The sequence below is a fragment of the uncultured Treponema sp. genome (assembly GCF_934725225.1).
Classification (GTDB): domain Bacteria; phylum Spirochaetota; class Spirochaetia; order Treponematales; family Treponemataceae; genus Treponema_D.
The window spans coordinates 56477-112987 of record NZ_CAKVAM010000003.1 but is presented as its reverse complement, the minus strand read 5'-3'; the positions used below and the strand labels follow the sequence as shown (position 1 = coordinate 112987).

General features: G+C 40.8%; 53 protein-coding genes and 3 tRNA genes (2 of these 56 only partly in view). 23 read left to right on the top strand and 33 right to left on the bottom strand.

Annotated features, from left to right (window positions below; all coding sequences use genetic code 11):
• Both fliW and csrA read left to right on the top strand, forming a co-directional pair.
• On the top strand, positions 1-442 hold the 3' portion of the coding sequence (fliW, locus tag Q0H92_RS05440; protein WP_294014231.1) for a flagellar assembly protein FliW. It extends 2 nt beyond the left edge of the window; only the last 442 of its 444 coding nucleotides appear in the window; the start codon is cut by the window's left edge — 1 of its three bases falls inside, at position 1; it ends in the stop codon at positions 440-442.
• A complete protein-coding gene (csrA, locus tag Q0H92_RS05435; RefSeq protein WP_013701584.1) occupies positions 442-660 on the top strand; it encodes a carbon storage regulator CsrA in 219 nt (72 codons plus the stop codon). The genes fliW and csrA overlap by 1 nt, the downstream gene beginning before the upstream one ends.
• Before the next feature lie 19 nt (positions 661-679).
• Here csrA and tsaB read toward each other — a convergent pair whose 3' ends face one another.
• The 12 genes from tsaB to Q0H92_RS05375 form a co-directional block, all read right to left on the bottom strand.
• Positions 680-1363, bottom strand: coding sequence for a tRNA (adenosine(37)-N6)-threonylcarbamoyltransferase complex dimerization subunit type 1 TsaB (gene tsaB, locus Q0H92_RS05430; protein ID WP_296012724.1), 684 nt, complete (start codon positions 1361-1363; stop codon positions 680-682).
• Position 1364: 1 nt separating this feature from the next.
• Complete coding sequence (gene tsaE, locus Q0H92_RS05425) at positions 1365-1811, bottom strand: tRNA (adenosine(37)-N6)-threonylcarbamoyltransferase complex ATPase subunit type 1 TsaE (protein WP_296012722.1); 447 nt, start codon at positions 1809-1811, stop codon at positions 1365-1367.
• A 17-nt stretch (positions 1812-1828) separates the two neighbouring features.
• Positions 1829-2098, bottom strand: coding sequence for a hypothetical protein (locus Q0H92_RS05420; RefSeq protein WP_296012720.1), 270 nt, complete (start codon positions 2096-2098; stop codon positions 1829-1831).
• Between the two features lie 20 nt (positions 2099-2118).
• The gene (locus Q0H92_RS05415; RefSeq protein ID WP_296012719.1) at positions 2119-3195 is read right to left on the bottom strand and encodes a PilZ domain-containing protein; all 1077 of its coding nucleotides are present in this window, start codon (positions 3193-3195) and stop codon (positions 2119-2121) included.
• A 5-nt stretch (positions 3196-3200) separates the two neighbouring features.
• Complete coding sequence (locus Q0H92_RS05410; protein ID WP_296012717.1) at positions 3201-3800, bottom strand: hypothetical protein; 600 nt, start codon at positions 3798-3800, stop codon at positions 3201-3203.
• 9 nt (positions 3801-3809) lie between these two features.
• Positions 3810-5891 carry a flagellar filament capping protein FliD gene (gene fliD / locus Q0H92_RS05405; RefSeq protein ID WP_296012715.1) on the bottom strand — a complete coding sequence of 694 codons (2082 nt, stop codon included), beginning with the start codon at positions 5889-5891 and terminating at the stop codon, positions 3810-3812.
• Positions 5891-6268 carry a flagellar protein FlaG gene (locus Q0H92_RS05400; RefSeq protein ID WP_013701577.1) on the bottom strand — a complete coding sequence of 126 codons (378 nt, stop codon included), beginning with the start codon at positions 6266-6268 and terminating at the stop codon, positions 5891-5893. Before Q0H92_RS05400 ends, fliD begins: the two co-directional genes overlap by 1 nt.
• A 145-nt stretch (positions 6269-6413) precedes the next feature.
• Positions 6414-7268 carry a flagellin gene (locus Q0H92_RS05395; RefSeq protein WP_296012712.1) on the bottom strand — a complete coding sequence of 285 codons (855 nt, stop codon included), beginning with the start codon at positions 7266-7268 and terminating at the stop codon, positions 6414-6416.
• A 347-nt stretch (positions 7269-7615) separates the two neighbouring features.
• Positions 7616-8476, bottom strand: a complete 861-nt coding sequence (locus Q0H92_RS05390) for a flagellin (protein WP_294014250.1) — start codon at positions 8474-8476, stop codon at positions 7616-7618.
• A 194-nt stretch (positions 8477-8670) separates the two neighbouring features.
• Positions 8671-9726 (bottom strand): glycosyltransferase family 1 protein, encoded by a 1056-nt coding sequence (locus tag Q0H92_RS05385; RefSeq protein ID WP_296012707.1) that lies wholly within the window; start codon positions 9724-9726, stop codon positions 8671-8673.
• Positions 9727-9735: 9 nt separating this feature from the next.
• Positions 9736-10920 carry a nucleotide sugar dehydrogenase gene (locus tag Q0H92_RS05380; RefSeq protein ID WP_296012705.1) on the bottom strand — a complete coding sequence of 395 codons (1185 nt, stop codon included), beginning with the start codon at positions 10918-10920 and terminating at the stop codon, positions 9736-9738.
• Between the two features lie 68 nt (positions 10921-10988).
• A tRNA-Gly gene (locus Q0H92_RS05375) sits at positions 10989-11061 on the bottom strand.
• A gap of 179 nt (positions 11062-11240) precedes the next feature.
• Here Q0H92_RS05375 and Q0H92_RS05370 point away from each other — a divergent pair.
• The 4 genes from Q0H92_RS05370 to Q0H92_RS05355 all read left to right on the top strand — a co-directional run bounded on the left by Q0H92_RS05370 (position 11241) and on the right by Q0H92_RS05355 (position 13807).
• On the top strand, positions 11241-12680 hold the full coding sequence (locus tag Q0H92_RS05370; protein ID WP_296012703.1) for an MATE family efflux transporter: 1440 nt from the start codon (positions 11241-11243) through the stop codon (positions 12678-12680).
• The gene (locus tag Q0H92_RS05365; RefSeq protein WP_296012701.1) at positions 12595-13146 is read left to right on the top strand and encodes a hypothetical protein; all 552 of its coding nucleotides are present in this window, start codon (positions 12595-12597) and stop codon (positions 13144-13146) included. The genes Q0H92_RS05370 and Q0H92_RS05365 overlap by 86 nt, the downstream gene beginning before the upstream one ends.
• Positions 13147-13212: 66 nt before the next feature.
• Entirely contained in the window at positions 13213-13494 is a 282-nt protein-coding gene (locus tag Q0H92_RS05360; protein ID WP_296012699.1) for a type II toxin-antitoxin system RelE/ParE family toxin, read from the top strand.
• Positions 13495-13507: 13 nt separating this feature from the next.
• Positions 13508-13807, top strand: coding sequence for a HigA family addiction module antitoxin (locus Q0H92_RS05355; protein ID WP_296012697.1), 300 nt, complete (start codon positions 13508-13510; stop codon positions 13805-13807).
• A gap of 4 nt (positions 13808-13811) precedes the next feature.
• On the opposite strand, the gene Q0H92_RS05350 is transcribed toward Q0H92_RS05355, so the two are convergent.
• Together Q0H92_RS05350 and Q0H92_RS05345 are read right to left on the bottom strand one after the other, a co-directional pair.
• Positions 13812-14189, bottom strand: coding sequence for a YccF domain-containing protein (locus tag Q0H92_RS05350; RefSeq protein WP_296012694.1), 378 nt, complete (start codon positions 14187-14189; stop codon positions 13812-13814).
• 13 nt (positions 14190-14202) lie between these two features.
• Entirely contained in the window at positions 14203-14931 is a 729-nt protein-coding gene (locus Q0H92_RS05345) for an ABC transporter ATP-binding protein (protein WP_296012693.1), read from the bottom strand.
• Between the two features lie 262 nt (positions 14932-15193).
• Here Q0H92_RS05345 and gltX point away from each other — a divergent pair, with 262 nt between their 5' ends.
• The 4 genes from gltX to Q0H92_RS05325 all read left to right on the top strand — a co-directional run bounded on the left by gltX (position 15194) and on the right by Q0H92_RS05325 (position 20707).
• Positions 15194-16771, top strand: a complete 1578-nt coding sequence (gltX, locus tag Q0H92_RS05340) for a glutamate--tRNA ligase (RefSeq protein ID WP_296012691.1) — start codon at positions 15194-15196, stop codon at positions 16769-16771.
• A gap of 379 nt (positions 16772-17150) precedes the next feature.
• Positions 17151-18401, top strand: a complete 1251-nt coding sequence (locus tag Q0H92_RS05335) for an SUMF1/EgtB/PvdO family nonheme iron enzyme (RefSeq protein WP_296012688.1) — start codon at positions 17151-17153, stop codon at positions 18399-18401.
• A 305-nt stretch (positions 18402-18706) separates the two neighbouring features.
• On the top strand, positions 18707-20011 hold the full coding sequence (locus Q0H92_RS05330) for an NCS2 family permease (protein WP_296012686.1): 1305 nt from the start codon (positions 18707-18709) through the stop codon (positions 20009-20011).
• 198 nt (positions 20012-20209) lie between these two features.
• A complete protein-coding gene (locus Q0H92_RS05325) occupies positions 20210-20707 on the top strand; it encodes a cytidine/deoxycytidylate deaminase family protein (protein ID WP_013701565.1) in 498 nt (165 codons plus the stop codon).
• Between the two features lie 219 nt (positions 20708-20926).
• Here Q0H92_RS05325 and Q0H92_RS05320 read toward each other — a convergent pair whose 3' ends face one another.
• The 13 genes from Q0H92_RS05320 to Q0H92_RS05260 all read right to left on the bottom strand — a co-directional run bounded on the left by Q0H92_RS05320 (position 20927) and on the right by Q0H92_RS05260 (position 34570).
• Positions 20927-22924: a TIM-barrel domain-containing protein gene (locus Q0H92_RS05320; RefSeq protein ID WP_296012683.1), complete on the bottom strand. Its 1998-nt coding sequence runs from the start codon at positions 22922-22924 to the stop codon at positions 20927-20929.
• A 20-nt stretch (positions 22925-22944) separates the two neighbouring features.
• Positions 22945-24345 carry an alpha-amylase family glycosyl hydrolase gene (locus tag Q0H92_RS05315; RefSeq protein WP_296012681.1) on the bottom strand — a complete coding sequence of 467 codons (1401 nt, stop codon included), beginning with the start codon at positions 24343-24345 and terminating at the stop codon, positions 22945-22947.
• Positions 24346-24366: 21 nt separating this feature from the next.
• Positions 24367-25722 carry an MATE family efflux transporter gene (locus tag Q0H92_RS05310; RefSeq protein ID WP_296012679.1) on the bottom strand — a complete coding sequence of 452 codons (1356 nt, stop codon included), beginning with the start codon at positions 25720-25722 and terminating at the stop codon, positions 24367-24369.
• A 1-nt stretch (position 25723) separates the two neighbouring features.
• The gene (locus Q0H92_RS05305) at positions 25724-26563 is read right to left on the bottom strand and encodes a TrmB family transcriptional regulator (RefSeq protein WP_296012677.1); all 840 of its coding nucleotides are present in this window, start codon (positions 26561-26563) and stop codon (positions 25724-25726) included.
• 330 nt (positions 26564-26893) lie between these two features.
• A complete protein-coding gene (locus Q0H92_RS05300; RefSeq protein ID WP_013701560.1) occupies positions 26894-27427 on the bottom strand; it encodes a 3-isopropylmalate dehydratase small subunit in 534 nt (177 codons plus the stop codon).
• Positions 27428-27452: 25 nt separating this feature from the next.
• Positions 27453-28739, bottom strand: a complete 1287-nt coding sequence (locus Q0H92_RS05295) for a 3-isopropylmalate dehydratase large subunit (protein ID WP_296012676.1) — start codon at positions 28737-28739, stop codon at positions 27453-27455.
• 74 nt (positions 28740-28813) lie between these two features.
• Positions 28814-29758: a D-2-hydroxyacid dehydrogenase gene (locus Q0H92_RS05290; protein WP_296012674.1), complete on the bottom strand. Its 945-nt coding sequence runs from the start codon at positions 29756-29758 to the stop codon at positions 28814-28816.
• Between the two features lie 6 nt (positions 29759-29764).
• Positions 29765-29974, bottom strand: a complete 210-nt coding sequence (locus Q0H92_RS05285; RefSeq protein WP_296012672.1) for a heavy metal transporter — start codon at positions 29972-29974, stop codon at positions 29765-29767.
• Positions 29975-30043: 69 nt separating this feature from the next.
• On the bottom strand, positions 30044-31072 hold the full coding sequence (rlmN, locus tag Q0H92_RS05280; RefSeq protein ID WP_296012670.1) for a 23S rRNA (adenine(2503)-C(2))-methyltransferase RlmN: 1029 nt from the start codon (positions 31070-31072) through the stop codon (positions 30044-30046).
• Between the two features lie 9 nt (positions 31073-31081).
• On the bottom strand, positions 31082-32227 hold the full coding sequence (locus Q0H92_RS05275) for a tetratricopeptide repeat protein (protein WP_296012669.1): 1146 nt from the start codon (positions 32225-32227) through the stop codon (positions 31082-31084).
• Between the two features lie 12 nt (positions 32228-32239).
• Entirely contained in the window at positions 32240-32578 is a 339-nt protein-coding gene (locus tag Q0H92_RS05270; protein WP_295798089.1) for a hypothetical protein, read from the bottom strand.
• 88 nt (positions 32579-32666) lie between these two features.
• Complete coding sequence (rsmD, locus tag Q0H92_RS05265) at positions 32667-33224, bottom strand: 16S rRNA (guanine(966)-N(2))-methyltransferase RsmD (protein ID WP_296012667.1); 558 nt, start codon at positions 33222-33224, stop codon at positions 32667-32669.
• A gap of 2 nt (positions 33225-33226) precedes the next feature.
• Entirely contained in the window at positions 33227-34570 is a 1344-nt protein-coding gene (locus tag Q0H92_RS05260) for an ankyrin repeat domain-containing protein (RefSeq protein WP_296012666.1), read from the bottom strand.
• Positions 34571-34723: 153 nt separating this feature from the next.
• On the opposite strand from Q0H92_RS05260, the gene Q0H92_RS05255 reads away from it, so the two are divergent.
• Positions 34724-37192, top strand: a complete 2469-nt coding sequence (locus tag Q0H92_RS05255) for a glycosyl transferase (protein WP_296012664.1) — start codon at positions 34724-34726, stop codon at positions 37190-37192.
• 69 nt (positions 37193-37261) lie between these two features.
• On the opposite strand, the gene Q0H92_RS05250 is transcribed toward Q0H92_RS05255, so the two are convergent.
• Complete coding sequence (locus Q0H92_RS05250) at positions 37262-38290, bottom strand: LacI family DNA-binding transcriptional regulator (RefSeq protein WP_296012663.1); 1029 nt, start codon at positions 38288-38290, stop codon at positions 37262-37264.
• A 346-nt stretch (positions 38291-38636) separates the two neighbouring features.
• Here Q0H92_RS05250 and Q0H92_RS05245 point away from each other — a divergent pair, with 346 nt between their 5' ends.
• The 3 genes from Q0H92_RS05245 (at position 38637) to Q0H92_RS05235 (ending at position 43126) form a co-directional block, all read left to right on the top strand.
• A complete protein-coding gene (locus tag Q0H92_RS05245; protein ID WP_296013216.1) occupies positions 38637-39812 on the top strand; it encodes a substrate-binding domain-containing protein in 1176 nt (391 codons plus the stop codon).
• Between the two features lie 120 nt (positions 39813-39932).
• On the top strand, positions 39933-41426 hold the full coding sequence (locus tag Q0H92_RS05240) for a sugar ABC transporter ATP-binding protein (RefSeq protein WP_296012661.1): 1494 nt from the start codon (positions 39933-39935) through the stop codon (positions 41424-41426).
• Positions 41427-41443: 17 nt separating this feature from the next.
• A complete protein-coding gene (locus Q0H92_RS05235) occupies positions 41444-43126 on the top strand; it encodes a galactoside ABC transporter permease (RefSeq protein ID WP_296012660.1) in 1683 nt (560 codons plus the stop codon).
• A gap of 237 nt (positions 43127-43363) precedes the next feature.
• On the opposite strand, the gene Q0H92_RS05230 is transcribed toward Q0H92_RS05235, so the two are convergent.
• Both Q0H92_RS05230 and Q0H92_RS05225 read right to left on the bottom strand, forming a co-directional pair.
• A tRNA-Tyr gene (locus Q0H92_RS05230) sits at positions 43364-43444 on the bottom strand.
• Between the two features lie 6 nt (positions 43445-43450).
• Positions 43451-43523: transfer RNA gene (locus Q0H92_RS05225), tRNA-Thr, on the bottom strand.
• Between the two features lie 200 nt (positions 43524-43723).
• Between Q0H92_RS05225 and Q0H92_RS05220 the strand changes: the two genes are divergently transcribed.
• The 4 genes from Q0H92_RS05220 to Q0H92_RS05205 all read left to right on the top strand — a co-directional run bounded on the left by Q0H92_RS05220 (position 43724) and on the right by Q0H92_RS05205 (position 48679).
• Positions 43724-44929 (top strand): pyridoxal phosphate-dependent aminotransferase, encoded by a 1206-nt coding sequence (locus Q0H92_RS05220; protein WP_296012658.1) that lies wholly within the window; start codon positions 43724-43726, stop codon positions 44927-44929.
• Entirely contained in the window at positions 44926-46407 is a 1482-nt protein-coding gene (locus Q0H92_RS05215) for a glycogen/starch synthase (protein WP_296012656.1), read from the top strand. Before Q0H92_RS05220 ends, Q0H92_RS05215 begins: the two co-directional genes overlap by 4 nt.
• A gap of 106 nt (positions 46408-46513) precedes the next feature.
• Positions 46514-47599: a tryptophan--tRNA ligase gene (trpS, locus tag Q0H92_RS05210; RefSeq protein WP_296012654.1), complete on the top strand. Its 1086-nt coding sequence runs from the start codon at positions 46514-46516 to the stop codon at positions 47597-47599.
• A gap of 150 nt (positions 47600-47749) precedes the next feature.
• A complete protein-coding gene (locus tag Q0H92_RS05205) occupies positions 47750-48679 on the top strand; it encodes an alpha/beta hydrolase (RefSeq protein WP_296012652.1) in 930 nt (309 codons plus the stop codon).
• Here Q0H92_RS05205 and pcnB read toward each other — a convergent pair.
• From pcnB to Q0H92_RS05190, 3 genes are all read right to left on the bottom strand, one after another.
• Positions 48676-49800 (bottom strand): polynucleotide adenylyltransferase PcnB, encoded by a 1125-nt coding sequence (gene pcnB / locus Q0H92_RS05200; protein ID WP_296012650.1) that lies wholly within the window; start codon positions 49798-49800, stop codon positions 48676-48678. The genes Q0H92_RS05205 and pcnB overlap by 4 nt on opposite strands.
• Before the next feature lie 84 nt (positions 49801-49884).
• Positions 49885-50748, bottom strand: a complete 864-nt coding sequence (locus Q0H92_RS05195) for a hypothetical protein (protein WP_296012648.1) — start codon at positions 50746-50748, stop codon at positions 49885-49887.
• A 3-nt stretch (positions 50749-50751) separates the two neighbouring features.
• The gene (locus tag Q0H92_RS05190; protein ID WP_296012646.1) at positions 50752-51696 is read right to left on the bottom strand and encodes an RluA family pseudouridine synthase; all 945 of its coding nucleotides are present in this window, start codon (positions 51694-51696) and stop codon (positions 50752-50754) included.
• 46 nt (positions 51697-51742) lie between these two features.
• Here Q0H92_RS05190 and Q0H92_RS05185 point away from each other — a divergent pair, with 46 nt between their 5' ends.
• From Q0H92_RS05185 to Q0H92_RS05165, 5 genes are all read left to right on the top strand, one after another.
• Entirely contained in the window at positions 51743-52216 is a 474-nt protein-coding gene (locus Q0H92_RS05185; RefSeq protein ID WP_296012644.1) for a divergent PAP2 family protein, read from the top strand.
• Position 52217: 1 nt separating this feature from the next.
• The gene (locus tag Q0H92_RS05180) at positions 52218-53612 is read left to right on the top strand and encodes a hypothetical protein (protein WP_296012642.1); all 1395 of its coding nucleotides are present in this window, start codon (positions 52218-52220) and stop codon (positions 53610-53612) included.
• A gap of 63 nt (positions 53613-53675) precedes the next feature.
• Positions 53676-54950 carry a hypothetical protein gene (locus Q0H92_RS05175; RefSeq protein WP_296012640.1) on the top strand — a complete coding sequence of 425 codons (1275 nt, stop codon included), beginning with the start codon at positions 53676-53678 and terminating at the stop codon, positions 54948-54950.
• Positions 54951-54959: 9 nt separating this feature from the next.
• On the top strand, positions 54960-56036 hold the full coding sequence (locus Q0H92_RS05170; RefSeq protein WP_296012639.1) for an RnfABCDGE type electron transport complex subunit D: 1077 nt from the start codon (positions 54960-54962) through the stop codon (positions 56034-56036).
• Position 56037: 1 nt separating this feature from the next.
• Positions 56038-56511, top strand: partial view of a hypothetical protein gene (locus tag Q0H92_RS05165; RefSeq protein ID WP_296012638.1) — the 5' portion only. 30 nt of this gene lie beyond the right edge of the window; the window shows 474 of its 504 coding nt (coding positions 1-474); its start codon is at positions 56038-56040; its stop codon lies beyond the right edge, outside the window.

The following is a 56511-nucleotide window of genomic DNA, read 5'->3' as shown; positions in this document are numbered from 1 at the left end:
GCTGGTAGAAACAAAAACTAAAGGCTGTGTTGAAATTTCCAACGATAGGTTAATTTCTATACCTTCCGGGCTTTTTGGCTTTGAAGAATATACGGATTTTGCTCTTGTGGACAGTGAGTATGAACCGCTTATGTGGCTTCAGTCGCTGCAGGAAAAAAATCTTGCGTTTCTTTTAATTGATCCGTTTTTAATTACAGATGACTATGAAGCTGAGATTGATGACAGTGAGCTTTTAAAAATCGGCATAAAAGATCCTGCTGATGTAATGGTTCTTACAATTGTAACTGTTCCTGATGATGGCAGCGCGGTAACTGCAAATTTTCAAGGACCTCTTATAATCAACAAGAAAAATCATCAGTGCATGCAGGCTATTCTTGACGGCTCAAAGTACACAACAAAGCACAACATTCTTGAAGCATTAAAACGAAAGGAGGCAAAATAATGCTAATCCTTTCAAGAAAAATAGATCAAAAAATCCGCATTGGAGACGACATTGTTATTACGCTGATAGATGTGAAAGGCGACCAAGTGAAAATCGGCGTGGAAGCTCCTAGTAATGTAAAAGTTTACCGGCAGGAAGTTTTTGAAGCAATCCAGTCAGAAAACAAAGCCGCTGCTTCCCAAATTTCAATGGAACGTCTCGGAAAACTTTTTGGCTGATTTCTTTGCTAGAAAAATATTAGTTTTTGTTTTTTGATTCAAGGACTATTTCAGCTTCGCTCTTTCTTACATACAGCGGACCGTCATAGTCTTTTAACGGCTCTTTCTTTTCCGCAATCATTTTTTCTGCAATTTCAAAAAGGCTTTCACAGCAGTCATTTTCCGGGCAAAAGCAATGAAGAGAATACAGCGGTGTTATTTCGTTTGTCCGCTCGACAAATGTTTTTGCTCCAGGTCCGCAAACAAGAACAGAACTTTCCGCGTCAATTTGCTTTAAGATTTCTTCAATTTCTGAATCTTCTTCGTTTCTTATTTTTTCTCCGCGGATATAAAATGAATAAAAAAATTCATCTTCTTTTGCTTCTATTACAGGAAGAACTGTTTCAATTGCTTTTTTATACGGCCAAGAGTATGCTTCCAAAGAAGGAATTCCATAAATCGGAACATTGTCTGAAAGTGTGATTGCCTTGAGCGCGCTAAGTCCCAGCCTAAGCCCTGTAAAGCTTCCAGGACCAAGCGTAACGGCTGTGTAGTCAAGATTTTTTGCAGAAAGTCCGGCTTCTTTCATTACATAATCAATTGCAGGAAGAAGTTTTTCTGATTGCTTCATTCCAACATCGAGTGTGAGTTTTATTGTGTTGCTTTCATTTTTTGCGGCTACAGAAAGTTTTGTAACTGCGCAGTCTATTGCAAGAGCTTTCATTTTATTCCTCGTTCCAGTCGATTTTTCCGTTGTTCCAGTTTTCAATTTTTATTTGGCGGCTTCCGTCTTCCTGCGGTGTGATTTCAACAAGAATAGATTTTTTTGGAAGCTCTTTTTTTACTTTTTCGCTCCATTCAATTATGCAGACTCCGTTTCCGTAGAGCATGTCTTCAACGCCCAAGTTTACAAAATCTTCTTCGCCTTCAAGCCTGTAAACGTCCATGTGATACAAGGGCATTTTTTCGCCTTCGTATTCGCTTACAAGGCAGAATGTGGGACTTGTTATGTTGTCTTTAATTCCAAGGGATTTTGCGATTCCTTTTGTGATTGTAGTTTTTCCGGCTGCGAGAGTTCCAGTCATTGCAAGAATGTCGCCTGGCTTTAAAAGTGAGCCGATTTTTTCTCCCAGTGAAATTGTTTCAGTTGAAGACTTTGTGTGGAAAATCATTTTTTTACCTGCTGCCATTAAACTTGCGGAAGAGAGCCTTCCTGCGCCATTTTATCAATAAGAGCCTTGATTGCTTTTGTTATAGGAATAACCGGATAGTCAAGTTTTGCCGGAAGCGGATCAAGATCAACCGTTCTTATTCCCAAAGGATTTGTTTCTACAGTGAAACTTATTGGTATTGAAATAATTGAAGACAAAACTTCTACTTTTGCAACCGCCTTGTAGTGATGAATGTAGTAAATGTATCCGTCTTCTTTTTGTATCGAATTTATTTCTAAAACTTTCATAATGCAATCAAATTCCAAGCTCAAAAATAATCATAAATCGCGGCATAAATATCATTTCTTGCAGCTATATTAATATCGGTAAATTTAATGTACAGCACAAATGTTTTTTCGTCCACGGATTTTTTTGTCTTTACAATAAGACCTTGCGCCTGATGCTCAATTATTCCCGGAAGCTTAAAATAAAGCTGAATGTACTGATTCTTTGAAATCGGAAGTCCGCATGAAATTTTGCATCCGCCTGCGGAAATGTCAATGAATGTTCCCATGTACTTTTTTTGCTGAACTTCAAATTTTGTTTTTCGCCCGGCTTTCACTTCCTTTACTGCGGAAAAAAGACATTCAATGGTTGTTCCCTGCCGCTTTGTCATTCGCTTTTGGATAACTTTGAGCGTTGAAGAATGCGTTATAAGAAGAAGCTCTTTTCCGTTTGGAATATCTTCGTAGCGCGCCGCCATTACAACGCATTGGTAAAGCATTCCTGTCGCAGAAGAAAAATTTATCATAAACTTTGAAAGAGGCTTGGGCTTGAAGTTTTTTAGTTCCGCGGAAATTTCTACGTAAAAACCTTCCGGCGTATTTTTTTGAACTGTTGCGTCATGCGGATTGCGGTTTTCGTCCAAAATTCTTATTTGCTGTCCCGGCCTTAAATATTTTGTTGAAGTTATAGAATGTTTTCTGTCATAAAGCTTTTCGAGCTTGTACCTTAATGAAAACAAAACTGAAATCTTTTCTTCGTTCCGCGGATTCTGCGCATTCATCCTTTGGAATTCGGATTTAAAAAGATTTTGCATTTCATTTTCCGAGCGGTAAGAAAACTGAATGTTGCGCGCATGATGTGTTTTGCAGATGCTCCAGAGCAGTTTTTTTTCTGTGCTGTCAAGATTTGCTTCATGCGAAATTTTTCTTACATCTGAAAATTTAGTTTCTCTGTTCTTGTTTGCTTCAATCCATTTTTTTGATTTTGTGAACGCCTTGTATTTCAAATATATAAAATACAAAACTGCAAGAACTACTGCTATAACAAGAAAAAATGCGACAAAAGAATATACGAATCCGCCTGAAGCAAGACGAGCTTCAATAGGTGAGCCTGTGTCCATAATTTTTACTTTTTGAGGCCGTCCTCTATAGCCTTTGCAATAAGCTCAAGACGCGGCGCAATTTCGTATTCGCACAAGTCTCCTGAAGTTACAGTGTCTTTTGTTTCAAGCGACTGCTCAAAATCCGCTGCAATCGGCGCAAATTCTTCAAAAAATTCTGTAACACTTTTTCCGTCTATTACAATGCTTGAATATACTTCCGGGAACAATGCGCTCAAAGCCGCTGTATGGCAAAAGTCGTCAATTGCTTCTGCAAGTTCTGCAATTACAGAGTTTGCCTCTTTATCTTTTCCGCCTTGAAGCGAAACCGGAACTTCTGGAAGCTTTTGTGCAAGCAAAGAAAATTTTTCTTTTGATTTTCCAAGGGAATCGATTACGTCCTGCTTGCTTAAAACTGTAAGCTCGATTTTTGTATTTTCTTCAAGCGGAGTTTTTGAAGCCTCGTCAAAATCATCTGCGAGAACTTTTTTTCCGTTTAGAAAAATGCCGATTGTTGTGGCTTCGCTTTTTTCAGCTTCTTTTTCAAATGACTTTAAAACTTCGCCGACTGTTTTTTCATCTTCAAGTGTAATGTCTATTTTTTCACCGTTTACAAAAAGTTTCATGTTTTTCTCCTATCTGTTTCTGCCGTTATTTTGATTTGAAAAATTCTGCATTGTGGACTGCTGGCTTTCAAGGCTGTTCAGCGTGCCTTCCATGTTTGCGTATTTGCGTTTAAGGTCAGCTTCTTTTCTGTCCAGCTGAGTTTGAAGCCGCGTGATTTTTGAATTTGAATTTTTTATCTGAGTTTCAAGTGAATTCGTTTTTGATGAAATTATTCCGCCTGACTGAACCCAGGAAGTAAGCTGCCTGTCAATCTTGAAACCGATTCCATCGTCAATAATCAAGTCGCCGTCTGAATCGTATCCAAATAAATTTTTTATTTGATTTAAATTTGACTTTAAACTTTCATCAAGTTTTTTTTCATCGACTTCAAGGTAGCCGCGCATCTGGGAAGGACTGTAGCCTCTTGCGCCTCCGCTCGCATTTGTGGAAACGCCAATCTGCGAAAGCATTGTAACAGCTGCGTCATCAGAAAATCTGTAGTTTGAAGAAACAATCTGCTGCAAGGATGATTTTCCGTTTGTAAGAGTAAAATCCCCTTGGAACATTCCAAGCCGCTCGTAAGCTTTGTCTTGCTCATCCGAAGAAAGGTAGTCAAGCTCGGAAACAATTTCAGGCTTGTTAATAGAAAGGATATTCATTTCCGCAACCGCCTGATTGTATTTGCCCACAAAAGTTATAATTGCGTCCTTCGCGGATTCTGTGTCCGGCTCAATTTTTATGTTCGCGGGCTTTTCTGTTTTTTCATGGACGTGAAGGGTAACGTTTGGAACAATGTCGTCAATGTCGTTTGTCGGGCGGCTTATTGTGATTCCTTCGTACTTTAGCTTTGCGTCCTGCGCTGTTGAAATTGCGTTCTTAGGCTCAAATCCAAGTGATTTTTTTTCATCAAAGTAGAGCGGTGAAGTCATTGAAATTTCTTTGCCTGTGTTTGAATTTCTTACAACAAGCGACTGTGCATTTGGAAAGTCCGAAATGCTCACAGAAACTTTTGTTTTTCCGCTCGAATCTTTTGAAAAATATTTTAAATCAACCGGTTTTTCGTTTCCGTCCGAATCCTTTATAAAAAACACTTGGCTGCTTGAAATTTCAACTGGCTGCGATTTTTGCTCCTGCTGTTCTTGCGCCGGCGGAAGGGTAGAGTCGCTTGGGTTGTTGAACACGCTGATTCCTTCATAAGTAACGCTCAGCGGAGTCGGAAGCTCAAGGCTTTCTTTTGGAAGCTGGACAGTTTCTTCTGTTATGTCCTGAACTTTTTTTTCGGTAAAAGAGAATTCTATTTTTCCAGAATTTTTTCTTATCGAAGACGGAAGGTCAAGCTCAAATCCGCCTCTTGGCTCTATTGTAATTTCGTTTCCGCTTGCCTTTACTTTGCTTTTTGAAATTGCCGGAATATTTTCCTGCTGAATTTCGTCTTTTGTTTCCGGCGTTTTTGCAGAAAGCGAGGAATATTTTAAAGTCGTGGTTTCCGCTTTTGCAGAAGAAATCATGCCAGTTTTTTTTGCAAAATCAAGAGCCTGATTTTCAAATACAAGGCGGTTTTCTTTCCCTGTCTTTAGGCTTTCAATTAGAAGTGATTTTTTATTTGCGCTTACACCAATCAGGCTTGCTTTTATTGTGTCGTTTCCGCGGCGGTTCAAGGCAGTAACAAAGTCGTTGAGTTTTCCGCCTTTCCAGTTAAAGTCGATTTTTTTTTCTCCGACGGAATAAGTGTATTTTCCCGGAGCCACCTGCATATCGCTGTCTATTTCTTCGCTTAAAAATCTGTCTGATGCGGCAGGCTGAAGAACTTCTATTTTAAATGAGCCGAATTCTGCTTCGCGTCCTGCATCTGCTGTTACCGCATATTCTTCCGAAGAAGATGAAAGTCTGTTGCTGAATGGATTTTCAAAAGAGTAGAGGCTTTTTACACTGTCGCGCAGAGAAGACATTTTCTGGTTGACTCCACGCCAGGCGTCCTGCTGTTTTTTATACGTCTCAAGATTGGACTCCTCACGCTTTAAAGGAATCCGCTCGACTTCCATTAAGGATTCAACGAGATCGTTTGTTTTGTATTTGTCGCTTACGCCTGGTATGTTCAGTCCGTCTGCCATTAAATCATTTCATCAAAAAGTACACCGATGGCATGTTTCATTCTTGCCTGAATTCTCTGTATATCTTTTGACGGTATTTCCCGGATAATTTCGTTTGTTGATGCGTCTACAACTGTTACAACAACTCTGTTAAGCTCGTCATTTACATTGAAATGCAGTTTGTGGCCTGTAACAATGTCAGAAAGACGCTGAAGTTCCTGCACTGACGCTTCCAAATCTGCCTGATTCGCTTCAAAGTTTTGAAGCACTTCCGAAGCTGAATTTGGCAAAGTTCCTTTTACAGAAACCTTTGCTTCTCCTTTTTGCGGAGAGAAAGCGTTGTAGACTTTTTGGCCATCCATTGCCATCGTCTGACCATTCATACTGATTGTATTCATGGACATTTCCTCCTGAAAAATAAAAAAGAAGAGAGGGGAAGGGGGCGCACCCCTCCTCACTCTTACGTGCTTGCTGTCTAAAAGAAGACATCCAGATTTCTCTTATTCAGAAAACACGGTTACAGCTTGCGCCGTTATTTTAATACTACTGAAGCAAAGCCAATACGTTCTGTGACTGGCTGTTTGCCTGAGCAAGCATTGCTGTTCCTGACTGAGCAAGAATAGAATTCTTTGTGTACTCAACCATTTCAGCAGCCATGTCAGTGTCGCGGATTCCTGATTCTGCGCCCTGCATATTTTCTGCTGCAACAGCGATACCGTTAGAAGCCATTTCAAAGCGGTTCTGGTATGCGCCAAGGTCTGCTCTCTGGCGTGAAACTGATTTAAGAGCTGCATCAATTGCTCCGATAGCCATATTAGCTGTATCTGGAGTAGAAATGCTTATCTGTTCGTCAGTACCCTGAGTTCCCTTAAGACCAAGAGCCTGTGCTGTCATTGTTCCAATGAAAGCTGTTACTCTCTGATCCATGTTAGCGCCAACCTGGAATGTCATTACATTGTTTGTTACAGAATTCTCTGCAAAACGTCCTGTAAGAAGGTTCATTCCATTGAACTGAGCTTGTGAAGCAATGCGGTCTACTTCTGCTACAAGCTGAGAAACTTCAACCTGAATCTGCATGCGGTCTTCATCGCTGTAGATTCCGTTTGCAGACTGAACTGAAAGCTCGCGGATTCTCTGAAGAATGTCTGTAGTTTCCTGCAAGTATCCTTCTGTTGCCTGAATGAAAGAAACTCCGTTCTGAATGTTTCTGTTAGCCTGGTTGAGTCCGCGGATCTGGCTGCGCATCTTTTCAGATACTGCAAGTCCTGAAGCGTCGTCTCCAGCGCGGTTGATTTTTTCGCCTGAGCTAAGTCTTTCAATGTTGCCCATCAACTGGGAATTAGAAACTCCCAATGTGCGGTTTGCAAACATTGAGCTCATGTTGTGATTAATGACCATAATAATGTCCTCCATGAATCGTACATAATGCATCATGCAAAATGCCCGTCTGTAAAGGCTTTCCGCTGGTTTTTGCGCCCCCGGCAGAAGTTTTAGACCTTGTACAGCAGGAACCGTTGCTTTTATTTCCCTTGTAAAAAATTTAAGCAACCGTCTATGCTGTTACAGACAATCATGGAAAACAGAATTTTCAAAGATCAGCTTCTAAAACGAAGCGAAGCCGTGTCTAAAAGCACAGCTGTTTTTGCGGGAAAGATTCAAAAGAAAGCAAAGTTGAAGTGTAAATCAAACCTGCAAACGGCAAAGAGCATAGAAAATTCCATGCTCTTTGTATTCAGTATATCACACTATTGGAGCAAAGACAAGACGCTTTGTGACTGGCTGTTAGCCTGAGCGAGCATTGCAATTCCAGACTGTGACAATACCTGGTTCTTGGTGAATTCTACCATCGCAGAAGCCATGTCTGTGTCGCGGATTCTTGATTCAGATGCCTGTGTATTTTCAGCGGCAATATCAAGTCCCTTTACAGCATAGTCAAGGCGGTTCTGGTATGCGCCAAGGTCTGCTCTCTGCTTGTTGATGATTTTAAGAGCTTCATCAAGAGTTCCGATTGCGCGGTTGGCATCACTTGGAGCCGCAATTGTCATAACTTCTTCAGTTCCGATTTCTCTCATTCCGAGAGCGGCAGCTGTCATAGTTCCGATGAAAACAGACATACGCTGATCCATGTTTGCGCCGATGTGGAGCCACATAGAAGCTGTAGGAGTGTTTTCTCCAGTAGCCTGTGCAAATCTTCCTGTGAGCATGTTCATACCGTTGAATTGCGCCTGAGAAGCGATGCGGTCTACTTCTGCTACGAGCTGGCTTACTTCAACCTGAATCTGCATTCTGTCTTCATCTGAATAAATTCCGTTTGAAGCCTGAACTGCAAGTTCGCGGATGCGCTGAATGATGTCTGTAGTTTCCTGCAAATATCCTTCAGTTGTCTGAATGAAGCTGATTCCGTTTGCTGCGTTTCTTGAAGCCTGGTTCAATCCGCGGATCTGAGATCTCATTTTTTCAGAAACTGCGAGTCCTGAAGCGTCGTCTCCAGCGCGGTTGATTCTCTGGCCAGAAGAAAGTTTCTCCATATCCTTTGTGAGTGAACCCTGAGTTACTCCTAAAGAACGGTTTGAAAACATTGCGGACATGTTGTGGTTGATGACCATATTTTTCCTCCATGGAATTATAAAGACCAAATCCTTTCGGTCTAAAACTGTAAAAGACTACATCTGTATTACAAGGCTACATCTGCAATCTTTTACATTGAATAGCCTGGCTGATGTCTTCTACGAAGTTGAACAGCCATGGTTTTTCAATATAATCATCGGCACAATGTAAGTTTAACTTTAGCGTTTTTTTTTTAATTTCTTAGGATTTTTTTTAGAATTTCCGCGGAATTCTTGTATGTGTACTTTTCGAGGATTCTTTCTGCGGATTCTGTCTTTTCCTTTAGAATCTCGTTTAAATTGCAGTCCGTGTTGTTCCATTCAATGTAATGGGCGGAATTTCCGTATATTTCAGGAAGGCTTGCTGACTTTGAGATTATTATTTTTGCTTTGCAGGAAAGAGCTTCAAGCGGCGGAATTCCAAATCCTTCATAATAAGAAGGAAAAACAAACGCCTTGCAGTTTTCCATCAGCGATTTTACCTGTCCGTCTGTTACGTAGCCTAAAAGAGTTACGTTTGGAAGGCTCTGCAAGTCTTCAAGCTCCTTTGGAACAAGCCCTGATATTGCCTTTCCAGAAACCGCAAACTTTTCCTGTGGATTTTTTTTTGCGTAAGATACAATCCATTTGAGATTCTTGCGCTTTGAAAGGCTTCCGAGCGTAAAGTAAAAGCCGCCTTTTTCAAGCTTAGGAAACTTTTCAAATATAGAATCGTCCGCTTTTATTGACTTAAAGTGGTCCCAGCCGTTCGGAACAATTTCTATTTTCTCTGGCGAAACTTTGTATGCCTTTAGAATCCGCTCCTTGCTGAACTGTGAAACTGTTATGATTTTTTTTGCGTTCCTTGCGATGTTCCAGTAGCTTAAGCGGCAGTAAAGCCTGATTAGCTTGTCCTTGAATGTTTTAAAGTCCTGTGGAAAATCCTTTGCGTAAATGTCATGTATAAAAGAAATTCCGCAGTTTTTTCCAAGCGGGGCAGTGTTTGAAAAGTTAAGTCCTGTCGCCTTCAGTTTTTTGCAAGCCAAAGAAAAAGTTCCCATGTCCCACAGCGGAAAGCTCTTAATGCTTTTTTTTGACACGATGATTTTAATGTTTTTGTATTCCGGAACTGACTTTGCGTTTACAGGAGCATAAAGCGCGATGTTGTCTTCTTTTGAAACAATCAAGTCCAGCTGTCTGCAAGTTTCCCAAGCGAATCTTTCAATTCCTGTGAGATTTCTGCAAAGAAAGTTTCCGTTTATTAAAATCATTTTTAAGCCTTAGTCGCGCGAATACAAATCTCTTGTGTAGACTTTTTCCTTTACGTCTGCAAGTTCAGGAGACATTCTGTTTGAAATAATTACATCGCAGTCTTTCTTAAATTCCAAAAGGTCTTTGGCTACTTTTGAGCCGAAAAATTCATCATCCTTATAAGAAGGTTCGTAGACAACTACAGGAATTCCCTTTGCCTTTACGCGTTTCATAATTCCCTGAACTGAGCTTTGGCGGAAATTGTCGCTGTTCGCTTTCATTGTAAGACGGTAAACTCCCACAGCTTTTGGCTTCTTTGCGATAATTTGTTCTGCGATAAAGTCTTTGCGTGTTGAATTTGAATCTACAATCGCATGGATTAAATTCTGCGGAACGTCCTTGTAGTTTGCAAGAAGCTGCTTTGTGTCCTTTGGAAGACAGTAACCGCCGTAGCCGAACGAAGGATTGTTGTAGAAGTCTCCGATTCTTGGATCTAGGCAGATTCCTTCTATAATAGACTTTGTGTCCAACCCGCGCACTTCCGCATAAGTGTCAAGCTCGTTGAAATATGCGACTCTCAAGGCAAGATATGTGTTTGCAAAAAGCTTGATTGCCTCTGCTTCTGTGCAGTTCGGGTAAAGAATCTTGATGTCTTCCTTGATTGCGCCTTCTTTAAGCAATGAAGCGAACTGCTCGGCTTTTTCTTTTAATTCCGGCTGTTCTTTTGGAAAACTTACAACGATTCTTGACGGATAAAGGTTGTCATAAAGCGCGTGTCCTTCACGAAGAAATTCCGGGGAAAACAGAAGATTTTTAATTCCCATTTCCGCGCGGATTTTTTCAGTGTAGCCGACTGGAATTGTGGATTTTATTACAACTGTTGCTTCCGGGTTTATTTCTTTTACAAGTTTTAGAACCGATTCAACAGAAGAAGTGTCAAAGTAATTTTTTTCCGGGTCGTAGTTTGTTGGAGTTGAAATAATGATAAAATCAGCGTCTTTGTAGGCAAGATTAGCATCTGTTGTGGCTGTAAGGTTGAGCCTTTTGTTTGCAAGGTATTCTTCAATTTCCTTGTCTATTATTGGAGATTTTTTGCTGTTTATTAAGTCAACTTTAGCCTGAATTATATCTGTTGCAAAAACTTCATTGTGCTGCGAAAGCAAAATTGCGTTTGAAAGTCCTACGTATCCTGTTCCTGCTACTGCTATTTTCATTCTTTCCTCCAAATAAAGCAATGTTAAATAGGCAAAAAAAAAGACCTTAGAAAAACCTAAGGTCCGAGAGCGGCAGAAGGGAGTCGAACCCTCGTCTCCAGCTTGGAAGGCTGGGGTAATAAGCCGTTATACGACTGCCGCATTGCTTATGTTCAATATATTATATTTTATGAAAAAAAATGTCAACAGGAAAATGCTGAATTTTGCAATTATTTTTTAAGAATATTTTGCCGCACGCTCTGTGTTTATATCAGTTCAATAACAAAAAATTAGCCTTTTTGTTGCTTGAAACAAATTTTTGATTTAATAAAATATATTCCATGTTGAACGAAAATAAATTGACGGCTGCGAATGACTTTACGTCCGGCCCGATTCTTTCAAAGATGCTGCGCTTTATGATTCCGATTCTAGGCGCATTGATTCTTCAAGCCGCTTATGGCGCGGTGGATATTATGGTCGTGGGAAGATTCGGAACTACGGAAGGAATTTCTGGTGTTTCCACAGGCTCAAATATAATGAACCTTTTTACATTTGTTCTTGCAGGCTTTGCAACTTCTGTTACAGTTCTTATTGCAAAATATCTAGGCGAAAAAAAGCCTGAGAAAATCAGCCGCGTTATCGGAGGCTCTATTGTTTTCTTTTTGTGCGCGGGAATTCTTTTTACAGTTTGCCTTGTTGTCTTTGCACGCCCGATTGCGCTTCTTATGCAGGCTCCTTCCGAAGCAATTGACCATACTGTTCAGTATATAAGAATTTGCGGAGCCGGATTTGTTTTTATTCTTGCGTACAATTTAATCAGCGCAGTTTTCCGCGGACTGGGAGATTCAAAAAGTCCTTTGCTTTTTGTTGGAATCGCTTGCGCCGTGAACATTGCAGGCGACCTTGTTTTGATTGCAGGATTTAAGATGAATGTCGCCGGAGCTGCCATTGCGACTGTTGCGGCCCAGGCAGTTTCCGTTGTTCTTTCTATAATCATAATCAGAAGAAAAAAACTTGTTCATCTAAATAGAAAAGATTTGCGTTTTAACGAAGAATTGCGCGGAATAATAAAAATTGGAATTCCTATTGGATTTCAGGAGCTTTTGACGCAAATATCTTTTATGTGCCTTGTTGCGTTTATAAACCGGCTTGGACTTGAAGCTTCTTCTGGATACGGAGTTGCAAATAAAATTGTTGCGTTTGTAATGCTTGTTCCAAGTTCTCTCATGCAGTCAATGTCCAGTTTCGTTTCGCAGAATGTGGGCGCAAAAAATGAAAGGCGGGCAACAAAGTCAATGCTTACAGGAATGGCGATTGGCGCGCTTATAGGAATTTTTGTTTTCATCCTGATTTTCTTTAAAGGCGATTTTGTGTCTTCAATTTTTACCGACAACGAAAATGTAATACGCCGTTCATTTGAATACTTGCGCGGATTCGCAATTGAAGCTGTGGTAACTTCTGTGCTGTTCAGTTTTATCGGCTATTTTAACGGACACGGCGCAACGGTTCTTGTTATGATTCAGGGGCTTGCTCAGTCGTTTATTGTGCGTCTCCCGATGTCGTATATAATGTCTGTTCAGCCGGATGCAAGCCTTTCAATGATTGGTCTTGCCGCTCCTACAGCAACAGTTTTTGGAATCGTCTTGAATCTTGTGTTCTTTATTTTTTATCAGAAAAAACTTAATATGAGAGGCGATGAAAACAAAGAAAACAGAGCTTTTTTCCATTGCATTTTTCTTGCTTTTATTTCTGAACGGAATCTGTCTTTATGCGGAAGATGAAGTGCGCCACAATCCATGGTCGCTCATAGTCTACCGCCCAGAAAACAGCTGTCAGATAAACGAAACCCGCTGCTACTTGAAGCTCGAAGACGCTGAAACTGGCGAAGATGTAACTTACACAAAAGCCAAGGCAAACTATTCCTGGATCAGCGAGCCAAAGAAAGGAATTCCTTATGAGCGTAGTTATTATCTTTGCGGCGGAATGGCAATGCATCTTCTTTTAAAGAAGGGAAGGTATAAAATCAGTTTTTTCACTCCAAAGGAAAAAGTTTTCGCTCAAGGACTTTCAAGGGAGCTTTTAGAAAAGGATTGGAACTCAAACACTTTTTTGTACGACACAGAAAATCCTGCAAAAGTAATCTTTGTAAGTTCCACCGCCAATGAAAACGGCTTCTACAACGGCGGCTGGCACATTGACCACAAAGCCCCAAAGTTCTTCAAGTTCACCAAGCCGGAAAGAGATTAAGGTAAAATTTGAAATTAGTTTTTATATCTTCTTGACAGATATATCTGAACAATAGATAATGTGTATATGATAAAGTCATTTGCAGATTCTGAAACTGAAAAAATCTGGAAGGGAAAAAAATCAAAAAAGTTTCCGCCTGAAATTCATAAAAGAGTTTTTGCAAAGTTGTTGATAATCAATTCAGCGGAAAATGAAGATGACTTAAAAATTCCTCCAGGAAATAAATTTGAGCATTTGCAAGGAAACTTAAAGGACTACTGTTCCATAAGAGTAAATAATCAATGGAGAATAATGTTCAAGTTTCAAAACAATGAAGCTTATGAACTTCAAATTGTGGATTACCACTAAACGGAGGTTTTCTATGTCTGAAAGATTTGAATTGCCAACCGCAGGAGAAATTCTCACAGAAGAATTTCTTGAGCCATTAAATATCACGCCTTATAGACTTTCAAAAGATTTAGGTGTTTCGTCTAGCACAATTTTAGATTTAGTTCACGGAAAACGAAAGATAACTGTAGAAATGTCCTTGCGCCTTGCAAAATATTTTGGAACAACCTCAAAATTTTGGCTTAATTTGCAGAATGAGCTGGATTTGCGGGAGGCTGAAATCAGACTGGAAAAAGACTTGAAAAAAATACCAGCCTGCAAGCAGATTGCATAGCACTTTACACTTTTATTTCTATCTTTGCTCCGAAGGGCAGGAACGAAAGTTTTACGAGTTTGAAACACTGAAGTCCTAGCGGAATTCCTATGATTGTGCAGCAGAACAAAATTCCTGCCGCTAAATATCCAATCGCAAGTTCAAGTCCGCCAAAGACAACCCAAAGAATGTTCAGCAAAAGCGAGCTTGTTTTTGTTCCAAGCAGAATGTTTTTTCCGAACGGAAAGAACGAAACGCAGGACAGCTTAAAGCACTGGATTCCAACTGGAATGCCGATAATTGTAACGCACCAGAGCAGACCGATAGCAAGCCAAGCAAGCCCGGAAATAAATCCGTAAAGCACAAACCACACAATGTTTCCAAGGAATCTAAAGAAGTTCATAAAAATCTCTTTTTTACGCGCTGATTATTTTTCCGTCGGAAATTTTTATCACGTGGTCTGCCATGTTCACGATTTTTGCGTCGTGCGTTGAAAAGATAAAGGTTGTCTCAAGCTCCTTGTTCAGGTTTTTCATAAGCTCAAGAATCTGGTCTCCGTTTTTTGAGTCAAGGTTTGCGGTAGGCTCGTCGGCAAGAATCACCGGGGCTTTTGTAGCTAGCGCGCGCGCAATTGCCACCCTTTGCCTTTGTCCGCCTGAAAGTTCTGAAGGCTTGTGGTTTTTCCAGGCTGAAAGTCCGACTGTTTCAATCAGAAAGTCAATCCATTCGCCAAGTTCTTTCTTGCCCATGGTTTCCGTTGCGAACGAAGGTCCGAGCGTAAGCGGAAGCTCCACATTTTCCCTTACATTTAAAACAGGAATCAAATTGAATGTCTGAAAAATAAATCCGAGGTTTTTTCTTCTAAGAACTGTGAGCTTTTTGTCCAGAGATGCGGAAAGTTTTGTGTCCGCAGAAAGCTTGGTTTGCGCGTAGATGTCGTTTCCGTTTAAAAGCAAAGTGCCGGAAGTCGGAAGGTCAATAAGCCCGATTATGTTCAGAAGTGTGGACTTTCCTGAGCCGGACGAGCCGGAAATCGCCGCGAATTCGCCTTTCTTTATTGAAAAAGACGCCTTGTCCACGGCCTTTACAATTACTTTGTCCATCTTGTAGTTTTTGGAAATATCTTTAAGCTCAATCAGATTCATTGCAACAGTATAGCAGACTTAATCATAAAGTTCCACAGGAATTTTTCAATGCTTCTGCGCCCTTGCATCAGTGCTTTCGTTATTGAGTAAAACTTTTTCAGTCGGTATAATCATTTCTACTGTCATTCTCGTGCAGTGCGCTGTAAGGCGGACGTTGACACGGGAATCTATTGTAAATTTTAAATAGATTATCGGATCAAGCCCGATAATGACACAAAAATAAAAACTCTATTGTAATTTTATATCACAGAGGTTTACATTTATGGAAAACAAAGAGGTTCGGGTTCGTTATGCGCCTTCTCCTACGGGGCTGCAGCATATCGGCGGTGTGCGTACTGCGCTTTTTAACTATCTTTTTGCAAGGTCTAAGGGCGGAAAATTCATTCTTCGTCTTGAGGATACTGACCGCACAAGATACGATGAAAAATATGTGAAGAATCTTTACGACACTATGGCTTGGCTTGGAATCGACTGGGACGAGGGCGGAGACAAGGGCGGAGAGTACGGGCCTTATGTTCAGAGTGAAAGGTTCGAGCTTTACAAAAAATATGCGCAGGAGCTTGTGGAAAAAGGCGAGGCTTACTATTGCTTCTGTGATTCAGAGCGTCTTGAAAGAATCCGCAAGATTCAGACAGAAAACAAAATGCCACCGGGATACGACAGAAACTGCCGCCACCTTACAGAAGAAGAAGTGAAGGCGAATCTTGCAGCCGGAAAACCTTATGTTATAAGGCTTAAAGTTCCGCTTGAAGGCGAGACAAAGTTCACGGACCATCTTCTTGGCGACATTGTCTGGAAGAACGAGGACATTTCCCCTGATCCGGTTCTTTTAAAGAGCGATGGATTTCCGACATATCACCTTGCGAATATTGTTGACGACCACCTGATGAAGATAAGCCACGTTATGCGTGCCCAGGAATGGATTCCTTCAACTCCTCTTCATGTTCAGATGTACAGGGCGTTCGGCTGGGAACATCCTGAATTCTGCCACCTGCCAATGGTAAATGGTTCAGACGGAAAGAAGCTTTCAAAACGTCACGGCTCGACTTCGCTTAATGAGTTCCGCGCAAGAGGCTACCTTCCACAGGCGATTGTAAACTATGTGGCTCTCTTGGGCTGCTCTTACGAGGACGGACGCGACATCTACAGCCTTGAGGAGCTTGCCGCTAACTTTAAGCTTGAACATTTGAACAAGGCTCCTGCTGTTTTTGACTACAAGAAGCTTGAATGGTACAACGGCCAGTATATCCGCGCTTTGTCTGACGAGGAGCTTTATAAGTGGACATTGCCGTTTATAACAGGAACAGGAGACGCTTCCCTTGAAATCAATCCTGAAAATCCGCAGCCTAAGCCAAAGGTTGGTCCTGAATATTCTGGTGTTGCGCTTGGAAGCGATGGCGAGCCTGTTTGCGTGGATTCTTCAATGAATATGGCGAGCGCAGATGTAAAGAAAAAGCTTCTGGAGCTTATGCCGCTTATAAAGGAACGCCTGCATTTCCTTACAGATGCCGCTGAAATGGTTCGCTTTATGTTTACAGAACCTGCTGTTCCTGTGAAGTCTGAAATTATTCCAAAAAAACTTGACGAAGCAAAGACAAAGGAAGTTCTTGAAAAGGCGAAGTCTTTTGTTTCTGAAATCTTTGGAATGAGCCACGATGATGCTGAAGCCCTTGCAAAAAAATATGCCGAGGAGCTTGGAATAAAACTTGGCGACTTTATGATGCCTGTGCGCATGGCTGTTACAGGAAGCCGCATTTCTCCGCCGCTGATTGGCTCAATCTGGATTCTTGGAAAAGAAAAAGCCTGCGAGCGCGTTGAAAAAACACTTGCAGCTTTCTAAGTTTTAGATTGCGTAAAGAACAGTCCGGATAAAATGTCTGGGCTGTTTTTTTATAATTATGGAAAACAACATATTTACCCTTGGTAAACAATATATTTACCCTGGGTAAATAGACTATTTTCCTAAGGTAAATAAGCTATTTACCAATGGAAAATAACGTATTTACTCAAGGAAAATTCTTAATAAATTTTCACCCAAAAGTTGTTTTTTGAAATTTATTCAGTATAATTTAATTTAGATTCTAGGAATGTTGGTTATAATAGAGATTCCTGTGTCGTTGCGCAGGAATGACACAGGAATGAAAACTGTCATTTTCGGGCTTGACCCGCGATGTTTCTGAAAGAAACTCGGTCAGAAATCAATTCATTGGAGGTCTTTTATGAAGAAATTTATTGTTCCGGCTTTATTTGCGTTTTTATTTGTGGCTGCGTCCTGCATGAACATGAGCGGCGGCTCTGAAAAAGGCGGCTCAATCCGTGTGGCTTTGCCGGGCGGACGCTACCTTTACAGCAAGGACAATGCCGACAAGTTCGTTGTGCGTGTAATTGGCGAAAGTGAGACTATAGAGAAAGATGCGGCGTTGGGGGGGGTAATAGAGTTCACGGAGCTTGAAGCCGGTGAATATACCGTTGAGGCAGAAGCGAGAGATTCTGCGAACAATGATGAGCTTATCGCATCTGGAAGCAAAGATATAAAAGTTGAAGCAGATAAAACTACAGAATGCTCTTTAACCTTAATACTTTTGTCTAACATCTTTTCTATTGCTGAAGACGGAAGCATAGTTATAAACAAGACCAAGCTTGAAAAGACAGCCCTTGCGACGGTAATTGACACCGCCACACCAATTACAGGAAGCGGAACTGAAGGTGTTTTTATTAGCGACCGCACAGTAACTTTAAGCCCATACAGCATAGGAAAATACGAAGTAACGCAGGAGCTTTTTGAAGCCGTGATGGGAGAAAATCCAAGCAGGTTTCATGGAGAAGCTTATCCTCCGGCTGAGGGAGAAACACAAGTGCTACGTCCTGTTGAGTATATAAGCTGGTATCATGCAATTGTGTTTTGCAACAGGCTTTCTATATTAATGGAACTTGAACCTTGTTATACAATTATTCAGACGAATGGTGATGAGGTTGAGTATAAAAATATTTCCCTTGATGCTATTACCCAAGGTTGCTCAGGTTGGCAGAGTGTTTCTTGTGATTTTACTAAAAATGGCTACCGTCTGCCTACAGAAGCAGAGTGGGAATTTGCAGCCCGCGGCGGCTACCAAAGCGCTTCTACTGACTGGAATTATACTTATGCTGGAAGTAATACTAAGACTGAAGTTACTTGGTATGACGATAATTCTAACGATATTACTCATGAAGTTGGTTTAAAAAAGGCTAATAGGCTTGGGCTTTATGATATGACCGGCAACGTGTGGGAATGGTGCTGGGACAGATACACTGATAGCATATCCATCAGCACACCTGATACTGGTGCGTCATCTGGTTCTGACCGTGTGAAACGTGGAGGTGCTTTTGACCAAGATAATCAGTTATCTTGTCGTGTTGTGACCCGGATTAGATATGCTCCAGCTGCTTTTGCCGACACCATGGGCTTCCGCCTTGCACGAACTATAAAATAAAAAAAACACGCCGTGTTTTCCCCAAATTCTCGGCGTGAAATTTAAAAAGTACGGCGTGTTTTAAAAAATTCTCGCCGAGTTTTTTCAGCTTGCTTCAAAACTCATTCATTGTCATTGCCGTGCTTGACACGGCAATCTGCTGGAAATTTTCAATAGATTATCAACCGAGTTTCTTTCAGAAAAGAAACATCGCAGGGTCAAGCCCGATAATGACATTAAATCATAAAACTCGAAGTTTGGGCTATATAATCTTTTTTTATTTCGTGATATAATATTGGCATTCTATTTTTTGGAGGAAATTTCTTATGGAGAAATTTTTCAAAATCAAGGAGAAGGGGTCTACTGTAAGCCGTGAAGTTGTCGGCGGTATTACAACTTTCCTTGCAATGTCTTACATTCTTGCCGTTAACCCGGGAATGCTTGGCTCAATTGCCGGAATGAATTTCGGCGGCGTGTTTACTGCGACTGCTGTTTCTGCTGCCGTTGCAACTCTCATTATGGCGTTCCTTGCGAATATGCCGGTTGCTCTTGCTTCTGGAATGGGACTTAACGCGTTCTTTACTTACACAGTCTGCGGCCAGATGGGATGTTCTCCTTGGTTCGCTCTTACTGCTGTTTTGCTTGAAGGCGTTCTTTTTATTTTGCTTTCATTCTTCGGAGTGCGCGAGGCGATTATCAATTCAATTCCGGGAACAATGAAAAAAGCTGTTGCTGTTGGAATCGGACTTTTCATTGCGCTTATCGGACTTAACAATGCAGGAATCGTAACTTCTGCAAACGGAACAATCATCGGCTTTAACGCAATTGACTTGAACCATGCTACAGCTCTTGTTGCGATTATCGGTCTTGTCATTACAGTTGTTCTTTACATTCTTAAAATTCCTGGCGCAATTCTTATTGGCATTGCCGCTACAACTATTATTGGAATTCCTTTTGGCGTTACAACTGTTCCAGAAAACTTCAAACCGGTTTCCGTTCCTAGCGCACCGTTCCTCTTTAAGTTTGAATGGGCTGGAGTTCTTTCTCTTAAATTCTTCGGCGTGTTCTTTACTTTCTTGTTTACAGATATTTTTGATACAATCGGAACTTTGATGGGTGTTGCCGAGCAGGGAAATCTTATTGATGAAAAAGGAAACATTCCGAATGTAAAAGGCGCTCTTCTTGCTGACGCTGTTGGAACTGTAGCCGGAGCTTGCCTTGGAACTTCAACAGTAACTTCATTCGTTGAGTCTTCTTCTGGAGTTGCAGCCGGAGCACGCACTGGTCTTGCTTCTGTTGTTACAGCTTTCTTCTTCCTTCTTGCTTTGTTCTTTACTCCTTTGTTCGCGCTTGTTCCTTCTTGCGCCACAGCTCCTGCCTTGATTTTTGTAGGCTTCCTTATGATGCAGTCAGTTTCTAAAATCAACTTCGCTGATATTACAGACGGAATCCCGGCTTTCATTACAATCATGGTAATGCCATTCGGATATTCAATTTCAAAGGGAATCGCGTTCGGAATGATTGCTTACGTAATTTCAAAAGTTGCCGGAAAGAAAGCAAAAGAAATTCCTGTTGTTACTTGGATTCTTGCCGTTGTATTCATCTTTGCCCTTGCAATAAAAGCAATATAGTTAAAAAAATTGAAGTTTAAGTGTGTCCAATCGGGCACACTTTTTTTTGCAGAATTTTTATACTTTTTAACCGAAGCAGTCAAAAGTCAGTGAGTTTTCACCCAAACCTCAGTGAGTTTTGACTGAATTTTTGTCTGAAAAAAGAAGCGCATTGCAGGCAGTCTTTTTTTTTTCAGCAATTTATGGTAAGTTTTTTGCATGAGCGAAGAAAAAGAAAAATATGTGCGTCCGACTTGGGATGAATACTTTATGGAAGTTGCGCGGACTATTGCAAAGCGTGCGACTTGCGACCGCGGAAGAAGCGGCTGTGTGATTGCAAAGGATAATCAGATTCTTGTTACAGGCTATGTTGGAAGTCCTGCAGGGCTTGCTCATTGCGATGAAGTCGGCCACTTGATGCGCAAAATGATTCACGCTGATGGCTCTGTTACCCAGCACTGCGTAAGGACAGTTCACGCCGAGCAGAACGCGATTTGTCAGGCCGCAAAAAGAGGAATTTCAATTGACGGAGCGACCGTTTATTGCAAAATGACTCCTTGCAGAACGTGCGCCATGCTTATTATAAACTGCGGAATAAAAAGAGTTGTCTGTGAAAAACATTACCATGATGAAGAAGATTCAATGAAAATGTTTGCCGAGGCTGGAATAAAAATTGAGCACTTGGAAGATTCCGTTCAGACTTACGCCGATATGTAGAAACGTTGATTAGCCAAAATGTCGAGTTTTGCTACTGACTTCGCAAATTGACTGAGCGGGAAGAAAAAGAAAGCGGCAATATATGTGGCTATTATAAAGGTGTCTTTTCTGTCATTTTCGGGCTTGACCCTGCGATGTCTCTTTTCTGAAAGAAACTCGGTTGATAATCTGTTAAAATTTATGACAGATTGCCGTGTCAAGCACGGCAATGACACATTGTTATACACTTATAGTTTTTAAGTTTCCGCTTAGGCTGGGATTTCTGCATTCTCCGTCGTCAGTGTAGAGTTCATATCGTGCGCCTTTTTCTGCAAAACTTATAGTTGTTAAATTTTCAAAGTCAATTTTTTCAACTGATTCCGCATTGTCTGCAAGAGGCAGAATGTGTCCTTTTCGGATAAAGATTGCAACTTCGTCTAGCGCAACGTGAATAAAGTTGTGTCCGGCTGGAATTATTTTTTCCTCGTAGCTTTCACTGTCCTTGAACTTTACAAGCTTCATTTCCTCAGGAAGATAAACGTGCCGTCCGGTTGCGTTCTGTTCATAGATCGGAGCAATCATAATGCTTTCTCCAATCATAAGCTGATCTTCTGTTCTTCTTGCGTCCTCGTTTTTTGGCCAGATAAATCCAAGCGGGCTTGCGTACATTGTTCCTTGCAAGGCGGCTTTCATAAACTCGCTGTAAATGTAAGGAAGAAATCTATAGCGCAGATTAAGGATGTTTCTGAATTTTTCTATGTTGTTTTTGAATCTAAAAGGCTCTTGCTCCCGGGTTCCTAATGCGGAATGATTTCTTAACAGCGGCATAAAGATTCCAAGCGCGTACCAGCGCAAGAGAAGGTCTTCAGTTGTGTTTTCCCCGAATCCGCCCAAGTCCGCGCCTGTGTACAAAAATCCGCACATATTAAGAGACGGAAGCATTTTCAAGTTCAGGAGGATGTGCTGCCATCTTGACATATTGTCTCCCATCCAGATTCCGCCGTATCTGTGAGAGCCTATGCAGGACGACCTTGAAAACATGAGGATTCTTTTTTCTGGAGAAATCTTTTCAAACGCTTCGGATGCGGCTCTTGTCATGTTGTAGCCGTAGATGTTGTGAACGTCATAATGGCGGATTTTCTTTCCGTCCTTGCAATGGTAAAAACTTTTGTAGTCATCGACATTGTTTGCAAGATTCAAGACTGTGTCTTTTAGCGCGAAATTTTCTTTTAAGCCGATGTTGAGCTTTTTCATTTCGTTTACTTGGTCAAAAACTTTTCCCAGATTTTTTTCAGAGTAAAAGAGAGCAGGCTCGTTCATGTCGTTCCAGAATCCTTCAATGCCTTGGTCTGTAAGAAATTTATATTTCATTCCAAACCATTTTCTTGCTTCTGGATTTAAGAAGTCTGGAAGGCAGCATTTTCCCGGCCACACTCCAACTATAAAGTCGTTTCCGTCTTTGTCCTTGCAGAAATAATTGTTTGCCTTTCCTTCCTCGTAAAGTTCAAATCCGTCTTCCATTTTTATTCCGGCGTCAATGATTGGAACAATGCGCACGGAATTCTTTTTCATTTCAGAAACGAAATTCTTAAAGTCCGGAAATGATTTTTTGTTAATAGTAAAGTCCTTGAACTTTTCCATGTAGTCGATGTCGAGATAAATCATGTCTAGCGGAATGCTGTTCTTTCTGTAGTTTTCAGCGACTTTTCTTACATCCTCTTCGCAGGTGTAGCCCCAGCGGGACTGTCCTATTCCGAATGCCCATCTTGGAGGAATGTAACTTTGCCCGATTAAAGTCCTGAATTCTTTTATGATTAATTCTAACGTTGGGTTTTCTATTATGTAGAGTTCGAATTCTGGATTTTCTACAGCGACTTTAAGAGTTGAATAGTTCGAAGCTCCAATGTCAAATGTAACTTTTCCCGGAGTGTCAAAGAATGCCCCGAAGTTTTTTTCGTTTCCAGACACAATGAGAAAATTGTGGGCGGCATACAGCGAGCTTTTGTTTTCGTTGTGTTCCGGCTGGTCTGTGCAGAAACTTTCGTAAATGAATCCGCGCTTGTTTATTCCGCGCACATTTTCTCCAAGACCGTAGACAATGTCGCTTGCGTCCATTTCAAGTGAAAAACTGGAAGCTTCTGCGTTTTCAAAATATGGAATTTTTTCTTTGCAGGCTTCAGGCTTTTCTTTTACGGCTTCTGTGTCAAATGCTTTTCCGAATACAAATCTCTTTATCATTTTATGCCTCCCGACATTTTTTAATAGACTACGCAAATTGATTTTGGTTTTATCTTTCCTTTTAAAACTGAATCCTTGCAGATAAATTTTGTTTTGTTTGCCTTGTCGATGTAAGTTCCTTTTGGAAGTTTTATTTCAACTTGAACTGCAGACGGCTTGGAGTTTAAGTTTATGATTACGCAGCCTTTTTCTCCGCGCTTTATAATTAGAACTCCTGCGTTTTCTCCGTTGATGAATTTTTCGTTTTCGCCTTGCATTGCGGTTCTGAATTTGTTTACAGCGGAAACTTCCGGGCTGAAATATTCATCGTTTCCTGTTTCTCCGATTTTGGATTTTCCCGGAAACTGTGTGGCTTCTTTTCCTTTGGGGCGGTTAAAGAACAATGGAGTTCCGTCTTTTCTTGAAGCTATGACTGCCCAGCCTGCACGTATCATAAAGTTTGTGAGGTAAGCGGATTCTCCTTCGTTTGCGTAAGTGTCATGGCTTTCAACCCAAGTTACAACTTCTGGAGAAGCTGCGTTTTGAAAGTTTACAATTCCTTTTGCGTTTAGCTTTTCATTTTTTAACGCGCTTCTTAAAAGCTTTCCGTAGTTGCTTGCTGTTACTGGAAAAAGTTTTCCGTAGGCATCTTCTCTTGAAGCTCCTTCTTGAAGAACTTCTCCGTAGATAAAAAGTTCATCTGCGTTTTTTACAGATTTTCCGTTTACTGATTTTTTTCCTGTAAAGACTGGCCAGAAGTCGTTTTCTTTTGAAGCAGGATCTACAGGGTCATCGGGAAGGGCAATGTGCTTTGCTGTGTCAAATCTGAAACCATCGGCTCCGCAGTCAATGAGGTCATTTATGTAGTTCATAAAATATTCTTGAAAAAGCGGATTTTCTGTGTTCACGTCTGGAAGTCCTCCGAGCATTGCGCTTGTAACTTCCCTGCGGTTTGCCATGCTTCTGATTGTGTGGTCGGAATTCTTGTGGTACATTTTTTCCATTCCGCCTACAGCTTCTATAAAGTCCAGAGAAATTTCATCTTTGTGCGTTGTCGTGTGGTTTGGAACAACATCAACAATTACTGCGATTCCATACTTTTTTGCCTTTGCGCACATACGGATAAAGTCGTCTCTTGTTCCAAGCTGATAGTTTCCTATTTTCCAATCCGTAGGCTGATAGTGATAATACCACTTTCCGTTTTTCTGGCTCATAATTTCAAGTCCGCCGTTGTCGCCTTCAAAGCATTCATTTGCCGGTGAAGTCTGGATTGCAGTGAATCCCGCTTCTGCAATTTTTTCAATGTTCTCTTCAATTGTCTTGAACGACCAGCACCAGCAGTGAAGTATAGTTCCTTGTTTTGTTTGCATTTTATTTTCCGCGGACATAGCAGAAACTCCTAAAATAAAAATCATTGCAAATGTAAAAATTCTTTTAAGCATCTTTTCCTCCATTTTGATTGCCTAATTGTTTTTTTGTGTAATATTGTCTATCCACTTTCTGCTTTTAACTCTTGCTGTTCCAATTATAAGCCTTACAATTTCTTCAACGGAAAGAAGCGCGTAAACTTTTGTGATTTCAAGCTTGAATACCAGCGCGCCCAAAAGTCCAAGCGGAAGTCCGATTCCGTAAGTTCCCAAGACATCCAGAAACAAAGTGAATTTTGTTTTTCCGCCGCTTCTAAGAATTCCGCTGCCAATTATCATGTTGCAGACTTTTATCCATAAATAGAATGCGAATATCCACAAAAGATGTTTTGCATATTCACGGACTTGTGGCTCAACATTGTAAAAGTTTATGTATATTGGAGCGAATGCAAAAATTAAAATTCCGATTGCGGCGCATCCTGCAACGCAGATTTTTATAAACTTCCAGGCGAGCCTATAGCCTTTGTCAAAATCATTTGAGCCAAGTTCGTTTCCTATAAGAATTCCTGTGGCTGCAGAAAGTCCGCTGAAGAATCCGATTGTTAACCCTTGCACAGGAAAGGTTAACGTAATTGCCGCAAGCTCTGCTGTTCCCATGTGTCCGTATATCGCGCTGTAGCCTGCATCTCCTAATGCCCATAAAAGTTCGTTTCCTATTGCAGGAAGAGCAGTTATAAAAAATATTTTTAGAAATGAAAAGTCGTTTTTACACAAAAGAACAGCTTTCATGTTCGCAGGATGATTTTTCTTTGTCATAAAAATAATCAGGATTACGCATTGAACAAATATCGAAATTACAGTTGCAATTGCAGCTCCGTCTGAACCAAGCGCCGGAAATCCTAAAAGTCCGAAAATCATGATTGCGTTTAGAATCGTGTTTGTTACGACAGAAATAAATCCTGTAACTAGCGGAGTTTTTGCAAAGCCTGTGCTTCTTAAAATTGCCGAACAGCAGCTGATGATTGCAAGCGCAAAGTAACTTAAAGAATTTATCATTAAGTAATTTTTGCCTATTGAAATAACTTCTTTGTCTTTTGTAAAAAATGAAAGGACTAGTTCAGGTGTGAAAAGTGAAAAAATAAAAAACACAAGTGCGACTGCCAATGCTGCGAAAACCGAAGCTCTCATTACGTTTGCGTGCTTGCTAGAATCTTTTGCACCTTCGTATTGAGATGCGAAAATTGAGCTTGCGGCTGCGATTCCTCCTAGCGCAAAAAGCATTACAAAGCAAGGTCTTCCGGCAAGGCTTACTGCGGCGACTGTTTTTGAGCCAAGCTGTCCAATCATAATCTGGTCAATCATTCCTAAACACGACTGAATTAAATTCTGCAGCGAAATAGGAACGGCAATTGAAATTAAATTGTTTAAAAATGTTTTGTTTTCAGCCTTCATTTTAGACTCCTTTCTCCATTAAAGTTCCAATGCAAATGTCTTTGGAAATAATATCGCGTTTGAATTTTTTCCTTAGCTTTTGCAAGTAAATATCAAAGTGAATATGTTCTGAAACAAGATTCACAATCAGCCTGTTGTCGCTTGTCATTCCAAGAAAATCATTTTCTCCGTCTGGCAGCTTTTGAATTTTGTGGTGCGGTCTGTGCGGGAAAAAAACAGCCCGATCGTTGCTACCTACAATGCAGTGCGCCATGTCTGAAACCAAGAGGATTCTTTGTTCTGGGCAGCAGTCTGTTCCGTCAAATCCGCAGAAAAATTCCAGCGGAATTTCAAGAGTGTCAAGATTTTTCCAGCTGAACAAAACAATTCTCACTTTTCTTTTTGCCGCCGAAAGAAGCGCGTCCTTGAAATATTCAAGCGGCATTGAGCAGTTGAACACAATTTCTTTTTTTGCCGCGGAAATAAGTTTGTTTACAACAGAAATAAGTTTTGTTTTGCCTTCAATGTTTACAAAACGTTCCTGCGTTGAAATCGGCGAATTTAATTCCTTTAGCATTTCTTTTGCTTTTGCGGCGTTGTCTGAATACTTTTGTGAAATCTCGTCAATTAAAACGTCCGGCGGAATTGCCTGATATTCTGCTGTTGAACCGGGAATGCTTGTTATGCATTCTTTCTTTAAAAGATTTTCCAGCGCGGAATAAACAGAAGGGCGGGGCGCATTCAGTTTTTTTGCAATCTGGTAGCCGCCCATTTTTTCTTCTGGAACAAGCGCGCAGTAAACAAGCGATTCCATTTTTGAAAAACCAAGGCTGCCCAGTATGTCAATGATTTTGTCTGTCATGTTCTTCCTTGAAAAAAAATATTAGTAGTAACTGTTTTACTACTATTGAATATATCGCTTCTTTTTTTGTATGTCAACAAATATTTTATTTATTATAAAAATTGTGGAATTTTGAGGCGTTTAATATAGAAAATCATACTTTTGTTATAAAAGCAATTGTTTAAGTGCCATTCTCGTGCTCGATACTGCGATGTTTACGCAGTAAACTCGGTCAGGAATCTGCTGTGAATTTACAAATCTCAAATTCAGATAAAAAAAACTGCCCTGGCGTTTACCAAGGCAGTTTAAAGATTATCCGGTCAAGCCGGATAATGACATTAAGGTAAGGTATTAATACTTTTTGTCAGCGTATCCAATCCAGCCTTCGTTTTCAACAAGGGCTTTTTCAAATCCTTCGAGCTTGAAAGGATAGCTTTTTGAAAGTGAGCCGGCAATGAGTTTTACTTTCCAAGTACCGTCTTCTTTCTGTTCAATTTTGCATTCTGTGTCTTTGTCTGCAAATGTTCTGAACATATCGTCGATGTCTTTTTTGCTCATGTCCAGCGCAAGAAGTCCGCAGTTGTACATATTCTGGCGGAAAATGCGGGCAAAATTTACTGCTATTACACAATAAATTCCGTTTACTTCCAAAGCCCAAGGAGCGTGTTCCCGGCTAGAACCGCAGCCAAAGTTTTCACGTGTGATGATGACTTTTTTGCCCAGAACGTCTGTCTTTGGATTGAAACCTTCAAGCTTTAAATCCTCAAGAAGATACGGCTGGAGCGCCTGCTTTGTATTTTCTGTGAGATACTTTGCAGGAATTATTTCGTCAGTATTAATATCTGAGCGATCCAAGAATAAAACTTGTCCACCAAACTGTTTCATTTTGTTCCTCTTCTTTATTTATTTTTCAGCCTTTAAAAAAGCATGAATTAGTGATTGTTCCAGCAATTGCTGTTGCGGCGGCTGTGGCAGGGCTCATAAGGTGAACCATTCCGCCTTTTCCCATGCGTCCATTGAAGTTTCTGTTTGTTGTTGAAGCGCAAACTTCTCCTTCTGCAAGAACTCCGTTGCTCATTCCAAGGCAGGCTCCGCAAGTCGGATTTGTAACACAGAATCCAGCGTCCATGAAAATCTTTATGATTCCTTCTTCAAGCGCCATTTTGTAAACGAGCGGAGTAGCAGGACTTACGATTCCGCGCACGCCTTCTGCGATTTTGTGTCCTTTTAAAATTTCAGCGGCTACACGAAGGTCGCTGATTCTTCCGTTTGTGCATGAGCCGATATAAACCTGATCAACTTTTGTTCCTTTCATTTCTGAAACTTTTCTTATCTGGTCAGGCTTGTATTCAATTGTACATACAGGCTCAAGATTTGACAAGTCGAATGTGTAAACTTTTTCATATTCCGCATCTTCATCGTCAATCCATTTGCTGTATTCTTTAAGGGCGGCTTCTTTTGACTCGAATTCATCTTTGATAAACGGCCAAAGATATTCTACTGTTGTCATATCAGGAAAACAGATTCCGCTTGTTGCTCCAGCTTCAACTGCCATGTTGCAAATTGTCATTCTTTCTTCCATTGACATATTGTCAACGATTGGACCTGTAAATTCTGCAACGCAGTTTGTGGCTCCATTTACTCCAATCTGTCCAATCAGGAAAAGAATTACGTCTTTTGCATAAACTCCGTCTTTGAGCTTGCCATTTAAAACAAACTTTATGGCTTTTGGCTCGCGGAAAGAACATACGCCTTTCAATATTCCAACTTCCAAGTCTGTAGTTCCGACTCCAGCGGCAAATGCTCCGAATGCTCCATGTGTGCAAGTGTGGCTGTCTCCCATGATTACTGTGAATCCGGGGCGCACAAATCCTTTTTCCGGGAAAATCGCATGGCAGACGCCGTTTGCTCCGATGTCAAAAAAGTCTTTTATGTTGTTGCGTTTTGCCCAGTCACGGATAATTTTTTCCTGCATTGCGCATTTGCTGTCTTTTGCAGGAGTTACGTGGTCTATGACTGCTTTGATTTTTGTGCTGTCAAAAACTCTGTCTTTGTTCCGCTCAACAAGGTCGTTGATTGCGATTGGCGTTGTGATTTCATGGCAGAAAACTCTGTCAAGCTTAAGAATGTTTGTTCCTTCAAAAGGGGATTCAACCAAATGTGATGAAAAGATTTTCTGTGCTATAGTTTTTCCCATAGAAATTCCTCTGTATTAATAGACTTTAGTATAATTAAAGTTTATTAAGTAAAAATAAAATTGTCAATATGATTTTATGAAACAACATTCTGCGGCTTTCCCATGATAAAACATTTTAGGTTTTCTATTACGATATTCAAAAGCCTTTGCCTTGTTTCTGTGGCAGCCCAGGCGATGTGCGGAGTTATAATGCAGTTTTTTGCGCCGAGCAAAGGATTGTCTTCTTTCATAGGCTCTTCGCTTACAACATCCGCCGCGTAGCCTGCAATTTTTCCGCTGTCAAGAAATTCCCTTACATCTTTTTCATTTACAAGCGGACCTCTGGCTGTGTTTATTAAAAATGCGGTTTTCTTCATTAAGGAAAGTGTTGTTTTGTTTACGACATTTTTAGTTTTTTCAGTTAAAGGCGCATGAAGGGAAATAAAATCAGATTCATTGAACAAAGTTGAAATGTCAACTGGATTTTTTATTTCAGGCTTTGGAGTTCTGGTGCAGACAATGACTTTCATTCCGTAGGCTTCCGCGATTCTTGCAACTCTTGAGCCTATGCTTCCGTAGCCGAAAATTCCGAGAGTTTTTCCTTCAAGTTCAATCAGCGGAACTTTCCAGTAGCAGAAATCCGGGCATTTTGTCCATTCGCCGGACATTACGCTGTCTGAATGAAGCTGCGTGTGGCAGGCAAATTCACTTATAAAAGCGAAAACAAGCTGCGCAACTCCTGCTGTGCTGTAAGACGGCACATTTGTTACGGTGATATTGTGCTTTTTGCAGGCTTCCAAGTCGATTACATTATAGCCTGTTGCCTGAACTCCAATGTATTTTAGATTCGGGCATTTATTGAGGATTTCTTCTGTTATGTTTATTTTATTTAAAAGAATCGCATCGCTGTCGCCAATTCTTTCTGCAACTAGAGAAGCCTCTGTCCTTGGAAAAACTGCGACTTGCCCGAACTTTTCTAGTGGCGACCAGGAAAGATCGCCTGGATTCAAGGCATTGCCGTCAAGAACTGTGATTTTCATATAGAATTAGCCGAGCGCTATAACGCCAGTAGAATTGATTGCTGCATTTATCGCATCCTCGATTCCAGCTGTTCCTTCGTCAAAGTCAACGCAAACTTGGCATTTTGCTGCTGAAGAGACTACATTTGTAACACCTGCGACTGCTTTTACTGCTGCATCAACTTTTGCTGCCGCCGCATCATCATCCATTCCTGTAACATAAATCTTTTTCTGCATTTTTGTCTCCTAGCAAAATTTTAAATACAGAATTATTATAATAGGGATTATGTTTTTTTTCAAGCAAATTTAAATGCCTGAAGCCACAGAACGGCCTAATTGACCGCAAGCGCCGCCAATTTTTGCACCTCTGCGAGTTCTTAAGTTTACTTTAAGGTTTGCTTTTTCAAGAATCTTAACAAATTCCTCACATTCTTTCCTTGAAGGAGTCTTAAATTGTAAACCTTCAACTGGATTCCATGGAATGAGGTTTATGTATGCGTCAAGTCCGGCAGCAAATTCAATCATCCGTTTTGCGCTTTCTATTCCTGTGTTTTGTCCTGAAAGAAGGGCGGCTTCCAATGTTATTCTTTTTCCAGTTTTTTCTGAATAAAATTTTATCGCCTTTTTTAGTTCAGGCAATGGATTTCCTTTTGAAACCGGCATAAGCTGTTCCCTAAGCAAAGGGTCGGCTGTTGTTAGGGAAACTGCAAGGCGCACAAAAGGTCCGTTTTCCGCAAGCTCGTAGATTCCGCTTATAAGTCCGCAAGTGCTTAACGTGATTCTTCTGGGGCTTAAGCCTCTTCCTTTTTTATCTGTCAAAATCGCCACGGCTTTTCTTATTGCATTTAGGTTTTGAAGCGGTTCGCCCATTCCCATAAAAACAATGTTGTCTAGTGTTCCGGCTTCTTTTTCCATAAAGAGGAATTCTTCGATAATTTCTCCGGCGGTAAGATTTCTTCCAAGTCCAAGACGTCCTGTCTGGCAAAAAGCGCACCTCATTGCGCAACCAGCCTGGCAGCTTACACAGGCAGTTTTTCTTCCTTCTTTATCTGTTAGAAGAACTGTTTCTATTGCAAGTCCGTCTGAAAGTGTAATTTGAAGCTTTATAGTTCCGTCAGGATCTTTTAAAACTTCTGTTACTTTTGACGAGCGGAGAAGTGTGTTTTCTTCCAGGAATTTTCTTGTGGCTTTGTCGATGTTTGTCATCTGCTCAAAAGATTCCGCGCCTTTTGAAATCCATTCGTAAATCTGTTTTGCGCGGAACGACGGCGACAATTGTATTGCATTTGCTATTTCTTCAGGGAAAAGCCCCGAAATTGAAACTTTTTTTTCCATAAAATATAATCAGTTTTCTTGAATTTGGTTTATGAAGTCGTTTATTGCCTGATTTTTTATTCCAAGCTTTTGGAAAGAATGAAGAGTTTCCAAGGCTTCATTTTTATTGTTCATTTTTAGGTAGCAATCCGCAAGATCTATGTAAAGACGGTAGTTTTTGGGATCTCCGTTTACAAGCTGAGTGAGCCGATCTGCCGCTTCTTCAAATTTTCCTTCTCCCTTGCAAATAAGCGCAAGTCCCAAGGCAGCATAAATGTCAAAATCTATGTCCATTGCGCGGTTGTAATATTCTGCGGCTGTGGCATAGTCGCCTGTGTTTCTGTATGCGTCCCCGGTGCGCGTTAAAATGACTTTATTTTTTGGATCAATTTCAAGGATTTTGTTCCAGTAGCCAATCGAGCGGAACTGCTGGTTCATTCCCCGGTAGCAGTCTGCGATTCCGAACAGCGCATAGAAATTGTTCGGGTCAAGTTCAAGAGCTTTTTCAAAGTAGGGAAGTCCTTTTTCGAATGTCTTGATTTTTCTGTGGCAGTTTCCTATTGAAGTTAGAACTCTTATGTCTACGTGCGAAGGATTCATTTCAAGCATCTTTGTCCAGTAAAAAAGCGCGTCCTTGTATTCCTTAAAATCGTAGTGAAGATGCCCCAGACCAATCAGCGCATAGGCATTGTTTTCTTCCATGTCGAGGACTTTTAAATAAAGATTCTTTGATTTTTTGAAGTCTCTGATTTTTCTGTAGGCATCGGCGACTCTGGTTAAAACTGTTATATTTCTGTCGTCATGGACAAGATATTGCTCCCAGATTTCTATTGCTTTTTTGTACTGATTTATTGCCTTGTAGCAATCCGCAAGTCCAAAAAGAGCGTAATTGTTTCCTGGATGGCAGGAAAGGCATTTTGAGTAATATTCAATTGCTTCCTTAAAATGGCATTGCTTCCGCTCGCTGTCGCCAAGCCCCACAAGCGCGTAGTTGTTGTTTTCTTCTATATTAAGAATCTGGCTGAATGCTTCTATTGCTTTTTTTGTGCTGTTGTCTTTTAAATACTGATAGCCTTTTTTTGAAAGTTCGCTTATCGCTGCGTTTGCGCCGTCTGTTTTGTTGAATTCCTGTGTCTGTGAAAAACTGAATTCCTCAGGTTTCAATTCATCAGCCATTTTTTACCTCTCTTAACTTTTTAGCATAACAGACACAGTCTGCGATATTTTTTCTATAATTGGTTCGCTTTTTCTTTTGTTGTGGGCAAGCAGATACATTTTCAGCGCGTCTAAATACTTGTTTTCTTTGTTATAATTGTCTCCTATTCTTGTAAGGCCGTCTGAATATCCTGTAGTAATGAAAATCCTTTTTGCCATTTCAATTTTGCCTTCATTGAACAGCGCGTTTGCTTTTCTGTTAAGAGCGACTTTTTGCTGGTCGGAAAGTCCGTCCAACGGCAAATCTGAAGTCTTTATGAATTTCAGTTCTTCTGGCTTTGAGTCGATTTGATTTTTTAAATTACTTGTCATTACTTTTAACCTTATAGAATACAGTTTTAATTGTAACTTGTTATTTCGATTTGTCAAGCAATGGTTTTAAAGACTTTCAGTTTGTCTGCTAGCCGTCTTCTTCATTTTTATAGAAATTTACGATTGAGCGTCCGTAGATTCTTTTGTCTGAAAGCACGAGGTTTCCGATTTTGTCCGGGAGCGGATCTTCGGCAGGGTAGTGGATTAAAAGCTGTCCGTTTTTTGTAAGAAGTTCTCTTGCTCCGGCAGTTTCCACAAGTTCTTTTCTGAATTTATACGGAAAAGGCGGATCTAAAAATATGTAGTCGAATTTTTCTTTGCAGCGTTTCAAAAAAAGCTCGACAGCCATAAATCGGCAGTTTATGCGAACTCCGACTTCTTCAGCCATTTTTACATTTTTAAGGATTGTCTTTGCCTTTGACTTGTCCATTTCGCAAAGTGTTACTGCGGAAGCTCCGTGCGAAACTGCTTCAAGCGCAATTGTTCCTGAGCCGCTGAACAAGTCAAGAAAAGATTTTCCTTCAAGAGAGAATCCTATTATGTTAAAAACGGACTCTCTCATTTTGTCCATTGCAGGACGGATCGCCATTTTTCCGTAAGGAGTTTCTGTGACGCGCCCTTTTAGCTTTCCGCCTGTAATTCTCATTTTTAGTTTGCTCCGTTAAGAGACCAGTAAATGTCGTCGTGGGCAAGGTTTTTGTTTGATTTTGCGTAGTCAAAGGCTGTGTTTCCGTTTTCATCCTGAAATGCCGGATTTGCGCCTGCGTCTATGAGCTGCTTTAAAACCAAAGTTGATTTTCCGTATTGCGCCGCGTACATAAGCGGAGTCTGTCCTTTCCACAAGCGGTTCAGCGGAATTCCCATGTCAAGGAACAGCTTGATTTTTGCTTCGCGGATGTGGTCGGAAGACGAATTTCCTGTTATTGCAAAGATAAACGCCCTGAAAACTTCATCCTCGGAAACGCTTCTGTTTTTTAGGAGAACTGAAATTATTTCAGGATTCTGTGAATAATCCGCAGCCATTAAAAGCGGAGTGGCGTTGAATTTGTTTCTTACACGGATATATGCGGCGTTTTCAATAAGCATATTGAGAATGTTAAGGTTGTTTTGGTATCTTACCGCGTACATTAAAGCTGTCCAGCCGTCTTTGTCCCTAAGATTTACGTCTGCTCCGTTTTTAAGAAGCAAATTTACGTCCCAGTCGTTTCCGGCTTTTGCTGCTCTCATAAGAAGTGTAACACCGTTTTTGTCTGCCGCGTTCGGATTTTCTATGTATTCGGTTTTATTTTCAGGCGGTTGTTCTGCTGGTTTGTCTTCGTTTTCTGCGTAGTCCAAAAGAAATGCGCTTGCATACTGCTGAATTTCAGCCTGTTTTGCATTTTCAGTATTTGAAGCTTTTTCTTCGTTTGAATTTGAATCAGCTGAAGCTGTCTGTTCTTGAGCTTGCGCGGCTTCTGGAACTGTCTCGGCGGCTGTTTCCTGTGCGGGCGGCTCTGGAACATAAAGTCCTTCCGGGTCTTCTGTGTATTCCGTGAGCTTTTGGTAAACGCTGTATTCAGGATTCATTCTTGCGTAGGCGAACGAGTCCATTCCGCTTTTGTCTTTCTGCAGAACTCTTGCGTCCCGGCTTCGCTTTAAAACAATTCCGTACTTTGAAACAAGGTCGATTACATTTTGGTCAGAAGAATACTGAGCCGCGTACATCAGCGGAGTTTTTCCTTCTTTTGACTTTGCGTTTGGATTCGATTCTTTTTCGAGGCAAAGGTTTATGATGCCGATGTCTCTGTTGTTTTTCAGGGCGAGCATAAGAAACGTCTCTCTGTTGTTTCCGAATACCTGCATAGAAAGGTTCCGGTTTTCTTTAAATGCCTGACGGATTTCTGCTTCTGTTCCCTGTTTTGCAAGCAGCTCGTAGTCAACATCGTCTTTTGCGTACATGGCGGCAGGAATAAGTGCGGCCAGTAAAAATACAAATAAAAACTTCTTCTTCATATATTACAATTATATTCAACTGCGCTGAAAAAAACAATAATATTGAAAAAAAATCCCTTTGACTTTTGATATATGGCATGATAGAATTTGCTGAAATTTTTGCATCCAGTTTGGAAGGCAGAAGTTTTAGATTAACTAATAGAAGGAAAAGTTATGAAATTTGGACATTATGATGATGTAAACAGGGAATACGTCATTGAAACTCCACAGACACCTTACCCTTGGATTAACTACCTTGGAAACGAGAAGTTTTTCTCTCTTATTTCCAATACAGCAGGTGGTTATGCCTTTTATACAGACGCCCGTTTGCGCCGCTTGACCCGTTACCGCTACAACGACATTCCGCTTGACTCTAACGGACGCTATTTCTATATCAAGGACGGAGATACAGTTTGGAATCCTGCCTGGCAGCCAACTCAGACTCCTCTTGACAGCTACGAGTGCCGCCACGGATTTGGATATACAAAATTCGCTTCTAAGAAAAACGATGTTTCCGCCCAGGTTCTTTGCATGGTTCCTAATGGCGTTAACTGCGAAGTTGAAATGGTTACACTCAAAAATGAAGGAAAGTCTGAAAAAAAACTTTCGCTTGTTTCTTTTATTGAGTGGTGTCTTTACAACGCTTCTGACGACTGCCAGAACTTCCAGAGAAACTTTTCTACCGGCGAAGTTGAAATTGAAGGCAGCGTAATTTATCACAAGACTGAATACCGCGAGCGTCGCAATCACTTTACATTCTATTCTGTAAACGCTCCTGTTGACGGATTCGATACAGACCGCGAGACTTGGCTTGGACTTTACAATCCGCTTTCTAAGCCAAAGACTGTAATGGAAGGAAAAAGCGGAAACTCTGTCGCTGACGGATGGAGCCCGATTGCTTCTCACCGCCTGAATGTTGAACTTAAGGCTGGCGAGGAAAAAACTTTTGTTTTTGTTCTTGGATATGTTGAAAATGATCAGGACAAAAAGTGGACAACACAGACAAAAGGCGAGCTTCTCCGCACAAATACAGCAAGCGGAATCATCAACAAAGAAAAGGCTTATGCAATTCAGGAAAGATTCAGCACAAAAGAAAAAGTAGAAAAGGAATTCAATGTTCTTAAGGAATTCTGGAACGAAATTCTTTCTCACTTTACTCTTAAAACTGGAGACGAAAAACTTGACCGCATGGCTCTGTGGAACCAGTACCAGTGCGTCGTCACATACAACTTTGCGCGCTCAGCTTCTTACTTTGAAAGCGGAATCGGACGCGGAATGGGCTTCCGTGATACTTCTCAGGATATGCTTGGCGCGGCTCATCAGCTTCCTAACTCAAGAATCCGCGAACGTCTTTTTGATGTTGCCGCAACTCAGTTTGAGGACGGTTCAGCTTACCATCAGTTCCAGCCGCTTACAAAACGCGGAAATGCGGACATCGGCTCTAACTTTAATGATGATCCGCTTTGGCTTGTGCTTGGCGTTGGACGCTACATTTGCGAAACTGGCGACAAGGATTTCCTTAATGAAATGGTTCCGTTTGACAACAGCGAGACAAACAAGGCTACAATGTACGAGCATCTTAAACGCTCTTACCGCTACATCACAACTCACATGGGACCGCACGGACTTCCGCTTATCGGACGCGCTGACTGGAACGACTGCTTGAACTTGAACTGCTTCAGCATGAATCCGAACGATTCTTTCCAGACTTGCACAAACAAGGAAGGCAAGAACGCTGAATCCGTAATGATTGCTGAAATGTTTGTGTATGTAACTCCTGACTATGCCGCGATGTGCCGTCTTCAGGGCGATGAAGAAGAAGCTAAATTTGCAGAAGAAGCCGCCAAGAAAATGGAAGAGGCAATCTGCACTGCTGGCTGGGACGGAGAATGGTATGTCCGCGCTTATGACGATGCCGGAAACAAGATTGGTTCGCATGAATGCAAGGACGGAAAAATCTTTATTGAGTCGCAGGGATTCGGAACAATGGCAAAAGTCGGAAAAGACAAAGGCTATCCAGAAAAATCTCTTGACAGCGTAAAGAAATATCTTGATTCAAAGTACGGAATTGTAATCTGCTGGCCTGCATATCAGGATTACCACATTGAGCTTGGCGAGGTTTCTTCTTATCCGCCTGGATACAAAGAGAACGGAGGAATTTTCTGCCATAACAATCCGTGGGTAATTATCGGCGAAGTTGTAAACGGTCGTCCTCAGGATGCGTTTGAGCATTACAAGAAGATTGCTCCGGCTTATGTTGAAGAAATTTCAGACATCCACCGCACAGAGCCTTATGTTTACAGCCAGATGGTCGCAGGAAAAGAAGCACGCCGTGAAGGTGAAGCAAAGAACTCTTGGCTTACAGGAACAGCCGCTTGGAACTTTGTTGCATTGAGCCAGTATCTTTGCGGACTTCGCCCAAGCTATGAAGGACTTGTTGTGGAGCCTCGTCTTCCGGAGCATATCAAGACTGCCGAGATGACACGCAAATTCCGCGGAGTTGAATACATAATCAGTGTAAAGAACAACAAAAACGACGGAGATGTAAAAGTTGAAGTTGTTTCTGGCGGAAAGGCGAACGGAACTACAGTTGTTGCCGACAACGGCGCAAAGCAGGTTAAAGTTTCTGTAACTGTAGGCTGATTCATTTAGTAGAAAAACAGTTTTTGGCTATATGCCGTGTATTGATTTGCACGGTGTATAGCTTTTTTATTATGATTTTATGGGGTTGTATTCGCCTGCGTTTTCCTTGAAAATCACATCGATAGGAACAAAAATTCTCTGCGGAATTTCCTGAAGAAGAACTTTGCTCTTGAAAATTTCGTTCACGCTTGTGTAGCCTTGGTATTCAGGACGCTGGGAAATCACGCAGTCAATGTTTCCAGTCATAAGTCCGTTTCTATTCTGCTCCTGCATATCGTAGCTTATCAGGGCGACTTTGCTTTTTCTATTTGTGTAGCTAAGATACTGCCCGATTATAAATCCTTCAGTGTGAGTGGCAAAAATTCCGTTTATTTCAGGCTCGGATTTGAACAAATTATCCAGAAAATTGAAAATTCCTTGGTTTGAGCCATTTGGACAGATTGTTTCTATGACTTGGCAGCTTGTGTCGTGCTTGAAATAATCCGTGAATCCTCTTAGACGCTCCAAAAGATTATATGAATCCTTGTAAAACCGCAGCACAGAAAATTTTCCGCTTTTCTTTAGGAGTTTCATTATGTGTCCTGCGCATTGTCCGCCTCTGTACGGATTCTGCGCTATTGTAATAGTCGGATTTGCTCTTGGCAGCGGTGAGTCTACGAAAATGTAAGGAATTTTTATCTGGCTGAATATTTCCTCGGCTTCCTGCGGAACAATTGGAACTGTTATCAAAGCCTGCAGGTTCTTTTCAAAAAGCCTTTGTGAAGCTTTTGTCATTGAGCCGTATTCAGTTCTGTCAAAATATTCAAATTCAAGTTTTATTCCGAATGCGGAAAGTTCAGCTTCAGCTTCTTTCATTCCTTTGAAAATCATTTGCCAGTAGCCGCTTCCAGAGCCGGGCGGAGGCATCAAAACTCCAATAACAAAAGGCTTGTTCTTTTTTAGTGTTCGGGCAAGCGGATTCGGCGTGTATCCGTATTTTTCGATTACGGCTTCTACCGCGAGCTTTGTTTTTTCTGAAACTTTTCCTCTGTTGTGCAGAACTCTGTCCACTGTTCCGATTGAAACGCCTGATTTTTTTGCTATTTCTGTTATTGTCATAGCCGCCTCTTCTTTTGTCAAAACGTGTTGACGTACACATTTTAGCATTGTTTTTTTCGGGGCGCAAATAATTTTCAGTTGTTTTGTGCAAAAAAGTTTTGCCGGTGAAAATTGTAGCAATTTTTCTCTATTTTTTGAAACTATAGTATTATTTTTCTTTTTTTTATGAATTAAAATCACTTTTTTTAAGCGCATTTATAACTAAAATTTATAAAAGAATTTATTTGACAAATGAACAGAACGGGTTTATATATTTTATTATAGTGTTAACGAACACACGAAAATTCTGTTTAACTATTTTTTTGGAGGACAAAATATGAAAAAAACAGTTTGCGCTGTGCTTGGCATGGCTTTGATTGGCGGCGCGGTTTTTACCGGATGCTCTAAAGCTGGCGGTGATGTTGTAATGAACAAAGACAAGCCGCTTGTTTTCTTTAACAGACAGCCTTCTGATCCTACAACTGGCGAAATTGATATGGCTACAATGAACTGGAACAGCAAGACTTATTATGTCGGCTTTGATGCTGCAGGCGGCGGTGCTGTTCAGGGAAAACTTATTGCTGACTATCTTGCTTCCGCAGATCCTGCCGTTATTGACCGCAACGGAGACGGAATCCTCGGATACGTCCTTTGCATTGGAGACGTCGGACACAATGACTCTAAGGCTCGTACAGAGGGAATCCGCAAGGCTCTCGGAACTTGGGACGGCTCTACAGATCCTGGAAAAGTAAAGGAAGGCTCTATTTCTGTAGGCGGAAAAACACTGAAAGTTGTTGAGCTTGAAGGAAAGGCAATGACTGGAACTGACGGTTCTACTTGGAATGCAAACGCTGCTACAGAGGCAATGGGCGGCTGGGCTACAAAGTTCGGAAATCAGCTTGATATGGTAGTTTCTAACAACGACGGAATGGCAATGGGCTGTCTTCAGGCTTCAAACTATCCGGCTGGAGTTCCAGTATTCGGATATGACGCAAACGCAGACGCTATCGAGGCAATCGGCGCTGGAAAACTCACAGGAACTGTTTCCCAGAACGTTGACGCTCAGGCAACAGCGACTCTTCAGGTTTTGCGCAATCTTCTTGACGGACTTACAGGCGAAGATGTTTACAAGAAAGGAATTTCAGAGCCGGATTCTTACGGAAACAAGATTTCTGCTCCTGTTCAGTATGTTGCTTCAACAAAGGCTTTGCTTGCTGAAAACTCAGGTGTAAACAGCGGAAACTGGCAGCAGTACACAGCAGGAAACCGCGATTCAGGCGTAAAGAAATCAACTGCTCCTTCAAAGAAAGTTTTGCTTACAATTTACAACTCGGCGGACAACTTCCTTTCGTCTTCTTATCTTCCTGCTTTGCAGTACTACGCTCCGCTTTTGAACATTGACCTTACAGTAGTTCAGGGAGACGGACAGAACGAATCCAGCTGTCTTGACAGATTTACAAACCTTAACAACTACGACGCTTATGCAATCAACATGGTTAAGACAAACTCTGGAAGAGACTATACAGACAAGCTCAAGTACTAAAGTTTGATTTCGGGCTGGATGAAAAGTCTAGCCTGATTTTCAGAAGGTATTTGATTTTTTTTTAGATTGCCATGCCCCGAAAAGGCATGGCATTTTTTAAGCAGATAAAAGAGGAGCGTTATGGACGATATAGTTCTGGAAATAAAAAATCTTTCAAAGTCATTTGCAAAGAACAAGGTCCTTGACGGTATAAATCTTACTGTAAAAAAAGGCACAGTGCTTGGGCTTATGGGCGAAAACGGAGCCGGAAAATCCACAATGATGAAGTGCCTTTTTGGTATTTACGCAAAGGATGAAGGTTCAATTTCGCTTTTGGGAAAGCCCATAAACTTTAAGAATCCAAAGGAAGCTCTTGAAAACGGAGTCGCAATGGTGCATCAGGAGCTTAACCAGTGCCTTGACCGAACCGTTACAGACAACCTTTTTCTTGGTCGCTATCCAACGAGGGCGGGAATTGTTGACGAAGCTAAGATGCTCAAGGAGGCGAACAGCCTTTTTGCTTCGCTTAGCATGAATGTAAATCCAAAGACCATTATGCGCACAATGTCTGTTTCCCAAAGGCAGATGGTGGAAATTGCAAAGGCGGTTTCTTACGACGCAAAAATAATAGTTCTTGATGAGCCAACGTCTTCACTTACGGAGCGTGAGGTCAATAAGCTTTTTTCTATAGTAGATGACCTTAGAAACAAGGGAGTTTCGTTTGTTTATATTTCGCACAAGATGGACGAAATTTTCCAGATTTGCAACGAAGTCGCTGTTCTTCGGGACGGAAAGATGATTCTTTCAAAGTCTGTTGAGTCAACCGACATGAACGAGCTTATCTCTGCAATGGTCGGTCGCTCTTTAGACAAACGTTTCCCGGATGTGGACAATACTCCGGGCGAAGATTTCCTTGAAGTCCGCGGACTTACCACAAAGTATGAGCCAATTCTTGAAGATATTTCATTTACTGTAAAAAAAGGCGAAATTTTCGGATTGTACGGACTTGTCGGAGCTGGACGCAGCGAGCTTCTGGAATCTTTGTTCGGAATCAGAACGATTGCTTCCGGCGAAATTATAATGGACGGAAAAAAACTTCATTTTAAAAACAGCAAGGATGCGATGGACTATAGTTTTGCGCTTGTTACCGAGGAACGCAAGCTGAACGGAATGTTCGGAAAAGACACAATCCAGTTCAACACAACGATTACAAACCTTGACAGCTACAAGACATTCGGCGTGCTTTCAAACCGCAAGATGCAGGAGGCCGCCAACCGCGAAATAAAAACCATGCACACAAAATGCGTTTCAGCTGACGAGCTTATAAGTTCTCTTAGCGGCGGAAACCAGCAGAAAGTTATAATCGGAAAATGGCTTGAACGCCAGCCGCAGGTATTTTTGCTTGACGAGCCTACGCGCGGAATTGACGTTGGCGCAAAGTATGAAATCTACCAGCTGATTATAAACATGGCGAAAGAAGGAAAGACAATAATCGTTGTTTCAAGTGAAATGCCTGAAATCTTGGGCATTACAAACAGAATCGCCGTTATGTCAAACCACCGCCTTGCAGGAATTGTAAATACAAAAGAAACGGATCAGGAAGCCTTGCTTAGACTTTCTGCAAAATACTTATGATTACTAGGAGCAAGCAAATGAACGAAAATGCATCTGTTGCAGAAATAAAGTCTCTGGATGAAGACGAAAAACTCCGCGGATATTCCGAAACTCTGCATAATCTTCGAAAAGACGGAGTGAACAAAATTGCCGACTTGAAGCAGGAAATTTTCTCGCTGAAAAAAAGCAAGATGATTGATTCTGCCGAAAAACAGCGTTTAATTTCAGAAAAAAAAGAAGGAATTGAAAAAGCAAAGGAAATCGCGGCAAAAAACAAGGCGGAAGAAATCCGTGTTGAAAAAGAAGCCGTTGCCTATGCGAACACAATTTCAAAGGAATACATCGCTCAGGTTGTTCGCTCTGAAAATGAATCCATTGCAAAGCATAAGCAGGATTTTGCGCAGGAAATATTGAAGATAAAATCTGAATCCGCGGAAAAAGAAAGCAAGCTGAAATCTTCTGGAATGGATTCCGCCGCTTTAAAAGAAGAAATTGCGACTCTGAAATATGAAACAAAATCAGCTTTGTTCGATGCAAAAAGCCGCTTGTCTTCCGCAGTTGGAAGATGCAAGGACGCAAAAAATCAGGCATTTGTAAATCATGTTCAAAAAAACAGAAGCCTGCGCAACGGAAAAAACAAGTTTTCAGAAGACTTTGTGCTTAACTTGAATGACTATATTTATAAGTTCAAGCTTTCAAAATTTTTCCTTGACAACGGACTTTACCTTGCGATTCTTGTGTTCTTTATAGTCTGCATTATTCTGGCTCCTATTTCTGGAAACGGAAATCTTCTTTCGCTTCCGAACATATTTACAATCCTTGAACAGTCTTCAACCCGTATGTTCTATGCTCTTGGAGTTGCGGGGCTTATTCTTCTTGCCGGAACAGACTTGAGCGTAGGCCGAATGGTTGCTCTTGGCGCGGTTGTTACAGGACTTGTGCTTCATCCGGGACAGAATATTGTCACTTTCTTTGGAATGGGACCTTGGGATTTTACTGCGATTCCTATGGCAGTTCGCGTAATAATGGCTTTGTTTTCTTCTGTGTTCCTTTGTGTGCTTTTCAGCGCGTTTGCCGGCGTTTTTTCAGCAAGGCTCAAGATTCATCCGTTTATTTCAACTCTTGCAACCCAGCTTATCATATACGGACTTTTGTTCTTTGGAACAAGCGGAACTCCAGTCGGCTCAATTGACAGCGGAATCAAGGATGTTTTCGGCGGAAGATGGGTTCTTGGAGTTATAAACGGCGAGCTTGTTACGTTCCCTAAACTGATTATTCCTGCCGCGATTGCGATTGTTGTCGCCTGGTTTATCTGGAACAAGACGACGTTCGGAAAAAATATGTATGCTGTAGGCGGAAACGCAGAAGCTGCAAGTGTAAGCGGAATCAGTGTTTTCAAGGTAACTTTGGGCGTGTTTATTATGGCAGGAATTTTCTACGGATTCGGCGCGTTCTTTGAAGCTTTCAAGGCAAACGCAAGCGCAGGAACAGGGCAGGGCTATGAGCTTGATGCTATTGCGGCATGTGTTGTCGGCGGAATTTCATTTAACGGCGGAATTGGAAAAATCGGCGGCGCAGTTCTTGGCGTTATAATTTTCACAAGCCTTACTTACTGCCTTACATTCCTTGGAATTGACACGAACCTTCAGTTTGTATTTAAGGGATTTATAATTATTGCGGCGGTTGCGCTTGACAGCATAAAATATCTTAAGCGGAAATAGCTGCAGAATTGTAAATAAATTTTTGTCTGAATAACTTTCCTCCAATTTTGCACCTTTGGGGCTTTTAGCTTCAAGGGTGCGTTTTTTTTGTGATTTGATTCTGATTTATTTTGAAGCCTGAATTTTGATTTTATATTTTATTGTCATTATCGGGCTTGACCCGGTAATCTATTCGAAATTTGGAACAATAAATGATTTAAAAATAAAAAAAGACACTAAGAAAACTTAGTGCCTGCTTGGGGAGTGAAGGATTCGAACCTACGAAGGAAAACCAACAGATTTACAGTCTGCCCCCTTTGACCACTCGGGAAACTCCCCGACTCAAGCTGCTTGTAGGACTTGGACCCACGACCCCGAGATTACAAATCACGTGCTCTACCAACTGAGCTAAAGCAGCAGATAATCAACTTGCGTTTAATCAAGCCGATGAAAAGACTATATACTATAGCGCATTTTGTGTCAATATCTTTGGTTTAAAATTCGCTATTTTTTTTGATTTTTCTTAATCAGGTGAAAATAATAAAATTTGTTAAATCCATATTTGTGTGTTATAATTTTTCAATAAAAAAACTTCATTTAATTTGGGAGTACAGATAAATGCCGGTTTCGCCTTATATAAAGGAAACAATGTCTAGCAAAACTGCTGGCGTAATTAGAAAAATGTTTGAGGAAGGTCTTGAACTTAAGAAAAAATACGGAGAGGACAATGTCTTTGATTTCAGCATAGGAAATCCAGATTTGGATCCGCCGGAAGAAATTTTTAAGTGCATAGAAGAACTTGCAAAAAAGCGTGAAAAAAATTTCCATGGATATATGCCGAATCCTGGCTATCAGTTTGCAAGAGAGGCAATGGCAAAAAAAACAGAGGCGGAGCAAGGCGTTCCAGTTGACTTTAGCTGCGTTGTAATGTCTGTTGGCGCGGCTGGAGCTTTAAATAGTCTTTTCAAAGCGATTGTTTCTGAAGGCGACAATGTTATTGTTCCTGCTCCATTTTTTACAGAATACAGGCATTATGTTCATAATTACGGCGGAAATTTAATTGAAGTTCCTGCAAAGCCTGATTTTTCGCTTGATGTTGATGCGATTGCTTCCGCTTTGACAGAAAAAACTGCCGCTGTTCTTATAAACAGTCCGAACAACCCGACTGGCCGCATTTATTCAAAGGAAGAAATAAAGAAGCTTGCTGATGCTCTGGAACTTCATGCAAAAAAATGCGGAAGAAAACCGTATCTTGTATGCGACGAGCCTTACCGCGCGATTGTTTACGACGGAAATTCTGTTGCTCCAGTTTTTCCAGTTTATGACAGCGCAATTATTGTAACTTCATTTGCAAAAAATTTAAGTCTTCCGGGAGAAAGAATCGGCTACATTTGCGTAAATCCTGCCTGCCCCGACAAGGATGAAGTTGTCGCCGCTTGTATTTTTACAACAAGAATTTTGGGCTATGTAAATGCTCCGGCTTTTTTTCAGCGTGTGGTTGCTGAAACTTGGAATGTAAAAGTTGACTATTCTCTTTACAAAAAACGCCGTGATATGCTTATGGATGTGCTGGACGAAGCTGGAGTTGAGCATATTGTTCCAGAAGGCGCGTTTTATATGTGGTGCAAAGCTCCTGACTCTTTTGGCGCGGACGATATGGCTTTTTGCGATTACTTAAAGAAATACAATATTCTTTCTGCTCCGGGAAGCGGCTTCGGCGGAAAAGGATGGATTCGGCTTGCGTACTGTGTGAGCGAAAAATCAATTGAAAATTCAAGAAAAGCTTTTGTAAAGGCAATGAAAGATTTGGAGGAAGAAAAATGAAAATTTTAATGGTTACAGCAGAAACAGTTCCTTTTGCAAAAACAGGCGGACTTGCGGACATGGTGAGCGCGCTTGCAATTCAGCTTACAAAAATGGGGCATGACGTAAAAATTGTTATGCCGCGCTACTATAAAATCGACAGAAGCAAGCTTGTAAAACTTGAAGGACCTATGGCGATTGCCGCTGGAACTGTTGAAACTTGGTCTGCAGTTTACACAGCAACAATGCCGGGCTGCGAAAAACTTCCGGTTTATTTTATTGACCATGAGCAGTGTTTTGGAAGAGACGGAGTTTACGGCGTTCCTTCTGAAACTGATTTCCACGACAATCCTTATAGATTTGCTGTTCTTTGCCACGGAGCGTTTCAGCTTTGCCGCAAGCTTGGCTGGTTTCCTGATATAATCCATTGCCACGACTGGTCAACTTGTCTTGCTCCGGTTCTTTTAAAGCATGTTTGCCGTTACTGCGGATTTGAAAAAACTGCGAGCGTTCTTACGATTCACAATCAGGGCTATCAAGGCCAGTATTCAAAAAATTCTTTTCCAGCTCTTGGAATTGACTGGGGACTTTATTATGGCGCGGGCTTTGAGCATGACGGCGGAATAAATTTCTTGCAGGCAGGCGTTTCTTCTTCCGATATGATAACGACTGTTTCGCCGACTTATGCGCATGAGATTCAGACTGCGGAAGGCGGATTCGGAATGGACGGACTTTTGCGCGCAAGGGCTGATGTTATAAAAGGAATCTTGAACGGCGCGGATTTGCGTCAGTGGAATCCGGAAATTGACAAGAAAATTCCTGCGACTTATTCAGCAAAAAATATGGCTGGAAAAGCAAAATGCAAGGAAGAGCTTCAGAAAAAAATGGGTCTTGAAGTAAATCCTGAAATTCCCGTCATTGGAATTGTTACGCGTCTTGTTGACCAAAAGGGCATTGCTGAAATTTTTGCTCCGACTTACGGTTCGATTTACCAAATTTGCACGGATATGAAAGTTCAGTTTGCAATTCTTGGCAGCGGAGAAAGCTGGTGCGAAAACGAGATTTGCGCCTTGCAGTCAAAGCTTCCGAACCTTAGAGCCTACATTGGATATGACGACGCTTTGAGCCATCTTATTGAAGCCGGAAGCGATTTCTTCCTTATGCCTTCAAAATATGAGCCATGCGGTTTGAACCAGATTTATTCAATGCTTTATGGAACTTTGCCAATCGTAAGAAAAACAGGCGGACTTGCAGATACTGTTGATAACTACAATCAGCAGACAGGTGATGGCACTGGATTTGTATTTGAGCAGCTTACTCCTCGTGCTATTTATGATACTGTTGGCTGGGCTGTTTGGGCGTATTACAACAAAAAAGATCATATCAAAAAAATGCAGCAGGCAGGAATGAAAAAAACATTTGGCTGGGATGAAGCTGCTGAAAAATATGTTCAGGTTTATAAAGAAGCTTTGGAACGTGGCTGCGGAATAAGACAATAAATTCTTAGAGCCGGTCAACTGAATTTTTCTCTTGAACTGGCTCTGATTGCTAAACGGCGCGCAATATGATAATCTAAACTTCACTTTTTTTAACTTGAGGAATCAAATGGCAGACGAAGAATTTGACAGCAACAAGACTTTTTTGGCGTCAGTGGAACGCTCAAAGCAGATAGAAGCAGATATTCAAGTAAATCCGCAGAAATACAGGGTTCTTACAGGCGACCGTCCGACTGGAAATCTTCACATCGGGCATTACTTTGGCTCTTTGCAGAACAGAGTGCGCCTTGCAAAACTTGGCGTTCCTACAATGATTCTTATTGCGGACTATCAGGTTCTGACCGACCACGATGCGTTTGATAAAATCAGCCAGAACACAAAGCAGCTTGTAATCGATTATCTTGCCGCCGGAATTGAGCCTGGTGAAAATGTTGTAATTTATCCGCACAGTTATATTCCGGAATGCAACCAGCTTATGCTTCCATTTTTGACTTTGGTGAGCAATGCGGAGCTTTCAAGAAATCCGACTGTAAAAGAAGAAATTGCCAGCGCGGGACTTACAAACGTGAACGCCGGAATGTACACATATCCGATTCATCAGGCTTGCGATATTCTTTTCTGCAAGGGAAATGTTGTTCCTGTTGGAAAAGACCAGCTTCCGCATATTGAGCTTACACGGAACATTGCAAAGGCTTTCAACCGGAAATTCTGCAAGAACCGCGAGCCTGTTTTTCCTTTGCCGCAAGCATTGCTTTCAAAAACACCGAGCATTCTTGGTTTGGATGGAAGCCAAAAAATGAGCAAGAGCCGTGGAAACGCGATATTCCTTTGCAGCACCGAAGACGAAACCGCCTCTCTTATAAAGAAAGCGAAAACTGATTCAGAACGCGTCATAACTTATGACCCTGTAAACCGCCCGGAAGTCGCAAATCTTCTTATGCTGATTTCTCTTTGCACAAAAGAAGAGCCGGCTGTTATTGCTGAGCGGATTGGAGAAAAGGGAAGCGGTGAGCTTAAAAAAGTTCTTGCTGAAGCCTTGAATGAAGAACTTCGTCCATTAAGACAAAAACGAGCCGAACTTGAAAAAAATCCTGACTATATAAGACAGGTTCTTCTTGACGGCGTGGAAAAAGCGCGCGCAATCGCCATAAAAACTTTAGACGAAGTTCGCGAAGCCATGAACATGAAAATTTAACTTTAACTGTTCCAAAAATCCTGCTGCAAAAACGGCAGGATTTATTTTTAGAAAATGAAACTTTATTTTCGCAAAATGCTTATTTATTTTAAAATTCCAAAAAATTGACGTATTGTATTGCATTTTGTATCATATAAAATAGAGGCAAATATGAATTGTGAAGTCAAAGAACTTTCCATGTCTGACGGAAATGTAAATTTTGTTTATCATTGGATTCCGGCGGAAACTGAAGCTGTTGTGGTTTTGAGCCACGGAATGGCTGAACACGCTGCACGTTATGCTCGTTTTGCGGAATTTCTTGGAAAGAACAAAATTGCGCTGATTGCAGAAGATCACAGAGGACACGGAAAGACCGGTTTGAAATCTCAGGCTGACGGAACTGGAACGCTTGGTTTTCTTGCGGATAAAGACGGATTCAACCGGGTAACAGAAGACATTCACGAAGAAATTTTGTATGCAAAAAAACTTTTCCCCGGAAAAAAGATTTTTCTTTTGGGACATAGCTTTGGCTCGTTTATTGCCCAGAATGCAATTGAAAAATATGGAAATGAAATTGACAAGGCTGTTATTTGCGGAACTGCTGGACCTAGACCTTTGACTGTTGCCTTTGCAAATTTTATCGGCGGAATTGTAAAGTTTTTTGAAGGCGCAAAAAAGCAAAGCCGTTTTATGAATCTTTTGACTTTTGGACTTTCAAATTCAAAAATAAAAAATCTCCGCACAGATTTTGACTGGCTTTCAAGAGACAAAGATGAAGTTGACCTTTATATAAAAGATGAGCTTTGCGGTTTTGATGCTACAAATGGATTTTTGTGCGACATATATTCAGGATTGCGCCAGATTCACAAAAAAAGCAGCATCTTGAAAATTCCAAAAGAATTGCCAGTTTTTCTTGTTGCTGGAACTGCTGATCCTGTCGGCTCTTACGGAAAAACTGTAAAAAAACTTTTTGACTGCTACAAAAAATCCGGCATGAAAAATGTTTCAATGCGACTTTATGAAGGTGCGCGCCATGAGCTTTTTAACGAAATAAATCGCGAAGAAGTCATGGACGTCATTCTGCGTTTTTTGCAAAGCTAGTTTTCCTGCTCTGAAACGTCCTGCTGAATGTGAAGCCTTCTGGTTCTTTTTGCGCGTTTTGTTTTTACTTGAATTCCTGCGTCCTGCAAAAGTTTCCGAACTGCAAAATCAAGTTCTGTTCTCTGCGGATTTATCGGAAGCACAAAGTTTCTGCAGATTGCCCAGGTTCTTTTGTAAATTTCCGATGCTGAATATTCGCTTTGGGCTTCTAGTTTCCAGTCAGTGAGCTGCTCAACAAAATCCTTTAAAAGAAAATAAAGCCGCTCGCCAAGCCTAGAATCATGGTCTTGCTTTACGAACTCATCGAGTTTTTTTAAATTTTCAAAATATGCCTTTGCGAACTTTTTATTTTCAAGAATAAGGTTTGAGGCTGCCGGCTGAAGATATTCGTACAAATCAGTTTCCAAAGCCGCATTTACAATTTCAAATGAATGTCCGCCGTTTATTATTTTTAAAAATTCCTCTGTGAGCCTTGAAGGAGAAACTGGCGACAAAAGCGGGGCAGATGTTCTGATTTTCTTTTTTAGCTTGTGCGGAAGCTTGCAGCCTGTTGTAGCTCCGTACTTTACGGCTCTTATCATTCTTACGGGATCTTCTATAAAAATTCTGTCGATTGGAATTACAGGTTTTACAATTCCTTTTTTTATGTCTTCAACTCCGCCAACATAGTCGATGACTTGCTGCTTTAAAGGATCGTAGTAAAGCGCGTTCAATGTGAAATCACGGCGCAAAACATCTTCATCCATTGATCCGAATGCGTTTCCGATTGAGCCGTCAATAATCGAGCGGAATGTGCTGACTTCAAAAATTTTTGTTCCAAAGAAAACGTGCACAAGCCTGAATCTTTTTCCGATTATGCGTGAGTTTCTGAAAATTTTTTTTATGCGGCTTGGAGTTGCGTCTGTTACAATGTCAAAATCCTTTGGCGTTCTTCCTCCAATAAGATCTCTTACAGCTCCTCCGACAATGTAAGAGTCAAAACCGTTTTTCTTTAAGCAGTCAATGATAAAAATAGCGTCCGGGTCTATTGATTCCCGCTTTATGCAATGCTCGTCTTTTGTATAAACAACGGCTTTTTTTACAGGATTTCCTTTTTCATCTGTAGAATATCTAACTAACACAGTGCGACTATTTTAATGTTCAAATGTTTTGAAGTCAATTACCCGAAAATCATTCGCAAAATGCAGCGGACTTTAAAAACTGTTTTATTTGTTTACCGTTATTTTGTCTATTATTATGCTGACTTCTTCAATTAAAATTCCTGTGTATTTTTCAATGTTTTCGATTATGTATTGTTGCAGGCTGTGAATTTCTCCTGTGAGCTGGCGGCCGAACGGAACATCGATTGTGATTATGAGTCTGTACCCGTGGCTGTCTGTTTTTATTGAAAGTTTTTTTATTCTGATTTCCTGCGAGAATTCGTTTATGCAGTGCATTGCCATCTGGCTGAGCGCGGCTTCTGAAATTTCAATTCTGCCTTTTTTGCTGAACTCTGGAGTTACAATTGATTTTTCCATTACGGAAGTTTCTTTCTTTAAAAATTTCAGCTTGCTTTTATTTGCAATGTCCCTGAGCGAATCATGGAAAATTTGCGAGTAGCTTTTTTTTACTTCGATGGCCGGAACTGGAATTACGTGCTTGCCTTCGATTTGCCTTGAGCGGATTGCCTTTTCGATTTCTTCGCGGTTTGCAATGTCTTCGATTTTGATTATTTTTGACGGCAACGGAATCTGAAGCCTTGTGGCGATTTTTCCTGCCATTTTTTCGCTTGTTCCGATTATGAGAAGTTTTTTTATTTTGTTTTTTTGAAGGGCTTTGGCAACATCGTCGCGGTGCTGCTTGTCATCAAAAAGCGCGATTCTTACAGCTCCCATGTATGTTTTTTCGTGCTTGGCAGTTTTTCCCGCAAGAATTTTGTCGTCCTTTATAAGAAGCCCGTCGTCAATAATCGCCTCGATTCCGTACTTTTGGGCAAGAAGCTTTGCGCGGAAACTTTTTCCTGTTCCGCTTTCACCGACCAGCGCGAAAACTGTAAGACCTGTATGCAGCATTTTTGAAATTAAATTCATATATTAAATTATAAATTCAGCAGTGGGAATTTTCAAGAAATTTTCTATAAATTTTTTAAATAAAGGCGGAATCTCTGCGTAAATTTCATTTGGAAGCAAAAGAGGATTGTCTTTTGGAAATTCCAGTTTCCAGGCGTGAAGAAAAAATCCGCAGCTAGAAAATTCTCCGTTTGGAATTTTTGTTCCGCCGTAAAGTTTGTCTCCCAAAAGCGGAAAACCGCGGCTTGCGCAGTGGATTCTAATTTGATGCTTTCTTCCGGTTTCTATCTTGATTTTTGCAAGTGAAATTTCTTTTCCGTAGAAAGTTCCTTGCGCGATTTTTTTTACTTTTGTGCAGGCAGGTTTTTCTGCAATTGTGTCATTAATCGTAAATTCATTTTCAGGAAGAAAATTTTCAACAATTGCAAGATAAGTTTTTTTTATGCTGTGATTTTTTATATTTTCCGAAAACCATTTTGCGCCTTGCAAGCTCTGTGAAAATGCGACAAGTCCGGTTGTGAATTTGTCAATTCTGTGAAGCGGTCCCGGCCTGAATGAAAGGGAAGATGTTTTTGTGTTTTGCGCGACAAAATCAGCGAGGCAGAAACTTGAATTTTTTGAAGGCTGAACTTCAATACCGCTTTGCTTGTTGATTATCCATAAATGTTCGTTTTTAAATGCAGTTTGAACTGAAATATCGCCATGAATTTTTTGCGCTGAATTTTTTTCAGTTTTATTTTTGCTGGCTGCATTTTCTTTTAGCAAAAAATCCGCTATGAAAATTTTGTCTCCGATTTTGATTCTGTCTTCTGGAGCTGACTTTGCATTGTTCAGTTTTATCAGCGTTTTTCTTATGAGCTTGAAAATATTTTCGGGCTGAATTCCTTTCGATTCAAATATTCGTTTTACGGCTTTGTCCAGCCGTCTTCCGTTGTCGTCCTCCTTCGCTTCAAATTCTATAAATTCCATGCGTCGATTATAGAATAATTTATGCTTATATGCTATAATTCTTGCCATGAATTTAAAGGAACAGCTCCATTTGTTTTTTTCTCAGCCTGCTTTTTTGGCGTGCTTATTCAGCTGGCTGTCTGCTCAACTTGTAAAAACTCTTATAAAGCTTTTCTCTGGAAAAGTTCATAGTTTAAAAGAATTGTTCGAACTTCTTTTGTGGCGTACAGGAAGTATGCCGTCTAGCCATTCCGCGCTTGTAGCTACGCTTTGCACTACGATTGGCTTTCGTTCTGGCGTTAACAGCGATGTTTTTATTCTTTCACTTGGTTTTTATTTGGTTACAATCCGCGATGCCGTTGGAGTTCGCCGCGCAAATGGAATTCAGGCTGCAATGCTCAACAAAATAGGTCGTCTTCTTGCTGCAAAAAATATAATTGAAGAAGTAAAGCCGATAAAGGAAGTTCAGGGCCATACTCCGGCGGAAGTCATTATCGGTTCGTTGCTTGGCTTTTTTATCGGACTTGCGTTCAGTGTTTAAAATGAAGCCTAGCAAAGTAAAAATTTCATTTTCGATTGCGGCGGTTTGTTCCGCTTTTATTTTTCTCTTTGCATTTAGGAGCATTCCAGTTTTTAGAATTTGGGACAGCTATAAAGTTGTTTACGCTGACAAATCTATTCCAGAGGAAAAAGTTCTTTCGTGCCTTGAAAACGCAGGCTGCCAGAATGTTATAAGTCTTGGCCGCCAGCAGATTCCGTTGGTTTCAGACTTTACGCCGGTTCTTCCAGATTCTTACAATGAATATTTGAAAAGCCGGCTTGGATATTTTTTTGACTATTCAAAATCTTTTTTGCTTTATTATATTCCGAATGGCTCAGGCCAGCAGATTATAAAAGCCTTGGAAAATCTTTCGCAGGAAAACGGGCTTCAGGCTGGAATTGATGGAATTCAGCAGTATCCGTTTGCAGTTCCAGTTGTTTGCATTATAGTTTTTTTTACTTTTTTGTATTTGTCTAAAAACAAAGTTCCATTTTTTTTATCAGCTTGCTTTAGCTTGCTTTTGTCTTTTTCAAAGCCGTTTTATCCTATTGCGGCGGCGGCTGTTTTGTATATGCTTTCATGCTATTTGGCTCAGCGGATTTGGGGAAGAAAAAAAGCTTTTTCTGTGCTTAAAAAAAATCCGTACTTTATAATTCCGCTTGCAGTTTCATTTTTGATTGCCTTGCTTTCTGGAGCGCAGGAAGGCTTCCTTATGATTTTATGCGGATTGGCTTCTTGCTCAGCTCTTTTTCTTTTGGGAACTTTTGAGGCTTTTATGGATTCAAGAAATTCTTTTAAAACCGTAAAAATTTTTTCTGCGCCTCAGCTTCCGCTTATGTATCCTGCGACGGCTTTCCATACGCTTCTTTGCCTTGCGCCTTTGCTTGTTTTGCTTTTTTGTTTTATTTTCGCTTCTAATTTCAGCTTTGCTTCTGGAAAAAATGTTTCGCTTCCTGTTCCTGTTGAAGCTTCTTCGGAAAGTTCAATTCCTTCGCTTAAAGATTTTTATTGCTGGGCCTGGAATGTTGAGTCGTTTCCGTATAAAAACTTAAACAAAAATTCCGGCTTTGAAAATGTGCAGGAGGGAAGCGTTGTTTCTGTTCCGCGCTTTGAAGAAAAAAACGGCAGAATTTTTCAGGCGGATTCAATTGTGATGAAATTCAATTCGGATTTTAAAAATCGCATTGATAAAAAAGTTGAATCTCTTGGCTACAATGCGATTGAAAAGCTGATGTTGAAACAAGGAGAGAATACGAGCGTTGCTTACAGCTCAAAGGAAAATGTTTCCAGACGGCCTGACGGATTCAGCGCAAGTTTGATTTTGTCATGTCTTTTTGTTCCGGTTTTTCTTTTGCTTTTGTACGTAATAAAATCGAACCGGCGCAGAAGTTTGTAAGCTGATTTTTTTGAAAAAAGTTTGCTGCCTGTTTTTTACGGACAGCTTTGGGAAAAAAGATAAATGAAGACTGTGAATAATTTTGTTTTGCCTGGACATCCGATGTTTCAGGATTCTGTAAGAGCTTTTTTGCCGCGGAAAGTTGTAATTCCGTTCAGGCAGTCGAGCGAGGCGGAGTATTCCTGCGGATTTCAGCCGGGCGACATTGTGAGGGAAGGACAGATAATCGCCTCTCCAAAAAATTTTGCGGACGGCGCGAACATTCATTCTTCTGTTCCGGGAAAAATAGTTTCGATTTTTAGATGCACGCTTCCTGATGGAACTTTGGGAACTGCTGCGGAAATTTCTACAGACGGCGCATTTTCATATCTTGGAAAAAAGCTTCCTTCTGTTGACTGGAATTTTTTGAACACAGAAACTTTACTTGAAGAATTTAAAGTGAAGGGAATTGTAAACACATTCAGCAAAAAAACTGAATCTCTTTGCGCCCAGCTAGCCCGCGGAAATCTTGTAAAAGAACGTTTCGTAATTGTCAGAATGTTTGACGAAGATCCAAGCCGATTTACAGACAGCTTCATTGCAAAAAAAATTACTTCGGAAGTTGTTCAAGGCGCGTTGATTTGCTGCAAGGCTTTTAGCGCGAAAGGAATTGTTTTTGTTTTGCCAAAGAAATCTGACATTGAAATTTCCGCAGAGATTTTTGGCAATGTTTCTTTTTTATGCGTAAATGCCGACACAGAAAAATATCCTTGCGGCTTCATGCAGAATTTGATTAGAACAATCCGCAAGTCTTCCAAGAATTCAGAATTTTCAAAAGTAAACAGCAAGTGCCTTTTCTTAGATCCTGAAACTGCATTTTCAGTTTTTGAAGCTGTCGTAAAAGGAATTCCTGTTATTGAGCGTTACGTCCATGTGCATGGAAGCTGCTTGAAATCTGTTGGAATGTTCAAGGCAAGAATCGGAGCTTCCATAAAAAGTCTTGTTGAGCAATGCGGCGGATTTAAAATTCCTCCTTCAAAAATTGTTGTTAACGGAATGATTACAGGAATGGCGGCTTCAACTTTGGATATTCCGATTACAAAATCTATAAAGTCTTTGGAATTTGTTCCGGCAACGGAGCTTTGCGTTCAGGATGAAAAAAACTGCATAAGATGCGGAAAATGCCGAAACGTCTGCCCGGAAGGACTTTCGCCTGATTTGCTTTACAAGCATCTGGTTGAAAACTATCATCTTCCAAAAGAACTTTGCGCTACAAGCTTGCTCTGTTCCCATTGCTCGGTTTGCAACAGCGTTTGTCCTTCGCGCCTGCCTTTGAGCCAGACAATAGCTTTGTTATAAGGAAAAAAAATGACAAATACAGAATTAAAAAAACATTGTGCAAGAATAACTTTGAATCCGTTTGCAAGCGCATCTTATTCACTTGGAACAATTTCGTTTGTGATGATTGCGCTTCTTCTTGTGCAGGTCGCTATGCTGGCGGTTTCAAAAAGCTTTGATTCTCTTGTTGTGCTTTTATTTGCGTTGCTTGCCTCGGTTTGCGCGGAAGCCGCTTTTTATTTTTCTAAGCAGACTGAAAAACATACTTGGAGAATTTCTGTAATTCAAGGCTTGATTGCAGGACTTTTGATTCCTTCTGTTTATCCAGTCTATGCGGTTTTTGCCGTTGTGTTTTTTACTTTGCTTCTTGGAAAATTTGTATTCGGAAACTTTGCTTCGTCCTGGGCTAATTTAGTTGCGCTTTGCATTGTTGTTTTGTATTTTTTGAATCCTTCTGCGTTTCCTCCATTTGCTGTTTCTGCGCAGGATCTTCAGGCAAGAAATGCGGCTCTTTCTCTAATTCAAAATGGAACAGTTCCTTTGCTTGAATTGGATTCTTCGATTACAGAATTTTTGAATAGCTACATATTTAAATTTTTTGGAATTTCAATTCCAGATGGATATGTGAGCTTGTTTTGGGACAATGGTTCTGTGATTCCGGCTTTTAGATTCAACTTTATAACTTTAGTTTCTTCCATTATATTGATTTCGTTTGACATGGTGGATTACGTTGTTCCTGCAGTTTTCCTTTTTGTCTATTCATTTTTGGTGAGATTTTTGCTTCCGTTTTTTATAGGCGGAATTCCATTTCAAGGCGACATCTTGCTTGCTCTTCTTACAAGCGGAACTTTGTTTTGCACGCTTTATCTTTTGCAATGGTACGGAACTTTGCCAATGACTTTGTGGGGAAAAATTCTTTACGGAACTTTTGCCGGGCTGATTGGCTTTCTTATAATCGGAAGCGGAACTTCTTCTGCAGGATATGTTTTTTTGATTCTTGTTATAAATTTGATTTCTCCTGTGATTCAATTTTTTGAAGATAAAAAGCTGTACGAAAATGTCTCCAAAAAACTTGTTCCGCGCCTAAAGGAAATCAGCGAGGTTTAAAATGCTTGAAGATGAAATTGAAACTGTAGACAAAGAAAAAAAACTTTTTTATAAAACGCTTCTTATAAAGTGTGGAATTTTCTGCGGAATCCTTGCGGGCTTTTTTGCAGTTCTTGTTTTGTTCACTTTGCTTGGAAGAAATTCCTGGAAGAACAGACTGAAAAAAGAAACGGCTCAAGTTCTAAAAGACAACGGAATTGAAAATATTCAGCTTGGAAACTGGGTAAAAATAAAAACAGCGCTTACAGTTTCAGCCTCTGTGTATGAAGCGATTTCTGAAAATGCTGAAAATGAAATGTATGCCGTGATTATTCGTGTTCCGACTTTGTACGGACCAGTTCCCGCTGTTTACATTTTTTCAGATAAAAGCGGAGCGCAGTTTGTCGGTTTTTCGCATATTGCAGGAAAAACAAATTCTCATATAAAAGCGAATTCAGAAAATTCTCAAATTGAATACTGGAAAAATAAAATTCCG

Bases quoted from the DNA above. Each gene is read 5' to 3' on its own strand.
- Q0H92_RS05365 (WP_296012701.1), top strand. From the start codon at position 12,595: ATGAAAACAAAGAAAACAGAGCTTTTTTCCATTGCATTTTTCTTGCTT.
- Q0H92_RS05355 (WP_296012697.1), top strand. From the start codon at position 13,508: ATGTCTGAAAGATTTGAATTGCCAACCGCAGGAGAAATTCTCACAGAA.
- Q0H92_RS05175 (WP_296012640.1), top strand. From the start codon at position 53,676: ATGAAGACTGTGAATAATTTTGTTTTGCCTGGACATCCGATGTTTCAG.
- Q0H92_RS05320 (WP_296012683.1), bottom strand. From the start codon at position 22,924: ATGATAAAGAGATTTGTATTCGGAAAAGCATTTGACACAGAAGCCGTA.
- Q0H92_RS05400 (WP_013701577.1), bottom strand. From the start codon at position 6,268: ATGAATACAATCAGTATGAATGGTCAGACGATGGCAATGGATGGCCAA.
- gltX (WP_296012691.1), top strand. From the start codon at position 15,194: ATGGAAAACAAAGAGGTTCGGGTTCGTTATGCGCCTTCTCCTACGGGG.
- rlmN (WP_296012670.1), bottom strand. From the start codon at position 31,072: ATGGAAAAAAAAGTTTCAATTTCGGGGCTTTTCCCTGAAGAAATAGCA.
- Q0H92_RS05245 (WP_296013216.1), top strand. From the start codon at position 38,637: ATGGCTTTGATTGGCGGCGCGGTTTTTACCGGATGCTCTAAAGCTGGC.
- Q0H92_RS05235 (WP_296012660.1), top strand. From the start codon at position 41,444: ATGAACGAAAATGCATCTGTTGCAGAAATAAAGTCTCTGGATGAAGAC.
- Q0H92_RS05185 (WP_296012644.1), top strand. From the start codon at position 51,743: ATGAATTTAAAGGAACAGCTCCATTTGTTTTTTTCTCAGCCTGCTTTT.
- Q0H92_RS05275 (WP_296012669.1), bottom strand. From the start codon at position 32,227: ATGGCTGATGAATTGAAACCTGAGGAATTCAGTTTTTCACAGACACAG.
- tsaB (WP_296012724.1), bottom strand. From the start codon at position 1,363: ATGAAAGCTCTTGCAATAGACTGCGCAGTTACAAAACTTTCTGTAGCC.
- Q0H92_RS05295 (WP_296012676.1), bottom strand. From the start codon at position 28,739: ATGGGAAAAACTATAGCACAGAAAATCTTTTCATCACATTTGGTTGAA.
- tsaE (WP_296012722.1), bottom strand. From the start codon at position 1,811: ATGATTTTCCACACAAAGTCTTCAACTGAAACAATTTCACTGGGAGAA.
- Q0H92_RS05395 (WP_296012712.1), bottom strand. From the start codon at position 7,268: ATGGTCATTAATCACAACATGAGCTCAATGTTTGCAAACCGCACATTG.
- Q0H92_RS05380 (WP_296012705.1), bottom strand. From the start codon at position 10,920: ATGAAAATAGCAGTAGCAGGAACAGGATACGTAGGACTTTCAAACGCA.
- Q0H92_RS05335 (WP_296012688.1), top strand. From the start codon at position 17,151: ATGAAGAAATTTATTGTTCCGGCTTTATTTGCGTTTTTATTTGTGGCT.
- Q0H92_RS05260 (WP_296012666.1), bottom strand. From the start codon at position 34,570: ATGAAGAAGAAGTTTTTATTTGTATTTTTACTGGCCGCACTTATTCCT.
- Q0H92_RS05285 (WP_296012672.1), bottom strand. From the start codon at position 29,974: ATGCAGAAAAAGATTTATGTTACAGGAATGGATGATGATGCGGCGGCA.
- Q0H92_RS05420 (WP_296012720.1), bottom strand. From the start codon at position 2,098: ATGAAAGTTTTAGAAATAAATTCGATACAAAAAGAAGACGGATACATT.
- Q0H92_RS05255 (WP_296012664.1), top strand. From the start codon at position 34,724: ATGAAATTTGGACATTATGATGATGTAAACAGGGAATACGTCATTGAA.
- Q0H92_RS05330 (WP_296012686.1), top strand. From the start codon at position 18,707: ATGGAGAAATTTTTCAAAATCAAGGAGAAGGGGTCTACTGTAAGCCGT.
- Q0H92_RS05390 (WP_294014250.1), bottom strand. From the start codon at position 8,476: ATGGTCATCAACCACAACATGTCCGCAATGTTTTCAAACCGTTCTTTA.
- Q0H92_RS05410 (WP_296012717.1), bottom strand. From the start codon at position 3,800: ATGAAACTTTTTGTAAACGGTGAAAAAATAGACATTACACTTGAAGAT.
- rsmD (WP_296012667.1), bottom strand. From the start codon at position 33,224: ATGAGAATTACAGGCGGAAAGCTAAAAGGGCGCGTCACAGAAACTCCT.
- Q0H92_RS05220 (WP_296012658.1), top strand. From the start codon at position 43,724: ATGCCGGTTTCGCCTTATATAAAGGAAACAATGTCTAGCAAAACTGCT.
- Q0H92_RS05180 (WP_296012642.1), top strand. From the start codon at position 52,218: ATGAAGCCTAGCAAAGTAAAAATTTCATTTTCGATTGCGGCGGTTTGT.
- Q0H92_RS05305 (WP_296012677.1), bottom strand. From the start codon at position 26,563: ATGACAGACAAAATCATTGACATACTGGGCAGCCTTGGTTTTTCAAAA.
- Q0H92_RS05300 (WP_013701560.1), bottom strand. From the start codon at position 27,427: ATGAAACAGTTTGGTGGACAAGTTTTATTCTTGGATCGCTCAGATATT.
- trpS (WP_296012654.1), top strand. From the start codon at position 46,514: ATGGCAGACGAAGAATTTGACAGCAACAAGACTTTTTTGGCGTCAGTG.
- Q0H92_RS05350 (WP_296012694.1), bottom strand. From the start codon at position 14,189: ATGAACTTCTTTAGATTCCTTGGAAACATTGTGTGGTTTGTGCTTTAC.
- Q0H92_RS05315 (WP_296012681.1), bottom strand. From the start codon at position 24,345: ATGCTTAAAAGAATTTTTACATTTGCAATGATTTTTATTTTAGGAGTT.
- csrA (WP_013701584.1), top strand. From the start codon at position 442: ATGCTAATCCTTTCAAGAAAAATAGATCAAAAAATCCGCATTGGAGAC.
- Q0H92_RS05385 (WP_296012707.1), bottom strand. From the start codon at position 9,726: ATGATTTTAATAAACGGAAACTTTCTTTGCAGAAATCTCACAGGAATT.
- Q0H92_RS05360 (WP_296012699.1), top strand. From the start codon at position 13,213: ATGATAAAGTCATTTGCAGATTCTGAAACTGAAAAAATCTGGAAGGGA.
- Q0H92_RS05205 (WP_296012652.1), top strand. From the start codon at position 47,750: ATGAATTGTGAAGTCAAAGAACTTTCCATGTCTGACGGAAATGTAAAT.
- Q0H92_RS05290 (WP_296012674.1), bottom strand. From the start codon at position 29,758: ATGAAAATCACAGTTCTTGACGGCAATGCCTTGAATCCAGGCGATCTT.
- Q0H92_RS05250 (WP_296012663.1), bottom strand. From the start codon at position 38,290: ATGACAATAACAGAAATAGCAAAAAAATCAGGCGTTTCAATCGGAACA.
- Q0H92_RS05240 (WP_296012661.1), top strand. From the start codon at position 39,933: ATGGACGATATAGTTCTGGAAATAAAAAATCTTTCAAAGTCATTTGCA.
- Q0H92_RS05345 (WP_296012693.1), bottom strand. From the start codon at position 14,931: ATGAATCTGATTGAGCTTAAAGATATTTCCAAAAACTACAAGATGGAC.
- fliD (WP_296012715.1), bottom strand. From the start codon at position 5,891: ATGGCAGACGGACTGAACATACCAGGCGTAAGCGACAAATACAAAACA.
- Q0H92_RS05190 (WP_296012646.1), bottom strand. From the start codon at position 51,696: ATGGAATTTATAGAATTTGAAGCGAAGGAGGACGACAACGGAAGACGG.
- Q0H92_RS05370 (WP_296012703.1), top strand. From the start codon at position 11,241: ATGTTGAACGAAAATAAATTGACGGCTGCGAATGACTTTACGTCCGGC.
- Q0H92_RS05310 (WP_296012679.1), bottom strand. From the start codon at position 25,722: ATGAAGGCTGAAAACAAAACATTTTTAAACAATTTAATTTCAATTGCC.
- Q0H92_RS05215 (WP_296012656.1), top strand. From the start codon at position 44,926: ATGAAAATTTTAATGGTTACAGCAGAAACAGTTCCTTTTGCAAAAACA.
- Q0H92_RS05270 (WP_295798089.1), bottom strand. From the start codon at position 32,578: ATGACAAGTAATTTAAAAAATCAAATCGACTCAAAGCCAGAAGAACTG.
- Q0H92_RS05415 (WP_296012719.1), bottom strand. From the start codon at position 3,195: ATGGACACAGGCTCACCTATTGAAGCTCGTCTTGCTTCAGGCGGATTC.
- Q0H92_RS05170 (WP_296012639.1), top strand. From the start codon at position 54,960: ATGACAAATACAGAATTAAAAAAACATTGTGCAAGAATAACTTTGAAT.
- Q0H92_RS05325 (WP_013701565.1), top strand. From the start codon at position 20,210: ATGAGCGAAGAAAAAGAAAAATATGTGCGTCCGACTTGGGATGAATAC.
- Q0H92_RS05195 (WP_296012648.1), bottom strand. From the start codon at position 50,748: ATGAATTTAATTTCAAAAATGCTGCATACAGGTCTTACAGTTTTCGCG.